The organism is Pseudoxanthomonas sp. CCNWLY206-1, from assembly GCF_039710385.1.
In the GTDB taxonomy this organism is placed as follows: Bacteria; Pseudomonadota; Gammaproteobacteria; order Xanthomonadales; family Xanthomonadaceae; genus Pseudoxanthomonas_A.
The window spans coordinates 36774-93350 of sequence record NZ_JBDKXI010000009.1 but is presented as its reverse complement, the minus strand read 5'-3'; the positions used below and the strand labels follow the sequence as shown (position 1 = coordinate 93350).

Here is a 56577-nt window from a genome sequence, read left to right as displayed (position 1 = left end):
AAACTGCTGACCGGCCGCGATGCCGCGCACAAGCGCATGGTCGACATGCTCAACAAGGGCGAGCCGCTGCCGGTCGATTTGCGCGGCCGTTTCATCTACTACGTCGGTCCTGTCGATCCGGTGCGCGATGAAGTCGTCGGCCCGGCCGGTCCAACCACTGCCACCCGCATGGACAAGTTCACCGAGCAGGTGCTGGCGCAGACCGGACTGATGGGCATGGTCGGCAAGGCCGAGCGCGGCCCCGCGGCCATCGAGGCGATCAAGAAGCACCGGTCCGCCTACCTGATGGCGGTCGGCGGCGCGGCCTATCTGGTTTCCAAAGCCATCAAGGCCGCCAAAGTCGTCGGCTACGCCGATCTGGGCATGGAAGCGATCTACGAGTTCGAAGTGCAGGACATGCCGGTGACGGTCGCGGTCGATTCGCAAGGTGAGTCGGTACACAGGACCGGACCGAAGGAATGGCAGGCGCGCATCGGCAAGATTCCGGTGCTGGTGGAGTAACCAACAACTCCCTCCCTTGCGAAGGCAGGGGAGGGTTGGGGAGGGGTTGCGTGGTGGGGCGGGAGGAATTCCGCTGTCGCCAACCCCAGCCCTCCCAGCCTCCGCCTGCCTTCATGCGGGCAGCGGGCCTTAGTCCGAAGGAACCGTATGCCAATCACGCTCTACTACTCCCGCAGTACCGCCAGCCTGGTCGTGCATTGGCTGTTGATCGAACTTGGTGTGCCACATGAGCTGCATGAGCTCGATTTCGACAAGCGTGATCAGAAGTCGCCCGAGTATCTGAAAATCAATCCCGCCGGCGTGGTGCCGACGCTGGTGATCGACGGCCGGGTGCTCACCGAGGCGGCCGCCATCGTCATGCACTTGGCCGATATGCATCCCGAAGCAGACCTGGCGCCCGCGCTCGCTACCCCGGAGCGCGCTCAGTACTATCGCTGGATGTTCTTCTGTGCCAATACGCTGATGCCGGCCTACCGTGCGTGGTTCTATTCGGACGAGATCGCAGGCGCCGCGAACAGCGACGCTACCCAGCACCACGCGCGGCTCAAACTCGAAGCTGCCTGGCAGCAGGTCGCCGACCATCTGCGTGACCACGGCCCATACTTGCTGGGAACGCAGCGCAGCGCTGCCGATTTCCTGCTGACCATGCTGATGCGCTGGTCGCGCAACATGCCCAAGCCGACCGATAGCTGGCCAGCGCTGCACGCCTACGCGCAGCGCATGAAGGCGATGCCGAGCTTCAAGGAAGTCTATGCGCGCGAGGGGCTGACCGACTGGACCTGACCTTGGCTCGTCTTGGTCAGGCCACGTAGTCGTCGTATTTCTTCTTGCCTAAAAAAGGCATCGCGTGCTGGCGCAGGATGCCGCGCGGCACGGTCTCCAGTTTCATGACCCCATACTCTTCCGGCCATTCTTCCTGCTTGCGCGGCAGCTTGAAGGTGCCCATCAGCATGTCCACCAGGGGCAGATGGATGGCGTAGTTCACGTCCAGATAGTCCTTGTGCCGTGCGTGGTGCCAGTGGTGGTAGCGCGGCAGCACCAACAGATATTCCAGCACGCCGAAACGGATGCCAAGGTTGGCATGCGCCAGTACCGCTTGCAGCCCTACCAGGATCACGTAAGCGTTCACCGCGGAAGTGGAGAATCCCAGGACCAGCAAAGGCAACAGCACCGCGCTGCGGGTCAACACGATTTCGACGAAGTGGATGCGTGACCCGGCCAGCCAATCCATTTCGCGGCTGGAATGGTGCACCGCATGGAAACGCCAGAGCCACGGAAGGTTGTGATAAGCGCGATGCAACAACGCCTGTGCCAGATCGGCCACGAATACGGCAATCAGGAACTGTCCCCACACCGGCAGCGATTGGATCGCGTTCTTTAGCGCGGGGAAGGCGGCCAGACCAGCGATGGTGGAGGTGGATGCGGTCACCAGAATCAGAATGAACTGCACCAGCACGTGGCTCATGAAGAAATAGGCGACATCGGTACGCCAGCCCGGGCGCAATGGCGAGGTCCGACGCTTGCCGAGGTAGTGTTCCAGCGGCACGAACACCAGCGCCGAGAAGAACAGCGAGATCACAAACCAGTCCAGCCCGAGCGAGTAGGGCGTTTTGCCGATGCCATCGAACTGTACGTTCGTGCCGCCGAACAAAACTGCCAGCGTGGCGCAACCTACGCCGATCAGGGCCACCCGCTTGTTGCGGTCGCGAAGAATCGCCATGGTGCCCATCGCGAATGCGATGACCAGCCCGGCCAACAGCAAGTAGCGCGCGAAGGTTTCGCTATAGACCGCGCGGAATTCCTTGCTGGTCAGCAGCTCAGGAAAATGGAAACAGAACACCCCAAACAGGCTCAGTGAGCCCAGCATGGCGGAAGAATAGGCAAAGAAAGAGCGGCGTTGGCGTTCCATGCGGCAAACCGATAGTCAGGGTCGCGAGAAGCATAGCCGACAAGAAGCAGGGAACGGGGAATGCGGAACGATCGCTGCCCGCGTCCAAAAACCCGATCCTTCAGGCAAGCGGATCTTTCATTCCCGGTTGCCTGCTCAGAACCACTCCAGCAGCGAAATCCCCACCCCCACGTAAGTCGCCTTGTGGTTGTAGTCGATCATGCTTTCGCCGTAGCCGTGGAAAGCCTGAAGGTGGCCACGGAAACTGCGGGTGATCGGGAAACCCCAATCGACTTGCAAGGCGCCGTGCGATTTGTCGCCGCCGCGCAGCGAGTGACGCCCGAGCAAAGTGAACTCATGGCCGTTCTTGCTGTAGACCAACATGGCATCGCCACGGCCGATGTAGTTTTGGATATCCGGGTTGTCGTCGTCGTTACCATCGGGAACGCGCCACCACGGGCGCAGCACGAAAGCCCAGTTCTCACGGTCCAAACCGATATTCAGGATCACCCGGTTCCAGCTGCGCGACAGCGGATCGCTGCGTCCGTTGGACTGGTGATTCAAGCCGATGCTGGTCATGCGGCCTTTCCAGCCGCCTATGCTGTAGTTGTTGCGGAAGACCAGCATCACTTCGGGTTCGTAATTGGTTTCGCGGAAGGGCCGCGATTGTTCGCTGTTGAAAACCTGCCAGCGAGAGCTCTGCGTGTAGGCGCCCCACAGATCGCCGTTGTCGCCGAACAGGTTCTCCGCGAATTTTGTCTTGAAGCTGAGTTGGAACTTGGTTTCGGTGGGTTGCAGCGGCAGCGGTTCGGTCACCGTGTTGCGTGGGTTCGGCGAATGCGGCAGCTCATTGGCTTCGCTGGTCCAGAACACAGGCAACAGGTACACAGGCTTGTACCCGCGCATCTGGAATACACCAAGCTTGGAGTCCTTGGCCAGTTCCCAGCGGCTGTCCAGCAGCGATCCGCGGCCGGCGTTGGCGATAGCACTCTCGATGGTGGGGTCGTCACTGCCAAACAACGCACCGAACTTGCGGTGGGCGCGTTCGCGTAGCGATCCGCCGGCGGCCGCCTCAGCGCCTTTTTCGGTCTGCTGGTCCGCCCGGGCCGCCACCGCCTCGGCATCCGCCTTCAAGGTGTCCAATGGCGTGCGTCCGAGCGCGGCGTCATAGCAGGCCAAACGAGTGGCATCGGTTTCGATGGAGAGGCAGGCCTCCGGCGTGGACGGGCGCGGGGAGGATTCCTGGGCGAAGGCCGGCATCGCCAAAGTAATGGAAATTACCAGCGGCAAGGATCGGGGTTGCAATGTCATCAGCGGACTCGTCGGGGGAAGGAAGTCACGCCCAGGATTGTGCCCCAGGCGGCGAAGCGGCTGGTAATCAGAAGAACCACGCGAACAGGAACAATCCCAACATAGCGAATGCCAGCCCCAGCTTCAGCACCACGCCGACCACGATACCCAGCCAGGTACCTAGCCCCACCTTGGCCGCCTGGCCCAGTTCCCGGCTATGCCAAAGCTCGCCCAGCAGGGCGCCCACGAAGGGTCCGGCAAATAGCCCGACGGGTCCGAAGAACAATCCTGCGAAGGTACCAAGGACCGCGCCCAGCAAGGCTTTCCGGCTGGCGCCCACGCGTTTGGCCCCGACCACCGTGGCGAAGACGTCGACCCCGACCGACACCAGCGTCAGCAATCCCAACACCACCAGGACGCCCCAGCCGATCTGTTGAAAATCGCCCGCCCAGCCCGCCAGCAACATGCCCAGGAAGACCAGCGGCAAACCGGGCAGGGCCGGCAGAACCACCCCCGCAATGCCGACCAAAATCAGGACCACGGCAAGGACGTAGTAGAGCGACTGGGGATCCAAGAAATTCTCCTAATGGAATCAACGGGTTGGGGGTAGCTTACGGGCGCGGCACAATGTTTGCATTTTCACAAATGCCGAGTTACTGTGCGGCCGCTGTGTTTGCCAAGGTCACCGTGAATCGTGGCCTGATGCGGTAGATCCATGATCCGCTACATCGTTTGAACCTCGCTTCCTCCTTGCAACCAGCCGCCACCAGGCGTTTTCCACCACCCGCTTCAAGGAGTAAGTAAATGGCTAACCGTGAAAACGGAACCGTGAAATGGTTCAACGATGCCAAGGGCTTTGGTTTTATCAGCCGTGAAAACGGTGAAGACGTGTTCGTGCACTTCCGTGCCATCGAGAGCCAGGGCTTCAAAAGTCTGAAAGAAGGCCAGAAGGTCAGCTTCGAGGTCGTGCAAGGCCAAAAAGGCCTGCAGGCCGACAAGGTACAGGCGCTGTAATCTAGTCGCATTGCAGGGTCGCCACGCTTTGTTGCGCGGCTCCCACGATTAAAAGCCCGACATTGTTCGGGCTTTTTTTTTGTCGCAAGAAAAACAGGAAACGGCCCTAAAGGGCCGTTTCATTTTCACTGCCGTGGAACGGCGCTTTTGCGAAAGCCACTCAACGCAGTACCACTTTTCCGTTCTGAATCCTGACGTAGGTGTTCTCGCGGATACCGCCCAGGTCGTGCTGGTTGATCACCACACGGCGGCCGTCGTCCATGCGCACGGTGAGGTTGTACGTGTCGCCGGTGGTGCGCTTCTGGATGGCGTTGCCGGCAACCGCGCCGGCGACAGCACCAGCCGCGGTGGATACATTCTTGTTGCCATCGCTGCCGCCGGTCTGCTGCGAAATCTCGCGGCCGGCGACCGCGCCGACGATGCCACCCAGGATGGCGCCGGTGGCGGATGGGGCACTACGGCCTGACGGGACCACTTCGATCCGTTCGACAATGCCGCAGTCGGCGCAATATCGGGACGAAGCCGGAGCGGAACTGTAACCACCGCCACCATAACCACCGCCGCCATAGCCGGGCGAAGTAGTGGCGCAACCAGCCAGCGCGGTGACGACGATGGTGCCCACAGCAAGCATGCGGATATTCATTGGGTTCTCCTGAGTCTTTGTGCAGACACTGTGTTGGTTCGTGTGTCGCGATGCCTCAGCACCGCGTGTCACGCATCCTGTACGTACTCACGTGAACCGAATGCCAACCCAGTCAACCGCCTATGGCGCGATGTCAGCCTCAATTCAGCCGCGGAAATCCTGATGACAGCCCTTGCAGCTTTCCTTGGCTTGTTCGACCACGGCGGTGGCGGCGGCGCAGTCGGTCGGCGGTGCGGTCAGCACCGCGTCGAGCTTGGCGCGGAACTGGCTGGCGTGACCAGAAAAACGTTGGTCATCCGCCAATCCCGGGAAGGCCATTTCCAGATCGTTGGCCATCACTCGCAACGCGCGTACATGCGGTATGGTGTCGGTGGCAGCGCAACGATTCTGCGTCACCTTTTGGTTGAGTAGGCCAAAGTGCTTGTCCATCACATGCATCACGCTGTCGGGATAGGGATCCTGACGCGCTTGAAGAGCGCGTACCGCCATCACTGTGGCGACTGCGCCGACTAAAAGGCCGATCAGGAACAGGAAGAAATAGCGAGATGCGTTGCTGGCCATGCGGCGGGCTCCTTCATAGGTGTCGGCATAGTACGACGCGCATTGCGGGTTTCGCCACGTCTACAATAGTGAGATGAAGAAAGAACTCAGAGATCGGTTCGCCGGCATCGACCGTCTTTATGGCCAAGGTGCGGTGGAACGCTATGCGCGCAGCCGCGTGGCCGTCGTTGGATTGGGTGGCGTGGGATCCTGGCTGGTGGAGGCTTTGGCGCGTTCCGGTATCGGGCACCTTACGTTGATCGATGCCGACGACATCTGCGTTTCCAACACCAATCGACAGCTCCCAGCGTTGGAGGGCCAGTACGGGCGCAACAAGGCCGAAGCAATGGCGGAACGTTGCCGCGCCATCAACCCGTTGATCGACGTCGACGTCATACCGTCGTTCCTCACCGGCAGCAACCTGGAACAACTGCTGGATCGCAATTTCGATCTAGTGCTGGATGCATGCGACAGTTTTCGCACCAAGGTGGAAACCATTGCCTGGTGCCGCCGCCGAAAACTGCCCATCGTGGTGTCCGGCTCGGCTGGCGGCCGTACCGACCCGACGCAGATTCGCCTGCGCGATCTGTCACGCACCGAGCACGATGCGTTGCTGGCGTTGATACGCAAAAAGCTGCGCAGCGAATTCAATTTCCCCAAGAATCCTGATCGCTACTTCGGCGTGCAGGCGGTGTATTCGCTGGAGAACGTCAAATATCCGCAGGCCGATGGAAGCGTCTGCGGCCTGCGCCCGCAGTTGAGCGCGGACGCGGCGCTCAAACTGGATTGCGGTGCCGGCTTGGGTGCAGCCACGCACATCACTGGCGCTTTTGCCTTCGCCATGGTGGCGAAGGCGTTGGAGCTGCTTTCCAAGAAACACGCCATGTCCCCTGTAGACATGGCTGTGGGAGCGACGTAAGTCGCGACCGGAAGAACAGCCAAAGCTTCAGACACGGATTAATGCGGATGACCACGAGTGGAAAACAATCAATGCCTCATCCGCATTTTCCGCGTCCAAGGCTTTGGCTTCTTCGCAAGTTGGACTACATCGCCCCCACAGAATCATCAGCTCCCGCCAATACCAAACAGCCGCTCAGCATTGCGCGTCGTGGCGGACGCGATGGTCGAAGGCTCCTCACCACGCAATCGCGCAATGGTTTCGCAGATGAAGATCAGTCTCGCCGGTTCGTTGCGTTGCCCGCGTATTTCCGAATCCGGTTGGTCAGGCGAATCGGTCTCCAGCAACAAACGATCCAGCGGCATCTCGGCGACCAGCCGATGGAGGCGCTTGGCACGGTCATAGGTCACCGGACCGCCGAGCCCGATGAGAAAATCGAGATCCCATAGCTGGCGTGCCTGCTCGATGCTGCCCGAGAAGCTGTGCACCACGCCGCGCAAACCCCGCGATGAACCTGCACCGCCGATGCGTTTGATGGCGGCGATCACCGCATCCACCGCCCGCCGCGCGTGCACGATCACCGGCAAATCGAAATCGCGCGCCAACACCAGCTGCCCTTCGAAGAAACGCTGCTGCACTTCGGCATCCAGGCCTTCCACGAAGTAATCCAGGCCGCATTCTCCGATAGCGACCGGCCGCTCCCGCGCCACCCAATCGTGCAGCTCCGCCAAATGCGAGTCACGATGCGACGACAGGAACATCGGGTGCAGCCCATAGGCGGGAAACAGGCCGGCATCAGCGGCGCAGATGTCGCGCAATTTGGGCCAGCCAGCGGCGTCTACCGCTGGGACGATCTGTCGCTCCACGCCGGCCGCCCGCGCGCGTCGGATCACCGCGTCACGATCATGGTCCAGTTCCGACGCATCCAGGTGGCAATGGCTGTCGACCAGCACTATGGCTTGCCTTAGCGGCGGGGGCCGGGTTGTTCGATGCTGGGCGCCTTCCGGCTCTTCCAATTGGCCAGCAACAAGGTGCCCAGGCCCAGCAGTATTTCCTCGACCAGGGGGATGGGGTCGGGAATCACCACACTCACCAGGAACAGCACCGCCGTCAGCTTGAAGAGCGTAGGGTAGCGCAGCGTCCTGGCCCAGTTGAGAAGCGGCAGCAGTAGAGGACTTGCCATGTTGAACGCCTTGGAAGTTGGCACGTTGAGACACGCTAGCATGAGGGCACGGACCGCAGCCCGGTTCACACTTCAGAAAGTTCGGTGTTCGAAAATCGGGACTCGGTTCAGGTTCGTAGTGGTGCAATGATGAACATTATCAACCGGGCAAGACCCGTATCTTGGAGGCAGCGATGAAGAGCAATACCACCACTATTCTGGTCGCCGTGGGTGCGCTGCTGGTAGGAGGGGTGGCCACGGCCGCTTTCCTGAAGGGCGGTGACAAATCCCCCGAGCTCGCACCGACCGAAGCCGTCGCCGGAAGCGATCCGGCACTGATTGCCGACGACGCGGCTGTCGTCGACAACCAGATACCCGTCGGCGATCTGGAGTATGCGGACGTCCTGAAGGTGGATCCGATCACCAGCACTGAAAAACGCTACGCCACCGTTATCGGTAGCGAGCCGGTGCGCGAGACCACCACCACTACCACCCCGCGGGAAGTTTGCGAGGACGTCGTGGTACAGGAGCGCCTTCCGGAACGCGATGGCAATGCGGGCGGTACCGTGGCCGGTGCGGTGATCGGCGGCATCCTGGGCAACCAGGTCGGCGGCGGTAGCGGCAAGAAGGCTGCCACGGTGGCCGGCGCGGTCGCCGGTGGCGTAATCGGCAACCAGGCGGACAAGCGTCATGTCGGCGGCCGGGTCGTCACCCGGACTGAGCGCCAATGCCACACCGAGAACGCGAGTTCGGAGTCCTCGCGGGTAACCGGTTACAACGTCACCTACCAGAATCCGGACGGCACCACCGGCACCATGCGCATGGGTAGCAAGCCCGGCAGCCGGATCGCCATGGGCAATACCGAGAAAGTGGTGGGCTATAAGGTGACCTATCGCCTGGATGGTGAGGAAAAGACCGTCCGGATGGATGAGAAGCCCGCCAGCGACCGCTTGCCGGTCATCGATGGGCAGGTGGTCACTCAGACTGCATCAGCGGATGCGCCCGACCAGGGCTGATCTTCCGGAGCTTTCGGACAAGCATGCTCAACAAGGCCGGCTTGCGCCGGCCTTGTTGTTTTCTGCTATTTGCAGCGCGGGGGTTACGGCCCGTGTGGGGCGCCGAATACAATGTGAGACTGTCCCGAACCGGTTCTTCCCGCATGGCTTTGCATCCGTACGATCTGTTTGACGTTCGTTCCCTGCTGTCCGAAGAGGAGCGAGCGGTGCAAGACACCGTGGCGCGCTTCACCGACGAGCGCGTACGTCCGATCATCGGCGATGCCTTCGATCAAGGTCGCTTCCCCCAAGAGTTGGTGTCGGAAATTGCCGACCTGGGCCTGCTGGGCTCCTCGCTGCCGGAACAGTACGGTGGACATGGACTCAATGCCGTCAGCTACGGCCTGATCTGCCAGGAACTGGAGCGCGGCGATAGCGGCATCCGTAGTTTCGTCAGCGTGCAGTCCTCGCTGTGCATGTACCCCATCTATGCCTACGGCAGCGAAGAACAGCGTCAGCGCTGGCTGCCCGACATGGCGGCGGGCAAGGTCATCGGCTGCTTCGGCCTGACCGAACCGCATGGCGGCTCCGACCCGGCCAACATGAAGACGCGCGCGGTGCGCGATGGTGGCGACTGGGTCATCAACGGCTCCAAGATGTGGATCACCAACGGCAACCTGGCCGATATCGCCATCGTCTGGGCGCAGACCGATGAAGGCATCCAGGGGTTCGTGCTGGAAAAAGGCATGCCTGGTTTCACCGCGCAGGAAATCAAGCACAAGATGAGCTTGCGGGCGTCCGTGACCTCGTCGCTGTTCTTCGACAACGTGCGCGTGCCGGATGCCAGTCGCCTGCCCAACGTGAAGGGCCTTAAAGGTCCGCTGGGTTGCCTGACCCAGGCGCGCTACGGCATCACCTGGGGTCCGATCGGCGCCGCGATCGCCTGCCTGGACGAAGCGCTGAACTATTCGAAAGAACGCATCCTGTTCGAGCGTCCCGTCGCGGCGACCCAGAGCGCGCAGATCAAGCTGGCCGAGATGGCGCGCCGCATCACCTTGGCGCAGCTGTTGTCGCTGCAGCTGGGGCGCTTGAAAGACGCCGGCACCATGCAGCCGGCGCAGGTATCGCTAGCCAAGTGGAACAACTGCCGCATGGCCATCGACATCGCGCGCGAGTGCCGCGATTTGCTGGGCGGTGCGGGCATCACTACCGAACACGCTGCCATCCGCCACGCGTTGAACCTGGAATCCGTGATCACCTATGAGGGTACCGAGACCGTGCACCAGTTGGTGATCGGCCGCGAGCTGACGGGTATCAGCGCGTTCTGATTCCGATCTTCCTTCCCCGTTGGGAAGGGATGCGGTTTACAGGCCACTGGCCGTGCGTGCTTGGACGCACGGCGTGTGGGACAGGGCTTGGACGCAAAGAGATGGATGGAAGAGGAACAACTCACTGGTAGACCGATCAGTGCAAGCCGACCATTCGTTACCTCGTCCGCCGCTCGTGCCACCTTCTCTCCGTTGGGAGAAGGAAAGAATGAGAACTTATGAGCATCTTCAATCTGCAACTTGAAACCGAACGCTTGATCTTGCGCCCACCGGTGCGCGAGGACTACGAGCCGTGGGCGGCATTCGTGGCGGACGAAGAAGCCATGCGTTACATCGGCGGCGTGCAGGCGCGTTCGCCCGCGTGGCGGAGTCTGGCGGCGATGGCGGGCAGCTGGCAGCTGCAGGGATTTGCGATGTTCTCGGTGATCGAAAAAGCGACAGGGCGCTGGGTCGGACGTGTCGGCCCCTGGCAGCCGGAAGGCTGGCCGGGCACCGAGGTCGGCTGGAGCATCGTGCGCGCCTCGTGGGGCAAAGGCTACGGTCCGGAGGCCGCGACGGCGAGCATCGACTGGGCTTTCGACCATCTGGGTTGGACCGAGGTGATTCACACCATCGATCCGGCGAATCAGAATTCCAAAACGGTGGCGGCCAAACTGGGCTCGCGTTACCTGCGCATGGACGAACTACCGGAGCCGCACCACGGCAAGCCGGTGGAAGTCTGGGGGCAAAGCCGCGAAGCATGGCGCGCACGGCGTACAGCGAAACCGTGAAGCAAGCCGGCGCCATCTCTCCGCGGCTGCTCGCAACCCTGGCGAGCGCGTTGCCGGTGATGGCACAGGCGTTCCGCGATCCTTGGTGGGTTATCGGCAGTGCGGCGATGCGGCTGGGCGGCGTTGCCAACATCGAGCCCGCCGATATCGATGTGCTGTGTAGTGCCGGCGATGCCGAGCGCCTGATCGCAGTCTGGCAAGAGCACCTCGATATCGCCTGCATGCCACACGATGATCATCGCTTCCGTTCCCGCTTCGCGCGATTCGGTCATTTGCCGATGCCGCTGGAAGTAATGGGTGATCTGCAAGTGCATGCCGATGGAGGTTGGCGATCCATTCGCATCGAAGCGGAGCAACGGGTGTGGTGCGACGGATATGTGGTGCCGATTGCGACTTGGCAGGAACAGATTCGTGTCCTTCGCCTTTTCGGTCGCGACAAGGATCTGGCCAAGGCCAACTTGATTTCCTCTCACGTCGAAACGGAGCGCGCGCATGTCGGTTGAGACTCTGACGGTTCATGGTTTTTCGGTTTCCGGCAATTGCCACAAAGTGCGCCTGTTGTTGGAGCAACTGCAGATCCCATATCAATGGGTCGAGGTGGACAGCCCGAACGGCGCCACGCGTACGCCGGAGTACCTGGCCAAGAATCCGAACGGCAGGGTGCCCATGATCGAACGCGCCGACGGCAGCGTGCTGGTCGAATCCAACGCCATTCTGTGCTGGCTGGCCGATAGCTTCGATTCGAAAGGGAGTTTTCTTCCCGCGGATGCGTGGCAGCGGGCGCAAGCGCTGAGCTGGCTATTCTTCGAGCAGTACAGCCATGAGCCTTACGTGGCGGTGGCGCGTTTCATCCGCGGCTGGACGCCGTTGGATTCGCCGCGCCGCGCCGATCTTCCGCGTTTGATCGAGCGCGGCGAACAGGCGTTGGCGGTAATGGAGAAGCATCTGCAATCGGCGGATTGGTTTACCGGGGCCGACTACGGCATCGCCGACATCGCACTCTACGCCTACACCCACTGCGCTGCCGATGGTGGCTTCGACCTGGACAAGTTTCCCCAAATTACCGATTGGTTGTCGCGCGTGTTTACCACGCCGGGTTTCGTTCACATGCCCGGCGTCAGCGACGACGTTGCCGCGCGCTTGGCCGTTTCCTGATCAAGCGTAGGTCGGGGCTACGCCCCCGACGCCCGCATCGACGGGAGCGCGAAGAAAATCCGTCAGGCGCGTAGGCCTGACCTACGGAAGCCGCATGACCGCCAAACCGATTCCCGCCCGTATGAAGGGCCTCAACCGCGCCGAAATATGCGACCAGAACTTCATCGAATTCGTGAAGGAATGGGACGCGCCGGTGGATGCCAGGCCAGCACCCAACGAGTCAATCCTCGACGGCAGCGCGCTGGATGCACAAGGCTTTCTGGAGCTGCTGGAATCACAACTGATTTCGCGCCACCTTGACCTGATGGCGCGCGTATTGCGCGTGCAGAACAAGGTCTTCTACACCATCGGCAGTTCCGGTCACGAAGGCAACGCGATGGTCGCGCGATTGACGCGCCACACCGATCCGGCATTCCTGCACTACCGCAGCGGCGGTTTCATGGCCGAGCGCTTCCGCAAGTTGCCCGGCATGGATCCGGTGATGGACTCGGCGCTGTCGTTCGCAGCCAGCGCGGAAGATCCCGCTTCCGGCGGTCGCCACAAAGTCTGGGGCAGCAAGCCGCTTTGGGTGTTGCCGCAAACCTCGACCATCGCATCGCACCTGCCCAAGGCGCTGGGCACGGCGGTCGCCATCGAGCAGGCCAAGCGCATCGGCCATGCCTTGCCGATCCCCGCCGACAGCATCGCGATCTGCTCGTTCGGCGATGCGTCGAGCAATCACGCCACCGCGCAAACCGCCTTCAACGCCGCAGCCTGGACGGCCTACCAAAAGCTACCGGCACCGGTGTTGTTCGTCTGCGAGGACAACGGCATCGGTATTTCGGTGAAGACCCCGGGTGCCTGGATAGAGCGCAACTTCTCCGGCCGCGCCGATCTGGATTACTTCTACGCCGATGGCTTGGATCTGGCGACGGGTTACGGCCAAGTGCAAGCCGCCGTGGAGCATTGCCGCCGCACTCGCCGGCCGACCTTCCTGCACCTGCGCACGACTCGCATCATGGGCCATGCCGGCACCGACTTCGAAATCGAATGGCGGCCTATCGAAGAACTATGTGCCGTGGAGGCAACCGACCCGCTGCTGCGTTCGGCGGCCATCGCGCTGGAGTCGGGGCTGATGTCGAAGCAGGCATTGCTGGAGCTATACGAGAACACCCGCAAGCGCTGCTTTGCCGCGGCCGAAGAAGCCGACCGCCGTCCGAAGATCGCCACACTGGAAGCGGTAATCGCGCCGCTGGCGCCGTACTCGCCGGATGCCGTGGCCGCCGAAGCATCGCGCATCGCGCCGCTGGACAAGCGCATCGCCGTGTTCGGCGGAGAAGACAAGCTGCCGGAGAAACTGTCGCCACGCCATTTGGCAATCCAGATCAACAACGCACTGCACGACCTGTTCTGCAAGTATCCCGAGGCGCTGCTGTTCGGTGAGGACGTGGCGCAGAAGGGCGGCGTCTATACGGTTACGAAAGGATTGCACAAGGCTTTCAAGAACAGCCGAGTGTTCAACACATTGCTGGACGAAACCATGATCCTGGGTTTGGCCCAGGGTTACGCGAACATGGGCATGCTGCCGGTGCCCGAGATCCAGTACCTGGCGTATTTCCATAACGCGTGCGATCAGATCCGTGGCGAAGCAGCGTCATTGCAGTTCTTCAGCAATGACCAATATCGCAATCCCATGGTGGTGCGCATCGCCGGCCTGGGTTACCAGCGCGGCTTCGGCGGCCATTTCCACAATGACAACTCGATTGCCGCGTTGCGCGATATTCCAGGCTTGGTGATGGGCTGCGCTTCGCGCGGGGATGACGCGGCAATGATGCTGCGCACCTTGACCGCGTTGGCAAAAGTGGACGGTCGCGTCAGCGTTTTCCTGGAGCCCATTGCGTTGTACATGACCAAGGACTTGTACGAAGCCGGCGACAGCCAGTGGCTGTTTCCGTACCCGCAGCAGGACGAGTTCATACCGCTGGGCCAGGGGCGTGTCTACGATGAAGGCGCCAACGACCTTGTCATCTTCAGCTACGGCAACGGCGTACCGATGAGCCTGCGCGCCGCGCGCCGTATCGAAGTCCAGCACGGCTGGAAAGTACGAGTGGTCGATCTGCGCTGGCTGGTGCCGCTCAATGAAGCCTTCATTGCCGAGCAGGCTCGATCGGCCGAACGCATCTTGATCGTCGATGAGGGCCGTCATTCGGCCGGCGTTGGCGAAGGCGTCATCACTGCCATCGTGGAAGCCGGGCTGGGTGCCAAGCCGTTGGAACGAGTCGTCGGCGTGGACACCTACACACCGCTGGCAGGCGCGGCGTTCCTGGTATTACCCGGAGACGAGGATGTGGTGGCGGCCGCCGCGCGCTTGGCGGGCCACTGATTTCGGCAAGATGCGTAGGAGCGGCGCCCCGCCGCTCCTACCCGGTCCGCAGGGCGGAATTGGCTAGGCCGAATTGACACCCTGCTTACATGTTCCAGGCATAGTCTGTGCGGACATTCCACGGGAGCGTTTCATGGCCAAACTCAAGGTCGCGGTGTTCGTCGGCAGCCTGCGCAAGGCGTCCTTCAATCGAAAGCTGGCCAAGGCAGTCGAAAAGCTGGTGCCGGACGATTTCGAATTCGACTACATAAGCATCGATCGCCTACCGCTCTACAATCAGGATTTCGACGAAAGCTACCCGGCTGAGTGCACGCAGTTGAAGCGACAGATCGAGTCGGCCAATGCGCTGCTGTTCGTTACCCCCGAATACAACCGCTCCATTCCTGGCGTGCTGAAGAACGCCTTGGATATCGCCTCGCGGCCTTGGGGCACCAATTCCTTCGCCGGAAAGCCCGGCGCGGCCATCGGTATTTCGGTAGGGTCCACCGGTACCAGCATGGCGCAGCAACACCTGCGCAATGTGCTGATGTATCTCGATGTTCCCTTGTTGGGGCAGCCGGAGGTCTATGTGCAATTCAAAGACGGCCTGATCGACGACGAAGGCAACATCAGTAGCGAAGGCACTCAGAAATTCCTGCAAGGATTCGCGGACAAATATGCGGCCTGGGTGAAGCAGCACCAAGCATGAAAAATCCTGAGCTTTTATAGAGGCGACGGATTTTTAGGCGCCGAATGGCTGGTCAAGTCGCGATCGCACGGTTTCGTCCGCGTTGTCTAAAAAGGGTAGGGGCTCGTCATGAAGAGGTCTAGATAATTTTCCACGCCATTCCGAATGCAACCAGGGGATATGTTTCTTGCTCGTCGCAAATACCTTCCTGAGCTCGCGACGGAACGGCCGTTCGTCTGATCCATACGAACTTTGCGAGGGTGAGATATCTATGAACAATCCCACACTTATTCCTCATCTGGTCGTCAATGATGGCGAAGCGGCGATCAGCTTCTATGAGAAAGCTTTCGGTGCAACGCTTGAGGCGAAACATCCCGCCGACGACGGCAAGCGATTGATGCACGTGCATATGACGCTGGGAGCCGGCGCGCTGTTTCTGCACGACGACTTCCCGGAGTTCGGTGAGCAGGGCGCGAAAGCGCCTACGCGACTGGGCGGGGCTAGCTGCACGCTTCATCTGGATGTTCCGGATGCAGACGCCGCGTGGGAGCGCGCTGTGGCGGCTGGCGCAACGGTGCTTATGCCTTTGGACGACCAGTTCTGGGGTATGCGCTACGGCCAGATCAAAGACCCTTTCGGCCACATATGGTCAATTGGCGGGCCGGTGAAGTAACGAGAAGCAGGTTCGCTCTGACGTAGAGCGGAGCGTGTTCCGCGGCTCTTTGCTTCCACGTCATTCGAACCACTTTGGCCCCCGGCAGCTGCTGGCTAGCGCACCAATCCGTCTTGCAGCGGCACTTCCCGCAGTGGAATGGCGCCGGCGTTCAAATCACCAGGCCGACGATCCAGCGGCAACACCGCCAATGCCAATGTGACCACGCCGGGCAGCGTACTGACGATTTCGCCGATATCACGGCTGCCATCACTGACGGATGTGCCGGGCTCCACTACGCCGTCGGCTTCGAACGCCGCCAACCCGCGCTTGGCTTTACCCAGGAAATGCGTGCGCGCGACAATTTCCTGGCCGGGATAGCAACCTTTCTTGACGCTATAAGCCTGCAGCCTGTCCAGCGACAGCTGTTGTGGTGTCCATTGCTCGCGCTGCGCGGCAGAGAGGCGGGGCAGGCCATGGCGAAGATCGTAGGCCGTCCATTCCTGTGTCGCAGGGGGCTCAAGTGCGGCGCCATTCGATGCGATGCGCAGGCAGCGCGGCCCCCCATGCCCGCCGAAATCCAACTCGATCTCACCTTCTTTCTGCGCAATTTGCGCACCGGAGGCGTTTTCCGGTTCGATCAGCGCGCCAGACACATGCCAATCGGTCAGCGTCTCCATCTTCAACTTTCGTCGGAAGACAAAGCGCCGCAGTTGGGCGACGAACTCGTCGGCAGGGTGATCCAGCAACACCAGCAGAAGACGGTCTTCGGCCAGCTTCAACAGCGCAAACACCGCTATCACGCGGCCTTTGGGGGTTAGCCAGGCGTTCCAATGCCAATGGCCCGGCGCCAATCCCACTACGTCATTGGCGAATTGGGCGTGGGCGAAAGCAGTCGCGTCGACGCCATCCAGCACCACGGCCGAGTAGTTCGGAACCGTGGAAAATGCTTGCTTGGTAGGGGAATGGTTGTCAGCCAAGGGGGCGAGGATTAAAATTTTGTGCGTTGCGAGATCCCCATGATAGGCCAAAGCCCTCCCATCCCCGAGCCCGATGCTGGAACACAGTCGTCCGATAGCGGGCGGTTGCCGACCAGTGAGCCGTCCGCAGGGACGGAGACGGCGCATAAGGAGATAGGCGGGCGCGGCGGGCTGGAGCCCACGCGTTATGGGGATTGGGAAAAAAACGGACGCTGCATCGATTTTTGATCAGCATTTAGCCAACGCGGTCTAGCGACCGCCCAGCCGAGATAACGAGCGCAGCGAATGGCGACCCCAGAACGTCCGCTTTCACCACACCTGCAGGTGTACCGTTGGCAGATCCAGATGGTGACCTCGATCTTGCATCGAGGCACTGGCATCTTCCTGACCTTTGGCTCCTTGCTGATCGCCGCCGGAATGCTTTCCCTGGTCGCCGGTCCCGAGTCCTGGAACCGCTACAAGAGCCTGGCGGGTTCCTGGCTGGGCCAGTTGTTTCTGCTCGCCTGGGCGTGGTCCTTCATCTTTCATCTCATCAACGGCATCCGCCATTTGCTGCAGGATGCAGGTTATGGCTACAGCATCGCCGCGTTCGTGCGTAATAGCTGGATCGCGGCCATCGGCAGCCTGCTGCTGACCGCTGTGTTATGGGTGCTGGTCGTCATGCGCGGAGGCCTGGCATGAACCGCTATCGCACCCCGCTGAAGAACGCGAGCGGCCTGGGCTCGGCCAAGGAAGGTGTTGGCCATTTCATGGTGCAGCGGTTGACGGCCATCGCGTTGATCTTTTTGTCGTGCTGGTTTCTTTACTTCGTGATCGGCTTGATTGGCGCGGATTACGTGAACGCCACCGCCGCCGTGGCCAAGCCATGGAATGCGGTGCTGATGGTGGCTTTCCTGGTGTCCACCTTTTGGCATGCTCAGTTGGGCATGCAGGTGGTTATCGAGGACTACGTACATAGCCACGGCTGGGCACTGACCGCGCAGATCGCGGTGCGTTTCGTCTGCATCCTTGGCGCGCTGGCCAGCGTATTCGCCGTGGTCCGCATCGCGTTGGGGAACTGATTCATGACATCTGCTTACAAGATCACCGAACACAAGTACGACATGGTCGTGGTCGGCGCTGGCGGCGCCGGACTGCGCGCCACCTTCGGCCTGGCTGCCAAAGGTTTGCAGACGGTCTGCCTGACCAAGGTATTCCCGACCCGCTCGCATACGGTTGCCGCGCAGGGCGGTATCTCCGCCGCGCTGGGCAACATGGGCGAAGATGACTGGCGCTATCACTTCTACGACACCATCAAAGGTTCGGATTGGCTGGGCGACCAGGACGCCATCGAGTACATGTGCCGTGAGGCCATCCCGGCCATCATCGAGCTGGAACACTACGGAGTTCCATTCAGCCGCACCGAAGAAGGCAAGATCTATCAGCGCCCGTTCGGCGGCATGACCACGCGTTACGGCGAAGGCCCGCCGGCGCAGCGCACCTGCGCTGCCGCGGACCGCACCGGCCACGCGATGCTGCACACGCTCTACCAGCAATCGCTGAAGCACGACGCGCGTTTCATGGTGGAGTACTTCGCGCTGGACCTGATCTTCGACGAGGAAGGCGTTTGCCGCGGCGTGCTGGCGCTGGATATGGCGGAGGGCTCACTGCACCTGTTCCGCGCCCACGGCGTGGTGCTGGCCACCGGCGGTTACGGTCGTGCCTACTTCAGCGCCACCTCGGCGCATACCTGCACCGGCGACGGCGGCGGCTTGGCGCTGCGCGCGGGTCTGCCGATGCAGGACATGGAATTCGTGCAGTTCCATCCCACCGGTATCTACGGCGCCGGCTGCCTGATCACCGAAGGCGTGCGAGGCGAGGGCGGAATCCTGCGCAACAGCAGCGGCGAGCGTTTCATGGAACGTTACGCGCCGCATTACAAAGATCTGGCATCGCGCGACGTGGTGTCGCGTTCGATGACCATCGAAATCCGCGAAGGCCGCGGCGTTGGTGAGCACAAGGATCACATCCTGCTCGACCTGACCCACCTCGGCCCGGAAGTGATCAACGAGAAGCTGCCCGGCATCGCCGAAAGTGCGCACATCTTCGCAGGCGTGGACGTCACCAAGCAGCCGATCCCGGTCATCCCCACCGTGCACTACAACATGGGCGGCATTCCGACCAATTACCACGGCGAAGTGGTGCGCAAGGTCGGCGACAACCCGGATTCAGTGGTGCCCGGCCTGTACGCCATTGGTGAAGCGGCTTGTGTGTCGGTGCATGGCGCCAACCGCCTGGGCTCCAATTCGCTGCTCGACCTGGTGGTGTTCGGCCGCGCAGTCGCCAACCGCTGTGCCGAGACCATCAAGACCAATGCGCCGCACAAGCCGTTGCCTTCCGATAGCTGCGACAAGGCGCTGGCGCAGCTGGACAAGCTGCGCAATGCCAATGGCGACACGCCGACAGCCGTCATCCGCGACCGCATGCAGCGCACTATGCAGAGCGACGCTGCGGTGTTCCGCACCAGCAAGACGCTGAAGGAAGGCTGCGAGAAGATGGCCGACATCTTCGACTCCTTCCAGGACGTCAAAGTCAGCGACCGCTCGCTGGTCTGGAACTCGGACCTGATCGAAACCTACGAGTTGCACAACCTGTTGCTCAACGCCGTGGCCACGATCAACTCGGCCGAACAGCGCCACGAAAGCCGCGGCGCGCATGCGCACGAGGATTTCCCGGACCGCGACGACGTCAACTGGCACAAGCACACCCTGGTCAACGTGGACGAGCAGGGCAAATGCAGCTTCGATTACCGCCCGGTGCACATGTACACGTTGAGCAAAGACGTGGACGTTGTACCCCCGAAGCCGCGCGTTTACTGATGAAGCCGTGAATAGGGAGTCGGGAAACGGGAATCGTAAAAGCACGGCTCCATCGCTTTTTGCTTTCCGCTTCTCCCATTCCCAATTCCCCAATCCCCATTCCCGGATGTAAGCAATGGCCGAATTCGCACTCCCGAAAAATTCCAAGATCGGCAAGGGCAAGCATTTTCCCGCCAAGGACGCCAAGCAGCCGCGTACCTTCAAGGTCTATCGCTGGAACCCGGACGACGGACAGAACCCGCGCGTGGACACCTACGAGGTGGATCTGGCCGCTTGCGGTCCGATGGTCCTGGACGCGCTGATCAAGATCAAGAACGAGATCGATCCCACGCTGACCTTCCGCCGGTCCTGCCGCGAAGGTATCTGCGGTTCGTGCGCGATGAACATCGACGGCACCAACACGCTGGCCTGCACGCGCGCCATCAGCGACTGCAAGAAGGCCGAAGTGCCGGTCTATCCGCTGCCGCATATGAACGTGGTCAAGGATCTGGTGCCGGATCTGACCCACTTCTATGCGCAGTACGCATCGATCAAGCCCTGGATCCGCACGCAGACACCGGCCCCGCCGGATCGCGAACGCTTGCAGTCGCCGGAAGACCGCAAGCAGCTGGACGGCTTGTACGAATGCATCCTGTGCGCCTGCTGCTCCACGTCCTGCCCCAGCTATTGGTGGAACGGCGAACGCTACCTGGGTCCGGCGATCCTGTTGCAGGCTTATCGCTGGATCGTCGATTCGCGCGACGAAGACACCGGTGCGCGCCTGGACGACTTGGAAGACCCATTCAAGCTGTATCGCTGCCACACCATCATGAACTGCGCGCGCACCTGCCCGAAGGGCTTGAACCCGGCGCTGGCTATCGCCGAGATCAAGAAGCTCATGCTGGCGCGTCGCGCCTGATGCTGAATCCTTCTCCCTTTGAGGGAGAAGGAGCGAATGAGCTCAAAAGGCATGCACGCCGACGATCCGGAACTCAAACGCATCCGTTGGCGCTGCCGCCGCGGCATGCGCGAACTAGACCAACTGTTCGAACGCTACCTGGCACAGCGCTGGTCGCATTCTCCCGACGAAGAGCGCGGGGTTTTCCTACAGGTGCTCGATTGCGAGGACGATAAGCTCTGGCGCTGGTTCATGGGCTATGAGCACTGTCCAGATGTCGCGCTCGCATCGCTTATCCAGCGGATCCGTCAGCTGCCGCCTTGAATGGCGTCCTTCGTATTGGCTGCAAGGCGTGCTTGTCGTGCTCGGCCTGTTGGCCGCTGCGTCGGTACTGCTATCGGAAATGCCTCGCTGGGCTGCCTGGCTTGCGGTCGTAGGTGTGCTGGCCTATACGTTCTCTTCGATGCGTCGGGAACGCCGCAGGCCGCCCAGGCACCTGGTATTCCCGGGCAATGACGGCTCCGTCCAGATCGATGGCGAGGCCGTTGAGAGCGTCGTGGTGCAGTGGCGGGGGCCACTGGCCTTCGTGACCTGGCGAGAGCCCGGCGGTGGCCGCCAGCGACTGTCCTGGTGGCCCGACACCCTGCCGCCGGAGCGCCGACGTGAACTGCGTCTGGCCGCGGGCCTTGAAGACGCTTCGCGCCGCCGGCCCGGGATGGCACCATAGCCGCGACGTGCACCTCGTGCTCCTTCGCGCCAACGCCGCCAGGCCCTAATGTTCAAACCTATCCCCGTTTCCATTGGCCTGCGCTATCTGCGCGCCAAGCGCCGCAACGGCTTTATCTCCTTTATCTCGCTAGCCTCCATTCTCGGCATTGCCCTGGGCGTGACCGTACTGATCACCACCTTGTCGGTGATGAGCGGCTTCCAGCGCGAAATCCGCGACCGCCTGTTGCAGATGACCGCCCATGCGACGGTCAGCGGCGCCGGAGAAGACATGCACGACTGGCCTCACGCCGTCGATATGGCAATGAAGGATTCCCGCGTGGCCGGTGCGGCGCCTTTCATCGATGTGCAGGCCATGCTGAGCGGCAACGCCGATCCGCAGGGCGCCATGGTGCGCGGCGTGCTGCCTTCCGAAGAACCCAAGGTTTCGGTACTCGCTGACAAGATGAAAAAGGGACGAATGGATTCGCTGCAACCCGGGGAATTCAATATTCTGTTGGGTCAGGAATTGGCAGCTTGGCTGCGAGTGGATGTCGGCGATACCGTGCTGGTGACGACCACCGCCTTGCAACACTCGGCCATGAGTTCTTCACCGCGGATCAAGCGCTTCAACGTGACTGGCATCTTCGCCGTGGGGCATAACGATATCGATCGCAATCTGGCCATCGTCCATATGGGCGATTTGCAGCGCGTGTTGCGGATGGGCGAGGGCGTCACCGGCGTGCGGCTGAAACTGCACGACATGGACCAATCCTGGAATGTGGCACGCGACTTGGCCGTCGATCTGAAAGGACCATACCGCATCAGCGATTGGACCAGCGAAAACGCCAACCTCTACCACTCGCTGAAAATGGAAAAAACGGTGATGGGCATTCTGCTGTCGCTGATCATCGCCATGGGCGCGTTCAACCTGGTGTCTTCGCAGGTCATGCTGGTCACCGACAAGCAGGCTGACATCGCCATCCTGCGCACGTTGGGGCTGACGCCGCGTGGCGTGATGCAGGTCTTCATGGTGCAAGGTTCGCTGATCGGCATCATCGGCACCGTCTTGGGCGTGATCGGCGGTGTAGCGCTGACAATGAATCTGGAACGCATCCTGGGCGCCATCGAGACCGCTTTCAACGTCACCCTGCTACCGTCGGATGTGTATTACATCACCGGGCTGCCGTACGACCTGCAAAGCAGCGACGTGGTCATGATTGCCCTGGTGGCCCTGACGATGAGTTTCCTGGCTACGCTGTATCCGGCGTGGCGGGCGGCGCGTACCGCACCGGCGGAGGCGCTGCGTTATGAGTAACCGGGAGACGAATGTGCAAAAGGCAGGAACAGCCGCGACCGATGTTATTCGCGCGGAGCGCCTCGGCAAGACGTATGCGGAAGGCAAGATGCGCACACCGGTCTTCGATGGACTGGAACTGTCGGTCGCTGCCGGGGAAACCGTTGCCATCGTCGGTGCGTCCGGCGCCGGCAAGAGCACGCTGCTGCACCTGTTAGGTGGACTGGACACGCCCACAGCGGGCGAGGTCTACGTCGCTGGGCAGAAGATGTCGGCGTTGTCCGATTCGGCACGCGGTCAACTGCGCAACGGTTCGCTGGGCTTCGTCTACCAGTTCCATCACCTGCTGCCAGAATTCACCGCGCTTGAGAACGTGATGATGCCGGTGATGCTGGGCGGCGCCGACGCCGCGACGGCCGCAAAACGCGCTGAAACATTGCTAGGGCAGGTGGGCCTGGGCCACCGCATCGCGCATAAACCGGGCGAATTATCCGGTGGCGAGCGCCAGCGTGCCGCCGTAGCGCGCGCCTTGGTCAATCAGCCGGCGTGCGTGTTGGGCGACGAGCCCACCGGCAACCTGGACGAAAAAACCGCGGCCACCGTGTTCGCATTGATGCTGGAACTCAACCGAGCGCAGAAAACCAGCCTGGTCCTGGTCACCCATGACCGACGCCTCGCACGGCGCTTGGATCGTGTGCTGGAATTGCATGAAGGCAAATTGCGGGAATTGTCGCCAGAAGAGGTGTGATGTCCTTCGTCACCACATGGTCAGGTGGGAGTGCCGTCTCGGCGCGAGCTTTTTGCTTCTACCCGAACCATCGACCGGGGAGTTAGCAGCCGGTGGCGGCTCCTATGAGCGACATCGCGGTCGACTATCGCCTGCTCGCCCGCTGTGGATAATCCCGCCGGCGTTTGCCTGCCGGCCCCTTCTTGAATCACTTCGCAAACTCGGCCCCTTGCTCCGCCAGCAGTGCTCGCAAAATAGAACGATGGCACCGTGCTTCCTGCTCGCAATAGCAGCCCACGGAAAAGTGTGTGGAATGCGACAAAGCCGCCAGCAGTGCGATCGCATGCGTCGCATCCGGGCTGGACATTTCCGCACGGTACTTCCTAGCAAACGTCTTCCATTCGGCCTCTGTCTTGGCGGCCTGACCGCGCTTCATCGTTTCAATCGACGGCGCCAGATTGGGAAACCACACGTCGTACCAATTCTGCGAGGAGAATTGGGCTTTGGGTACGCCACGTGGCGGCCGGCGTACCGTACCGATGCGTAGCCCTTCGTTCGGTGCCCGCGGCGTCCCTAGTCTGACTACTCGAATGGCCATATTGGAAACACCCCTGCATGACGGCCGCATTACGGGCGGCGCGGAGAACCCAGGTGGATGTAGGCGCAACACAACCGTTGCATCTTTGGGTACGGCATCGATCGTAATTTATCTCGTAACCAGCCGGTAGATCGCCTGGGTACCGAAGCGTTCGTGCTGGCGTCATTGGCAGTCCCCGCGTCGCTGCCGTTGCTGGGGCAATGCGATACTTCACGAACACGTCACAGCCAGTCACCGGAACCCAATCATGGCGCTCAATTGCATCAACCCAGAGGACCTGCCCACGCCCTTGACCTACAGTCATGTCGTCGTCGCGACCGGAACCAGGCTGGTCTTCATCTCAGGGCAAGAGCCCGAAGACAAGCAAGGCAACCTTGTTGGCGCCGGTGACCTGGCGATTCAGGCGCGCCAAGTGTTTGCCAATCTCGGTCGCGCGCTTGCTGCCAGCGGCGCCCGGCCTGATCAGGTAACCAAGATCACGATCTACGTCGTTAACCATAAAAGGGAGTATTTGCCGATCATCGAAGATGCGCGTGTGACGCTATTCGGGGAACACAAACCAGCCGACGCACTGGTAGGAATCGCGACATTGTCCAATCCTGATTATCTGATTGAGGTCGATGCGATTGCGGTTGTCGACGATGCTGTATAGCTCCCACATCCTCCGGGGGCGCGATTGGACTGGAGAGATAGGTGGGTTCGGTTACAGGTGCACTTGGCTGCAAACTACTGAGCTCGAACAGTGAACTGAAGGAAATCCTCCCCGCTGCTTGGGGAGTTGTCGAGCGAGTACTCCAGGTCAATGTTGACATCTGCATCCAGCTGCGGGCTGTAGAAAGATGCTCTGCCTGACCACGATTCAATGCCGGTGTTTCCAACCACGCCGGCGATGCGTTGACCTTGAAGGCAACTCATGGACAGGTTTATGTTTGCTTCCATGAATTCGGTCGAAGTGTTCTCCATGAGCCATTCACAGAAGGCGCCTGCCGCCTTGCCCCCATTGGTGTGGTCGCAGGTCTTGTAATGATTGACCAACCATGTGCCTCCCCGAACTAACCTGACAGTGCTCGATTGGCCGGTTGGCACGGTTCTGGCCCACAAGTCTAATTGCTTGCATATCATAGGATCGCTAAGCCGTGGCGCCGATGCACAAGAGGAGCACACGATTGCTGTTGCTGTTAGTAGAAATAGCCGCATAGCTCGCTCCAAGACTTAAGCTCGCCGCGAAAAGACCGCCGCAACTGACCCGTCACAGCCGTAAAGATGCCGCGCATCTGGCTGGACACGAGCATCACCATGCGTCAAACCTTAAGCCGCTGAACGATTGATGGCGTGCGCCAACGCGGAAGGCTGTTGCAATCAGCTCATGCACCTCGCCGATGGTAACCAGCTTTGAATAAGAACCTTGCTTCTCAGGAACAGGGAAGTCCAGGAGAACAATTCTGAGATGGCGCGCGTCCTCGACGTCATCAGGAATTCCGGCATTGAAATAGAACTGGATTGTGTTGCCGAGATCGTCAACGAGACCGAGAAAATTACCTTCCATACCGCGGCTGTCCGACCAAAGTAGCTGAGCCTGCTCAAGGCTGACATCCACAGGAGACTCGGAGGTTGGCCCTTGGCCACAATCATTCCAGAATGCTTTCATGGTGATCCTTGGTCGATAACTGCAAAGGCGTCAACCTCTATCAGGTAGCCCGGCGACATCATGGCTACCCCGACGATCACGTTGGCTGGCTTGTGATCTCCGAACAGTGCTATCTGGGCCTCTTCGATGATCGGCACATGTTCGTCGCGTTTGTAGTCGACAACGTAGACTGTGATCTTGCAGACATGTTCAGGCACGGCGCCTGCAGCAGCGAGGGCACGTCCGAGATTGGCGAATGCCAGGTGCACCTGGGCCGCAAAGTCACCATGGCCGACGAGTTTTCCGTGTATGTCTTCGGGCTGTTGGCCCGAGATGAATACCCACTTGCTGCCCGTGGCGACGATCACCTGGGTGTACATTTCCGGAGTCGGTAGGTTATCGGGATTAATGCATTGGAGCGTCATTGATTAGGTCTCCTGTTTATGGATGGCAGGTACAGGCAACTTTGCGTGACCGTTGATAACTCGATATTCCTGAGTGGAAACCCGACCCGGGAAGCGACACCTGCTTGAATAAACTGTTACGGCTCGCGCAGGCGCGAGTTAGTGCCTGATTTCCTTGCCACAATGCCTATCGCGGGTGGAAACACCAGCCAGAACCCTGACACGGGCACCAAAGCCGCGCCGACAGCGGCCAGAACAAGCAGGCACCAGCCCAGCGACTTGGGTAAGGCGGCGCCGGATCTCTCAAGAGCGGAGACCGCCAATCCACCGATGAAGGCCACTGCACCAAACAACAGCGACCATACGACGGCGCCAATCTCTGGTGAACCGGCGACGGTGTTGAACACGCCCCGTTGTGCGACCGTTGCCAAGACATCGTGGTATTGCACGACGGCGATCGTCACGTGCAACGCGGCAACCGCCATGAGCCAACGGCCAAACCAGTGAATCACGACACTCTCCGGCTGAAGTGAATTGCTAGGCGGCCGTCGCACTATTGCCATCCATAGTGGTTGGAAAGCAACCAAACTACTGCGACGAGAACACAGAAGCCTGCACCGCAGACCAGGAACGCCTCTCCCGTACCCGACTCCTCGTACTCGCGAAGCCCAACATGCGGGAACCTACCGAAGGATAGCAATCGCCAAATGGGCCAGCCAATGGACCATGCGATGGTGAGGAACAGGAAATCCCAGGCAAGCCACAATAGGAATCGTGCGGCCAGGAAAAGCGGCCTTGCTGCGAAGTCTGGTGGATCCATCTTGAAGTCTCCTACCGCCTGACGCCTGAATAAAGCCGAGCCGCGGAGTGGGTTCGGCTTGAATGAATTGTTAGCACCACCGCTCAGCGACGAACGCGATAGCGGAGGTGTGTGGCCTCCGGGGTGTCGATCACACGGACGATTTCCAACTCGACTCGCGACGGCAACAGCTCGAACATTCGACGGCCACCACCGAACAACACGGGGATCTGGTGTATCTGCAACTCGTCCAGTACGCCAGCCTCAAGCGCCCGCTGCGCCGTATACGCGCCATGCACCAGCACAATGCCGTCTCCGGCGGCGGCCTTGGCCTGCCTCATGGCGCTCTCGATCCCGTCGAGCACGTACTTCACCAGCGGATAGTTAGCCACCGAAGGCCCCGGTGGCCGGTGACTGGGTACGAAGATAGGAACACCTTGATTGTCGCCGCTCCAGTGATCGACCTGCTCCACGGTGCGTCGGCCAGCCACTATTGCACCTGGCGGGTTCCATTCGTCCCACATTTCTCCAAGCGCTCCGGCCGGTCTGGAAAAGTCCCCAAACCATTCATGCAGACGCATAAAGCCATCGCCGCCGGGGTTGTTGGGTTCATCGTTTGGACCCGCGATGTATCCGTCGAAGGACATGGACATAAACAGCACCGATACAGACACTTGAACCTCCTGCGGTCTCGAAGAACGATCAGGCTCACGCATGCCACTGTGATGACGCCGAATGCCCGAATCAAGTCGATCCGCGAAGCGGATTCGGCGTGACTGAACTGTCTGGAGGCAGCCGACTCACCGCCGCCGCCCATGACTGAACTCCCAGACAAATCCGACGCAAACGCCGGCCAATCCGCAGACAAACGCAACTGCAGCGCCTGCCGGATCTTTGCCCCATGCATAGTAAATGCCCAAGCCAACTCCGATCCCGAGAGTCGTGGGCACAAAGAAGCGCCACATGGCGCCTTCCAGAAGGCCAAGTAGGTCAAATGCATCAAAGAGCGCCATTGAACGATCCCTTGCCATCTGCCTGGATTAGACCGAACCGCAAAGCGCGCTCGGCTCGAATGAATGTTAGGCCGTAGCGCCATTGGCCTGGAAGTGTAGACCTACCAAGGTGCCGCAGCCGGCGTGCCCTGATGATACCGAAGCTGCCAGCCCGACGATGTCTCAACCCACATGGATGCGCGGTGGGTGTGATTGATCAAGGCGCCATCCACATCACGGTGCGCCGAGCGATAAGTCAGCAACGCCACGCCTTGTGCCAGATCAGAGAGAGCAAAATCATCGGACACTACATCCGGCTGGGTGGTGTTGTGGCTCAAGTAATTAATGACCGTCCGGCGATCGTATTGTGTCCCCGAACGGCCTACCTCGTGGAAGTCGGGATGTAGTATGGCTTCCAGTTGCTCTGGACTTAAGCGAACCCCAGGATGATGAAGCACCACCTCGAGGTTGCGCAGATGCTCAAGTAAGTCTTGCATGCAGCATTGTGTCCGTGCGGCCTAACGCCTGAACCAAGCCGACCCGCGGAGCAGGTTCGGCTTGAATGAATTATTAGTCAGCTCTCTCTTGCTCACGACCGGCCAAATCGCTTTTCCGAAGAAACTACAAGCTTGGCGCGCTCGGTCTCGCGGTCTTTGGGAGGGCTCAAGGTGAATAGCGAGTTGATAAGTATGGTTGCGGCTTCAGTGACTTGCTCGACGGCTTGATTGAAAGCCGCTTCATTCACTTTAGACGGGGTATTAAACCCACTCAACTTACGAACGAACTGCAATGCGGAAGCTCGAATCTCGTCGTCCGTAGCAGGCGGGTCGAAGTTGTATAGCGTCTTGATGTTTCTACACATTAATACCTCCACGGACTCGATTGCCGTCTACTGCCTGAGTTAAACCGAACCCCTGGCGGGGTGGTGAGTGGATCCTAGCGTAGCGGAAAAACACCCGGTCGCCACCCGTCAAGGGCATTATTAGGCTGCGTGCTCAATGAGGGTACCGCCCCAACTGCTTGGATCAACATCAACGATGGACTGAGAGAACGTCCAGACATGGCCGCCAAGATCTTTAGCCGTATATTGACGCTCACCATAAGGGAAAGTCGTGGGTTCACAAAAGGTCTGGGCGCCGGCCCGTTTGGATTGCGAGTAATGCGGTGAGATGCCAGCCCGGATAATTGCGCTCGTTCTCTGTGTAGTACCAGAGCGAGACATTGTCTGATTGTTTCCATGAGTGAGCGTGGTACATAAAACTCGCCTAACGCCCGAAGTAAGCCGAACCGTGAAGAGGCTTCGGGTTGAAGGAATTGTTAGGTCGCACTTGCGCGTGCATCGTGCAGCCCGGTGATACGTGTAACACGGCCAACTGCCACCCTCTTGGGCCCCTCGTGGCAATAGAATTCTACTCCAGGCTTGATGCGAGCGCGGTGGGTTTGCTCTCGCATCTCATCAACGACTACGGTCATTCGCGCAGGAAGCTCTATGCTTAAGGGCAGCGGAAAATCTGTCGACAAGCTGTCTCCGTCAGGACCGAAAAAGTCGGGCCAGATCATGTACAGCTGGTCGGAGACGTTGTCCGAAGCGTAGGAGAAATCCCAGCGTATGCCGTTGAAGGGCGAGGTCTTCCGGCCACCCTCTGATTCCGAGAGAATCCGGATGATCGCCTCAAAGTCATCTGCTATCGGGTAGAGACGGTGCATCGTGAGCGGCCTAGCGTCTGAGTTAAGCCGGCCCGCTAAGCAGGTTCGGCTTGAATGGATTGTTAGGCCTCGGCCGGAGCATCTACACATTTCCCTTGAATGCTCGGCGCGATCTTGGCCTCTAGACGACCTGCTTTGAGGTCCCCAAGCCACTCGTCGTACTGGGGGATGCGTGCGGTTGGGTCTGCCTTGATAATCCTCTCGTAAGCTCGCAACATGCTTTCTATGCCGGCTAGTTGGGCTTTGTATTCGTTGCCTTTGCTTTTGGGGTGCTGGATTTGGAATGCGCCGTTTCCAAACATGGCTTGCACCAGCAGTTCAGGGCCGTAAGGCACGGTAGAGTTAGGAATGGGGCCAAGGACGTCACATATGGTGATCGTTACATCGTTCGTTTCTGCTGCCCAATCGATGAGATCTGCCCGGACTTTCCTCGCACTTTCTGCAAGTGGGGCCTGCTCCAACAATTGGATCAGACGTACCGCTTCGGAGGATGTCATAGGGGCATGGCTATCGGGTGCTTGGGCCAGTACTGTGCTTGCAGTGAGCAGGCCAGCTATAAGAACTGCTGATCTCATTCGAATCTCCGAGGGGCTTCCCACAAAGGGCTAACGCATGAACTAAACCGACCCACGAAGCGGGTTCGGTTTGATGATTTGTCAGAGCGCACTGCCTACGCAAAGAAAGCAACTAGCGCTCTGTCTATGTTTGAAGTATCCTCCGGCAATTCAGATTCCGGCCAAAAGCCAATAGCGTCTATCTCTGCATTTCCTGTGAAAGGGGCGGACGTGGCAATGTCTCCACGGTACAAAGCGCCGTAACTTGTACCGGTTGTAGCGCCGGTGAGCTCCAACACCGCACACCAACGTAGGCTGGCCACACTCTGCCCAGACTCCTCCTCAAGCTCCCGCGCCGCGCACAGCCTGGGTGACTCCCCTGCGTCAATGAACCCACCGGGCAGCTCCCAAACGCCCTTCGTCTTGTTGCGCACGAGCAGGTAGCCAGCGTCACTACGCGCAATGACCAGTGAGAAAGTGATGGGAAACATCATAGCGGTGGCCTCGTCAATCTCTTTGACAGATATGAGACGCTCCCCCCGCTCATTCTCGATTGGTCCGATGATGTCGATAGTGTGCTCTAACGCTTGAGTTAAACCGACCTACGGAGCGGATTCGGCTTGAATGAATGGTTAGGCGGCATGCCAGGTGGTTCGGCCGAGCCCGCATCATGAGACGCTTCACTGAGGTAGTGCGCCTCGTTCAATCTCTGCCTAGGCACCTGACTCACTCCCGTCAGCAAGGTAGAGGACCTCACCTTCCGGATCGAACACATGAACTCCGTGTTGCTCGGCGATTGCCCTTAGATGCTCCAACCGATTTTCGTCGAACTCACTGAGTTCGAACGTCATCTCTAGGACGGCTCCGGCCGGCCTGTTGTGCGTGAAATCTTCGTACCAAACAGCGCCCTTTGAACCATCCTCCGGCCAAACTTGCAGAAGGTGCCCAAAAAACGAGGCAATGCCCGCGGTCGGCCCCTCGTTACTACCTACCCACTGCTCTACGAACTCCGCCGCGGTCGCCGAATTCGTGACCTGGGTAGAATCAATTGCGTATAAGGTTGCTTCGCTCATCGTTACTCCTAGAGGCGAGGGCACTTGGTTGACTCTTCATGAGGCGGTGGCCTCTAGTTGCGGCCGACGCCCTGAAGTAAGCCGACCCGCAGCCGGGCGGCGATTGGGTGCGAATATAGCCGAAGGCGGGCATTTAGGCGCCGCCCTGATGTGGGTTCGGCTTGAATGAATTGTTAGGTGGCCAGCCGGAACAGTGACTCGTCCTGGGGCCAGCTACCGTCATATGTATATGACTCAAGACAGTTAATGTAGCCGTCCTTGATCCACAAGATGAGGCCGGCACCGGCCGGAAGCTCGGGATGCTCAGCATGGCTTTCTGGCATTCCCTCGATTTTCCACCGGGCCTCATCTAGCTTTGGCGCGGATGGATCTACCTGAAGCTCAGTGTAGAGGCCAACGCCCGTGTAGTCGCGCGATACGCACATAGTCTTGGCGAGTTGGGCCAAGACAATCTCTCGTTGAGGATCAGTGAGCGCGATTGTTGCGACAGCCTCACGCTCAAAGGTGCTGAGTTCTTCCATGGCCACCTAACGCCTGAATTAAGCCGGCCCGCTCCGATCATCTGTCCGCTCGTGGCCATAACGATGCGGGCTCGGCTTGAATGAATTGTTAGGCCGCATCCTACCTGAGCCACATGGTGTATTTGCAGTACCTCTTCGGCGCCTGGCAGAAGAAGGCCCAAGTGGAGTCCTCGCCACTGTAAGACCATGCGGAGTACCCACGGCGGGTGTACGAGCTAGCCGTTTCCTCCCAGCCATCTAAACGACTAGCTGGAGGGGCTCCCTCAGACAGCTTGTTGAACAAAACGCTGGCCTCGGATGGCTCAAAGGAGAACTCTCCCTCGGACAGGTTGAGGTCTAGCTGATTCTCGGTACGAATCTTGGTCGTAGAAGGAGGCAACACTTCGGGTAACCAGCCGCGCTCAAAGAGCCTGTCGGCTCTGGCCTCTTCAAGCGTTGCATATCGACTAGTGACGGTGTCGAGTGCGCAACCGGAAAGCGCAAGAAGAGTCCCAATTGCGATGATGCGTCTCATGCGGCCTAACGCCTGAATTAAGCCGACCCGCGAAGCGGGTTCGGCTTGAATGATTTATTAGGCCTCATTCCGTGTTCTGCCGAGTGAACAGAAACATGGGTGCGACCTTCTCTTTGTCCACGAACTCAAGCTCCACGAACGCTGGGCTGCCTTTGTAGAAGAATACCTCTGCAGGGCTGAGGTCCGGCTTTCCGGTCGGGCTCACGCTTGAGAATGAGAGCACTTTTCCCTGGAGGGTCCATTGGCCTGAGAAGTGGCGGTCAGGACCATCAGTCGGGCCGAAATGGCCGCCAGCACAGTCCATACCGCTGTACGACTGATCGGCACGCAAATGCACCTCGTAGCAGATGCCACCCCAGCCCATGGCATAAGAGCCAACGAGCTGCTCCGCTGTTGGAACTTTCTCATCCCCAAGTCGCGCAGAGGCACAGCTCATAAGAACAGAAGCCAGCAATCCAATTGCGAAGAACTGTCTCATGGGGCCTAACGCCTGAATTAAGCCGACCCGCGAAGCGGGTTCGGCTTGAATGAATTGTTAGGCCGTCCGCCCACGCGCGATGGCTGATGCACCGACCCATGACCAGTATGCGATCACAGCTGTCAGCCAAGCAAAGCCTAGGTTGAGGCAGCCCTTGGTGGGCCGGAACCACTCAAACGAGTTTCCGGGTTGTTGCCCAAGTAAGCGTGGCCAGCCCTCGACTTGCCAGAAGTCTACGAATAGCCACGTAGCTAGCCACATGGGCGCGAGCCACCCAATCGAGAACGCTACGACAAACACTTTCTTCAGGTTGCGCATGAGTTCGTCCGGCGGCCTAACTACCTATTAGATGCTGTCTTTGTCATCTCTATCTCTTAGGAGCATATACAAACACCAACCCATTACTCCAAGCACAGGAGCTAAGAGGATGGCTTTGGATATCCATGTTGTGTCGGGACCGGCCAAGTAAAAGAACAAGCCATGTCCATGCTGGTACTTGGAATACTCAAATACGGCAGAAAAACCAAACAGGATCAGAAACAGGCTGGAAAGCGCTACCTTTTCTGCTTTTGATGTCGTGGATTTCATCGCACCTAACGCCTGAATTAAGCCGACCCGCAGCAGGGCGACGACCAAGTGCCAATATAGCCGAAGGCGTGCTTTGGCGCCGCTCTGGTGTGGGTTCGGCTTGAATGAATTGTTAGGCCCCGACTGGAGTAAACGAATCAACCCCGGTGAGGCCGGATGACTGCATAGCCGATGCAAAGCCATGCCCGCACAGCATAAGGGGGCTGGCCTCATTGTTAGAACCAAAGTACCAATCTGAGAATGCCAGCTCGTTGTCCAGCAAGTCTGCGCTCGGCTCCAGCGCAACGTGGGTATACCCGACTACGTCCAGGTAGCGGTCACAACCTCGGCATGGCCGTGAACGCCTCGTGCCCATGGCCGTGTAGTTCAAAGAGATCGGATTGCTGCACTTGAGATGGAAGAAGCCTGCCGTGGCGGGAAGGCTGGCAAAAATCATGTTGGAGCCGCCAAGGGAGTGATACAGGATCCGAAAGCGATCACTGACGATTATTGCCCCGTCATAGCAACAAGACACATCAAAGCGCTGTTTGGGCAGGCGGAATGCTGAGCTGGTGAAGTCGGGGACAGTGCGATAGCCACAAGTGGCGCAAGTGGGCACTCCGCTCGCCTCATTGATGCGGTCGCACGAGCCCACCATGTACGAGCCATTGTCTTTTGGGTGTAGTTGGAAGATCACGAAATGGGCCTAACGCCTGAATTAAGCCGACCCGCCATCAGGCCGGTGCAATGTTGGAAGCGTATCAGCAACCATTGGCTCAAGCGAAGCCGTGGGGCGGGTTCGGCTTGAATGAATTGTTAGGCCCAAGAGTCTTGATGCTTGATAGTGCCATCGGCAAACACCCAGACAACCAGCTGAGCATCAAACGCTAGCTCGTTTGGAACCCACATGATTGACCAGTAGCTCTTCTCGGGATGCGCCATGTCCTCATGCCAGGCAACGCTGGCAAGGTAGCGGTTGCCGTTTAGAATCTTGTGCTCCGCGATATACGCCTCAGCCAGATGCACCGCGGCTGTAAGCTCAGTGCTTGGCTTTGCTGCAGCCACACCGTTTGTTAGCAGCAACAAGACGATGAGTAGTGTGCGAGTAAACATGGCTTGAGCCTTGCGAAGAAGTCCGGTCTTGGGCCCAACGCCTGAGTTAAGCCGACCCGCAGCAGGGCGGCGACTGGATGCAAATATAGCCGAAGGCGTGCACTTAAGCGCCGCCCTGATGTGGGCTCGGCTTGAATGAATTGTTAGGGCGCGTCTTCATTGGCGCATTCAATTGAGCCGGGAGGAGTGAACTCACCGCCATTACTAACTACATCCTCTTGCGTATATACACCCGGGTCGCAGATGTGGGAACAGCCGCCGCCGATGCCCTTTGCACCTCTGCGTTGCTCACACTGAACAAGACACTTATCGGACTTGGTGCTGCAGCGCAGTGCCGCGTGCTTGATGTTGCACCACGTGTCATGCGGATAGTCACTGGAGCGTAAGGATGAAATGTCACATTCGGGCGGGTATGGAGAGCTCGTTGACTTGGCAGCGCACGCTGCGACCAAAAGCAAGATCGAACAAGAAAATATCAGTCTTATGGAATGCATGGAGCGGCCTAACGCCTGAATTAAGCCGGCCCGCAGCTGGGCGGCGACTGAGTGCAAATATAGCCGAAGGCGCGCATTTAGGCGCCGCCCTGATGTGGGCTCGGCTTGAATGAATTGTTAGGCCCCGTCGTGTGGACCGAAGCCCTGCATTGTCCTCGCGTTATAGAACCATATGGGTCAGCGCCCACGAAGGCGACGCGCGCACAGCCAAGCGAAGAGCCCAGCAACCAAAGAAAGAAGTCCGAGCCAAAGCTCAACGCTGCCCGTATCCCAACGGCTGAGCCACAAAAATACTCCACCAACCGGCGGGAGCGTAATGGCATATACCAGCATCACGGCACGGTTTTTCGGATCAATAATCATATTTCTGCGAGGGCCTAACGCCTGAATTAAGCCGACCCGCAGCGGGGCGGCGACTGGGTGCGAATATAGCCGAAGGCGTGCACTTAGACGCCGCCCCGATGTGGGTTCGGCTTGAATGAATTGTTAGGCCGATGGCTGCGATTTGCGAGCCAGTGCCTGCCATACAACAACAGCCGCGACCCAACCGGCAGAGAGCCCGCTGATGGGAACTGCAATGACCGCCAAGACTAGACCGAGATAGCTGCCTGGCTCGTAGGCTGAGAAAAGTCCGCCCAGCCACATGGACAAGTACAACGAACCGATCGCGCCAAAAGCAGCCGCAAGAAGTGCACAAGTTACGGTCCCAACAAATCGCACGGAGCTTTCTCCAGCGGCCTAACGCCTGAATTAAGCCGACCCGCGAAGCGGGTTCGGCTTCAATGAATTGTTAGGCGCCGCACTCACGCAACGGCGGCCTTAACGCGGACGGGACGTAGCAAATCTTCCGCATCCTGAAGGAGATGACAGGCAGGAACAATCTCTCCAGCGTCAAACTTGGTCTGAGCGTCTCTGAGCACGGCTCGTAGCCGGGCAATAAGCGCTACTACGGCCGGACGGGCATCCTCCGATTCAATCCGAGATAGGCGGTGCTCAACGGTGTCAAATGCAAGCGACAGCGTCATGCCACCCTCTGGTGGGAAATCAGGAGCGTGGATAACCATATAGTTGAGCCGGAGCAAGACATCGTTCTTGCTTTTGCAGCCGTACTTCATGAACCCTCAGTAGGCGCCTAACGCCTGAATTAAGCCGACCCGCGAAGCGGGTTCGGCTTGAATGATTTGTTGGGCGGCAAACTACCAGAAATTTCGGCCCTTGGAAGCGAAGCGCAACCGACGACCGGCCGAAGCCGCTTGTCCCGCCCGAAAACCAATATGCCCGGGCGCGGCCTCCGCAAAGTGTCCCACGGTCCGAAGCCCGTGAGTGCGCAAGCGGGGAGGCTCGCGTCCCTCACCCATGATCTTGCGCACCCGAACTAACCGAAGCAAAAGCCTACGATGCGTGAGCGCCACCATGCGGCAAGTCAATGAAAGCCACGTGCAGCGACAATAGCGAATTGCCCAGGAACCAGCATGTGGGATGACCCGAAGTCAGCCCGGTTGCGGTGGGCCGAAACCTCATGTGCTCCTGACCGCCCAACGCCTGAATTAAGCCGACCCGCGAAGCGGGTTCGGCTTGAATGAATTGTTAGGCGGCTCGCCGAGTGATCCGGCGGGCCACCGAAATAGGGTGATATCAACAGCCGCCTTGACTTGTGAAATACCGGGCGGAACGCACTCAAAATAGTTACCGAACTCTTGCGCTAGGGCTGCTAGCTTTAGTTCCGACAGGTCAGCCAGATCACTGGGCGTAACGTCATTGCCAAGAACCAGCCAAATCACCTCGCAGCACTCGTGAGGATCAACCTCACCGGCGGGGACAGACGGCGAAACGCGTGAACAGAACTCGACACCCATCGCCGATAGGAAATCGCTGCGAAGTTGATTGTCAACGCCTGCCATAAGCCCTCCGTGCCGCCTAACGCCTGAATTAAGCCGACCCGCGAAGCGGGTTCGGCATGAATGAATTGTTAGGCACCACCTAGTGCGCCCAAGAAAGTGCGCTCTCCGTCGGCACCCCACCACGGAATTGTCACCACGCCACCAAGGTCCATCAATTGCCGCAAGAGAGCGAGCAGAGATTGGATCTCGGGCTCTCCCCAGGACGAGCCCATCCGGTAGTCGAGCGTAAGGCTATCGGGGTCAACGAAGACACCCAAATCCGGAATTGAGGAACCCGAGCAAGTTACACCAGCAAGAACCACATGAAACGAGTCAGCCGCACCGGAAATCACAAGTGTCGCGTCACCGGCGCCTGAGAATGACTTCTCGGATTGCGAGGCCGTCAGCCATAGGTTGCCACCACCAACGGATACGTTACGGGCGCCACAAGCAAACAAGTGCTCGAACGCCCGAATCACCCGCGACGGATCAGCGAACGTCACAGTGATCTCCGGGAGCGAACCGTCGTCAGTATCAAAGTAATGGAGTAGCCCCATGTGGTGCCTAACGCCTGAATTAAGCCGACCCGCGAAGCGGGTTCGGCTTGAATGAATTGTTAGGCCTCACTCCGCGACATGCGAAGCAAGAACCTCTTGTACTGTGGATGATGCTATGCCTTGGCGAGAAATTGCGTCCATAAGGCTACGAGATATGGTGTAGCTGCCTTGGGGTAACTGCTTGTAGAAGGGTGGGCTCTTGGGGGAGAGCATGATCCAGATGTTCTTGGATCCGTCGCTGCTAGGAAGAACCAGAAGCACGTAACCTTCAGCGCTAGTGAACCCAGGGGTTGCGACTAAGCTTTGGCGCGCGTGGTACTCACGTGACTGGAGTATTGACCACTCATACTTGTCTCCAGGCGACTCACGGCCATCTACGGCAGGGGAGCATCCCGACGTGGCCGCGACAATAAGTACCAGAAAGAGACATAGTTGCTTCATGTGAGGCCTAACGCCTGAATTAAGCCGACCCGCGAAGCGGGTTCGGCTTGAATGATTTGTTGGGCGGCAAACTACCAGAAATTTCGGCCCTTGGAAGCGAAGCGCAACCGACGACCGGCCGAAGCCGCTTGTCCCGCCCGAAAACCAATATGCCCGGGCGCGGCCTCCGCAAAGTGTCCCACGGTCCGAAGCCCGTGAGTGCGCAAGCGGGGAGGCTCGCATCCATCACCCATGATCTTGCGCACCAGAACTGACCGAAGCAAAGCCGACGATGCGTGAGCGCCACCAGGCGGCAGATCAATGAAAGCCAGGTGCAACGACAACAGGGAACTGCCGAGGAACCAAGATGTTGGATGACCCGAAGTCCGCCCGGTTGCGGTGAGCCGAAACCTCATGCTCCTGACCGCCCAACTACTATTCGACCCCAAAGTGGGGCAATGCACGCAGTCTGTTGTGGGGTGAGCGGGGCAGTCAACAGGAATTTTCTTACGAGTATCAGCGGGTTGGGCTGATATGCGGGAGTTTTGCCTAGCGCTAGATTTCTGGCTTTGGAGGGCAAGGAGACCCCGCTATGGAATATCGCGGCAGTGGCACCCCGATAAATGGAGCGAGTGCGGTGGGTCGGCCTCTGCGTTTGATGGACGAGGTTCGTGGTCGTTTGCGGTTGAAGCACTACAGTTTGCGAACGGAGAAGGCGTATCTCAGCTGGATTCGCCGCTACATTCATGCCAACGGGAAGACGCATCCGCGTTTGCTCGGCGCGGTGCATGTGGAACGGTTCCTCACTCGGTTGGCGGTGCAGGAGCGGGTGGCAGCCAGCACTCAAAATCAGGCGCTTGCCGCGCTTCTGTTTCTGTATCGGGAGGTGTTGGGGATCGATCTCCCGTGGATGGAGAATGTCGTCCGCGCCAAGCAGCCTCGGCGTCTGCGGGTGGTATTGAGCAAAGCGGAGGTAGTGGCGCTGCTTCGCGGCATGATTGGCCGGGAATGGCTGATGGCAAGTCTTCTTTACGGCAGTGGCCTTCGGTTGATGGAGTGTGTGCGGCTGCGGATCAAGGACGTCGATATAGCGCGCGGCGAATTGACTGTGCGGGACGGCAAGGGCGGCAAGGACCGCAGGACAGTGTTGCCGGCCAGTCTGCGGGAACATATCGCGCGTCATATCGCAGACGCAAAGGCGTCGCACCAACGCGATCTGGAAGCTGGTTTCGGTGAAGTGGCGCTTCCGCATGCGTTGGCCCGCAAGTATCCGAATGCGGCGCGGGAGTTGGGTTGGCAGTATGTGTTCTTCGCGTCGCGCCGTAGCGTCGATCCCTTGGATGGGGGCGAGAAACGGCACCACATCGATGAGAAGGTATTGCAACGTGCGGTCAGGACGGCTGCGCTGCATATCGGCCTGATCAAGCCCGTCAGTCCGCATACGCTTCGGCATTGCTTCGCGACGCATCTGCTGGAAGCCGGTTACGACATACGCACTGTGCAGGAGCTGCTGGGCCATAAGGACGTGACTACCACCCAGATCTATACCCATGTACTGAATCGCGGGGCAGGCGGTGTGTTGAGTCCGCTAGACCGCTGACATGACCGTCAAAAAGAACGAAGCATCTCCAAGGTTCGGACTTGCCGCTGCAGCCTTGATGCTGTTGGGTGCAATAGGATGTTTGCTGCTTCCGCAATTGTTGCCTTGGCCTTTGGCTGCGGTGTGTCTATTGCTTGGCGTTGGATTGTGGTGGCGTGGGCTTCGCTTGCGCCTGGTGGGTCCTCTCTTGGTGGGTTTTGGTTGGGCGACCTTGCACGCGGCGTTCGTGCTTTCGGCACAACTGCCGCAAGACTGCGAAAAGCGGGACCTGAAAATAGAAGGGCAGGTGATCGACCTCCCCCAAGCACAAGCGCGGCGTACCCGTTTTCTTTTTCTTGTGGACGACACTCCGGCGCAGCCTGCCCCGCTGCGGGGTCAGCGGGTGCAGTTGGCCTGGTACGACGACTACGGTGCCACCGCTGTCGGGCCGCGCAAACAACTTCAGGCGGGCGCACGCTGGCGATTGATGGTGCAGGTGCGTGCACCGCGTGGTCTCAGCAACCCTGGCGGGTTTGATAGCGAACGCCATGCGCTGGTGCAACGCGTCAGCGCCACGGGTTATGTGCGTGAGCCATTCTTTGCTGAAAGGATCGGTCCACCCAGCGGCATCGACGCCTGGCGAGAAGCCATGTCGGCGCGCATCCAGGCGAGTGTCCCCTCCGAATCTGCTCGCTATGTCCGTGCGCTCGCACTGGGAGATACCACTGCGCTGCAGAACGAAGATTGGGAAATCCTGCGCGCTGTCGGCTTGACGCATCTGATCGCCATATCCGGTTTCCACGTCGGTCTGGTGGCCGGCTTCTTCGCCTTGTTCGTTTCGGGCGTCTGGCGATGTTTTCCTACGTGGGCGCGCCGGATTCCACGGCCGCAGGCGGCAGGGGTAGCGGCCATGGTGGGAGCCATGGGTTACGCGGTGGTGGCGGGCTTCGCGCTACCGACGGTGCGGACAGCGCTCATGATCGCGGTCGTGGTGCTGGCAAGATTGTCGCGCCGGCCGGTGCGGGTCGCCGATTCGCTGGCGCTGGCGGCATTGGCGGTGCTGGTGTTCGACCCGTTGGCGATTTTGGCGGCGGGCTTCTGGCTCAGCTTTGCTGGCGTCGCCTGGCTGGCTTGGTGTCTCCCCCAATCGCAGCATTGGGCGAAAGGGTTCCTTTCTGCACAGGGCGTGGCCACGCTGGGGCTGTTGCCGCTGACGGTGGCGTTGTTCGGGCAGGCGTCGCTGGTGGGACCGCTTGCCAATTTGGTCGCTATTCCCTGGTGGAGCTTGGTGGTGGTGCCGATGTCGCTGATCGGCACTGCGTTGGAAGCGGTGCATACAGGGTGGGGCGGTTGGATATGGCGGTTGGCTGCCGGATGTTTCGACCTGACCTGGCCAGGGTTTGTACGTTTGGCGCAAAGTCGATTTGCGCTGTGGTGGTTGCCGGAGCCGCACGCCGTGGCATTGCCATTGGCTTTGCTCGGCGCCTTCTGGCTGCTGTTGCCGCGGGGTGTACCGGGAAAGCCGCTGGCGCTGTTGCTATGGCTGCCCATGCTCTGGCCGGACCGTGAACTACCGGCACAAGGTGAAGCGGAACTGGTGGTCATCGATGTGGGGCAGGGGTTGTCGGTCCTGGTCAGGACCCGTCATCACGCGCTGCTCTACGACGCCGGACCGGCGGTGGAGGATGGGTTCGATGCTGGCGAACGGGCGGTGGTGCCGGCGCTGCGTGCGCTGGGCGTCGCGCGCTTGGACCGGGTGATCATCAGTCATCACGATAACGATCACGCCGGCGGGGTGGAGGCCGTTCGGCGCGCCGTACCAGTAGAACTATCACTGGCGCCGGAAGGCGCACCGGTCGATGTGGATAGACCGTGCCGCAGCGGCCAGTCGTGGGAATGGGACGGGGTGCGATTTCATGTCCTTCATCCCACGCTGCATTTTCCCTACCTGGGCAATGAAGCCAGCTGCGTGCTGAGGGTCGAGACAGTGCACGGCGCAGCACTGCTGACCGGGGATATTGGCGAAGTCATCGAGCGGGAACTGGTGCGGCGTGATCCGGCGGCCGTCCGTGCGGATGTGGTGCTGGCCCCGCATCACGGCAGCGCAGGCTCCTCAGATCCAGCATTCGTCGCCGCAACCGGAGCCCGGTTGGTATTGGTGGCCAACGGTTACCGCAATCGTTTCGGGCATCCCAAGCCGCAGATCGTGGCGCGATGGCAACACGCGGGCGCGGAAGTCCTGAGTACCGAAACCGGCGGCGCGCTGCGGGTCTGGCTGGAAGAAGGAGGGCCGGTCGTCCGTGAACGGCGTCACTCCCGGGCGCGTTTATGGGACCCGGTGCGGCGCTCGCAGGCAGCTGGGCTATCCTATCGGTCTTCGAACGAGCGGCCCGATGTGCCGGAGGACTGAACGTGCTGGAATTGGTCAAGGCCGGTGGTTGGCCGATGATTCCGCTGCTGCTGCTGGCGGTGCTGGCCCTGGCCATCGTGGTGGAGCGGTTCTGGACGCTGCGCCGCAAGGAAGTACTGCCGCCGGGTCTGGGGCAGGAAGTCCGCACCTGGGCCGTGCGCGGCCAGCTGGAACAGGCTCATATCGAATCGCTGCGGCGCACTTCACCGCTGGGCGAATTGCTGGCCGCCGCGCTGGATGTACGCCATCGCCCTCGCGAACAGATACGCGAACGCATCGAAGACACCGGCCGGCATATCGTCCACCGGATGGAGAAGTTCCTTAACAGCCTGGGCAGCATCGCTTCGGCCGGTCCGCTGCTCGGCTTGCTGGGCACGGTAGTGGGCATGATCCAGATGTTCCTGGGCATCCTGGACAGTGGCGTGGGCGACGTGAATCAGTTGGCGGGCGGCATCGGCAAGGCGCTGGTTTGCGCCGCCACCGGCATGATCGTGGCGATCCCGGCGCTGATGTTCCATCGCTATTTCCGTGGCCGCGTGGCGAGCTATGTGATTGAGATGGAAAAGGAAGCGACCGCACTTCTGGACGCATTGGAAGCGCGGCATCCGCGCCCGGTCGTGCGCCCCGCTGCCACCGCATCCGCCACCGTCTCGGCCGGCGCCTGAGTTTCGCGATGCGGATACGCGACGACCGTGCCCAAGACGAACCGGAGATCAATCTGGTTCCACTGATCGATGTGATCCTGGTGCTGATCATCTTTTTCGTGATCACCACGACGTTCGACTCCCGTTCGATGCTGCAATTGCAGCTGCCCAGTGCCACGGGTGAGCCGGTGGCCGCGCAGACCAAGGCACTGAGCGTGCTGGTCAACGCCGACGGCCATTACTTCGTGGACGAGCACGAAGTGCTGCGCACCGACATCAATGCGCTCAAGCAAACCTTGACGCAGGTGGCGGGCGAAGATCGCCAGCGCACTGTGTTGCTACGTGCCGATGCGCGTACGCCGCACCAGGCGGTGGTGACCGCATTGGATGCCTTGGGCCAATTAGGCTTCCGCAAGATCTCCATCGCCACGGCGCCGGAGACCAAGAAGTGAGCGAGGCAGTGGGCGCGAACGTCTCGCCCTGGCAAACCTATCGGCGCCTGACCAGCCTGGCCAGCCCTTATAGCGGTCTGCTTTGGCTGGCCGCGCTGGGCATGACGATCGAAGCTGTGGCGGGTGCCGGCTTTACCTGGCTGATGGGCCCGATCGTCAACGAAACCTTCATCACCAAGAACACAGGCGTCAGTTTGCTGCTGCCACTGGCGATCGTAGGCTTGTTTCTGGCGCGTGGTTTCGCCGGCTACCTCACTGACTACAGCATGGCCAAATCAGGGCGTGGCATTGCGCGCGATCTGCGCGTCGCGGTGCTGGGCAAGTATCTGCGCCTGCCGGGATTGCGGTTCGATGTGGAGCCGGTGCCCTCGATGCTGATGCGGCTTGGCTCGGACAGCGATCAGGTCGCCCAGGCGGCGATCGATGCCATGAAGGTCATGGTCCAGCAATCGCTACAGGTCATCGCCATGCTGGGAGTGATGCTATGGACCAGTTGGCAGGTAACCATCGCCATCCTGGTGCTTGCACCGCCGTTGGCTTGGGTGATGGACAAAGTGGGCCGCCGCTATCGCCGCATCAGCCACCGCATCCAGGAAAGCGGCGGCAATCTGATGCAGTCCGCGGACCAGGCGCTTTCCAACCACAACGAAGTCAAGATCTACGGCGCGCAACAAGCGGAGCTTGAACGTTATCAGTCGCTGGCGAACACGCATCTGAAGCTGAGCCTGAAAGTGGAATCCACGCGCGGCATTTCTTCCGCGCTGGTGCAGTTGATGGGCGCGATCGGACTGGCGGTACTGCTGTTCCTGGCCGGGCGAGAAGCGATTGCCGGCCGTTTGAATGCCGGCGGTTTCGTGGTGCTGATGACCTCGATGATCGCCATCATTCCCGCACTGAAACAGCTGACGAACGTGCAAGGGATGCTGCAACGTGGCGTGGCTTCGGCCGAACGTCTTTTTTCGGTGCTCGATGCGCCGGATGAAGCCGATACCGGCGCGCTTCCGCTGGAGCGCACGCAAGGGCTGCTGGAATTCCGCAACGTATCGGCCCGTTACCCCGGTCAGACGCGGCCGGCGCTGGAAGACATCAGCTTTACTGCACGTCCTGGAACGGTGACGGCCATTGTCGGCCGTTCCGGTAGCGGCAAGTCCACGCTGATCAAGCTGATTCCACGTTTTTACGAGCCCGAGGCAGGCGTCATTCTGCTGGATGGCCATCCGTTGCAAGACTATCGTCTGGCCGATCTGCGCAGGCAGGTTGCGCTGGTGGGGCAGCAAGTGATGCTGTTCGACGGTACCGTGGCAGCGAATGTCGCTTATGGCGAGTTGCAGCAAGCGTCGCCGGAAGCGCTGGAGCAAGCGGTGCAGGGCGCCAACGCCATGGAGTTCGTGGAGGAGCTTCCGGCGGGATTGGACGAGCCAATCGGCAACAAGGGCGGCCGGTTGTCTGGTGGCCAGCGCCAGCGCCTTGCGATCGCCCGAGCCATGTTGAAAGATGCGCCGCTGCTGATCCTGGATGAAGCCACCGCTGCGCTGGACAACGAATCCGAACGGCTGGTGCAGAACGCATTGCAGAAGCTGATGCCGGACCGCACCACGCTGGTCATCGCGCATCGCTTGTCGACCATCGAACATGCCGACCAGGTGCTGGTGCTGGACCAGGGCCGGCTGGTGGAGCAGGGCACCCATTCCGAATTGCTCGCGCGCGGCGGGCTGTATGCGCACTTGCACCAGATGCAGTTCCGCGAAGGCGAGAACGGGTGAGCAAAGCGCAAACCAAGACGCCTGCCTATTGGTTCAACGACGCTCCGCCGCCGCTGTCCGCTCTTGCGCTTTCGCCGATCTATCGGGCGCTGATGGCGCTGCGTGGACGGCTGTTCGATGCGGGCGTGCTGCGCCGTCAACGGGTCGACGTGCCGGTGATCGTGGTCGGCAACATCACCGTGGGCGGTACCGGTAAGACACCGCTGACCATTGCCTTGGTGGAGCGCCTGCGCGCTGACGGCTACAAGCCGGGCGTGGCCAGTCGCGGTTATGGACGGCGCAACGAAGACAAGCCGCGCTGGGTGGATGCCGCGACTTCGCCCGAGGACGGCGGCGATGAGCCAGTGTTGATCGCTCGCCAGACCGGCATCCGAGTGCGAGTGGACCGCGATCGTGTCGCGGCCGCGCGCGCTTTGATTGCGGCAGGATGCGATGTAGTGATCTGCGACGATGGCCTGCAGCACTATCGGCTGCACCGCGACATCGAAATCGAAGTCATCGACGCCCAGCGCCGGTACGGCAACGGGCGTTTGTTGCCAGCCGGGCCGTTGCGTGAGCCGGCCGAGCGTGCGGCGCGCTGCGACTTCCGTGTACTGAACATCGCCCACGCCGAGATCGAAGCCGGTTTCGGTGAGTGGCCGATGCGCCTGAGCGCCGACTGCGCGTTGCCGTTGCGTGGCGGCCGCCCGCGCGCGCTGCCGTCGTTCGCCGGCCAGCGCGTGCACGCGGTAGCGGGAATCGGCAATCCGCAGCGCTTCTTCGATATGTTGCGTGGACTGGGATTGGGCGTCGTGCCGCATGCCTTTGAGGATCATCATCGCTACACCGAGGACGACTTCGCCTTCGGCAGCGAATTGCCGATACTGATGACCGAAAAAGACGCCGTGAAGTGCATGGAGCTCGCCGACGATTGGTTCTTCAGCGTGCCCGTGGCCGCGCAACTGCCCGAGGCATTCTGGGTGGCTTTGCTGGATCGGCTGAAAACGCCAAAAACTTCATCCATTGGCTGAGCGCGATCAGGATCGATGGTTTCAGGTATTTATGCGGAGTGGGAGGCTTTATAAGGCCTGATCAGCATCGCGTCTCGGTTTCCTTCTCCCTCCGGGAGAAGGTGCCCGGCGGGCGGATGAGGGAATGGCAATGACTTGCTAGCCAGATTTGCTACATGCGGACACTTCATGCCCTCATCCGCCGCTGCGCGCCACCTTCTCCCAGAGGGAGAAGGGAAGGGGCCGTCGGCTCCAGACGATCTGTCAGCACTTGAAACAAAAACGATCCAATCAAAATAACCCACTCACTTGAAACTGAGATCGCACACTCTCCATGTCGCCTAACCCAACCGCCTTCACCGTCGCCATTCCCGCCCGCTACGCGGCCTCCCGCCTGCCGGGCAAGCCATTGCGACTGTTGGGCGGAGAACCGCTGGTCGTGCATGTAGCACGCCGGGCGCTGGCGGCGGGGGCGGGCGAAGTCTGGGTAGCCACGGACGACGAGCGCATCCGCGACGCACTCGAGTCCACCGAAGTACGCGTCGCCATGACCTCACCCGCGCATGCGTCCGGGAGCGACCGCCTGGCCGAATGCGCCGATATCGCGGGCTGGTCCGACGACACCTTGGTGGTCAATCTCCAAGGGGACGAGCCCTTTGCCCCCCCGGCGGGCATCCGTGCGGTCGCCGATGCGTTGGCCGACACCGGGGCGGACATGGCGACCTTGGCCGTGCCGATCACCGACGCCGAAACCCTGTTCGATCCCAATGCCGTGAAGCTGGTGCGTGCCACCAATGGCGACGCGCTGTACTTCAGCCGTGCGCCCATTCCCTGGCACCGCGATGCATTTGCACGGAGCCGCGATGCGATGCCGCCTGGCGAATGGCTACGCCACATCGGCATCTACGCGTATCGCGCCGGTTTCCTGCGGCGGTTCTCGGCGATGCCGCCCGGCCGGCTGGAACAGGTGGAATCGCTGGAGCAACTGCGGGTGCTGGAGGCCGGGTTCCGGATCGCGGTGGCGCTGACGCCGGAGCCATTTCCGCCGGGCGTGGACACACCGGAAGATCTGGTGCGCGCCGAAGCCATATTGGTGGGTGGCCTTTGAAGCTGCTGGTGGTGTGCCTGGGCAATATCTGCCGCTCGCCATTGGCCGAGGGTGCCCTGCGTGCGCATATCGAAGCCTCGCGTCTTGCGGGCAGGGTGGAAGTGGATTCCGCCGGCACCGGCCATTGGCACCAGGGCGAGCCGCCGGACCGCCGCGCCATTGCCTGCGCGCGTACTCACGGCCTGGATATCTCGGGTCAGCGGGCGCGGCAATTGAATCGAGATGACTTCGATCACTTCGACTGGCTGCTTTGTGCTGATGCCAGTGTGGTGCGCGATGTGCTGCGGGTCGCGCCGCCAGCCAGCGAAGGCAAGGTGGCGCTGCTGCTGGAGTGGGCCGGGCTGGAGGAAGGCGGTGAAATCCCGGATCCCTACACCGGCGGCTCGGCGGATTTCGAACGGGTCTGGCGACTGGTCGATTCAGCCGCATCAGCGGTTGTGCACCGCCTGTCGCAAATGTGACACTTCGGCATAATCAAGGAAGACGATGAACGCCGCTCTCGCACCCGAACTTCCCCGTGGCCTGCAATGGCTGAATGCACCCGCCACCTCGCTGCATGACCAGCGGGGCCGGATCGTCGCGCTGGCATTCGTCAATGCCGCCTCCGCGTGGTGTGGGCAGCGGCTGAACGAGCTGACCTCGCTGCAGTCCCGGTATCCCGGCCGGCTGCAGGCTCTGATCGTCAACGTGCCGCGTTTTGATAGCGAACGCGATCCGGAAAGCGCGTTGAAACGCCTGCGCCGGCACGGCGTAGGCCTGCCCATTGCGCAGGACGCAGATTGGGCCGCCTGGCAGCGTTTCGGCATCGATGCCTGGCCGACCGTGCTGTTGATCGACGGTGAAGGACACGTCCGCCACCGCGTGGTAGGCGTGGATGCCTCGTCCGAGCTGGAGCGCTCGGTCGCCACGCTGTGCGAGACCTTGCATTCGCCCACCGACGACGACTTGCGCGACGCTGCTGAAAGCAGCCCCGAGCCGCGGCTGCCGTTGCGTTTTCCCACCGGCTTGGTCGCCACGCCGGAGCGCTTGTTCATTGCCGACAGCGGGCACCACCGCATCCTGGAGTGCACACACCACGGCCGCGTCGTCCGGCAGTTCGGCATGGGAACACCGGATTTCGCCGATGGCGATTCCGACCACGCCGCATTCCGCCGTCCGCAGGGCCTGGCTCTGTTGCGTGAGTCGCTGTATGTGGCGGATACCGGCAACCACGCGCTGCGTTGTATCACCTTGTCTAGTGGCGTCGTGGCCACGTTGTGCGGCAACGGCCGCCCGGGGGATACGGTCGAAGGCTTGGCTACGGTGCCGCGCGATGTGTTCTTGAACCAGCCGCAGGCGCTCGCGGTAGTCAATAACCAGGTTTATCTGGCGACCGCGGGCGACAATCGCATCTGGAGCTACGACCTGGGCACGCGCGAGCTGCAGCGGCGGGCGGGGTCCGGGCAACTGGACTTGCGCGACGGCAGTGGACCGATGGCCGCCTTCGCTCAGCCGACTTCGCTGGCGGCGGTGCACCAGGCGGTCTACATTTGCGACACCTTGGGTTCGGCGATCCGCTCGCTGCAGTTGCGCGGCGACATTGTGCAGACGCTGGTGGGGCAGGGACTTTGGGATTTCGGGGCCGAAGACGGTCCGCGCGAATCGGCGCGTTTGCAGCATCCGCAAGCCATTGCGCTCAGTCCCGATGCACCGCTGTTGTGGATCGCCGACACCGGCAACGGCAGCTTGCGTACCTTGCGGCTGGGTGGTGGAGAACTCACCACCGTCGCCTTGCCGCGCCCCTTGCGAGGACCCGCGGGGCTGGCGGTTGCCGCAGGCTCGGTGTGGATCGCGGAAACCGATGCGCATGTGGTGCTGCGTTACGATATCGCCACCGGCGAACTGAGCCACGTCCCGATCGACGAATGAGTGGTACCGACAAGTTGGATTTCGATGGCAAGGCTTTCGCGGCCGGCCTGAGTACGGCTCCAGGGGTGTACCGCATGTACGCCGCCGACGACAGCCTGCTGTACGTCGGCAAGGCCGGCGCGCTGCGCAAGCGCGTTTCCAGTTACTTCAGCAACACGCCCAAGACCCCGCGCACGCTGGCCATGCTGGCGCAAGTGGCGCGGATGGATGTCACCGTCACCCGCACCGAGGGCGAAGCGCTGCTGCTGGAAAACCAGCTGATCAAGTCGTTATTGCCGCGCTACAACGTGCTGTTGCGCGATGACAAGAGCTACCCCTACGTGCTGTTGACCCAGGAAACCTGGCCACGTATCGCGTTGCACCGCGGGCCCCGTGCGGTGCCTGGACGTTATTTCGGCCCGTATCCCGGTGTTACTGCCGTGCGCGATACGCTCAACCTGATGCAGAAGCTGTTCAAGATCCGCAACTGCGAAGACAGCGTATTCCGTAACCGCACCCGGCCTTGCCTGCAGTACCAGATCGGCCGTTGCAGCGCGCCCTGCGTGGATCTGGTGCCGGAGGCGGAATATGCCGAGTCGGTGCGCCGCGCCAGCCTGTTCCTCGACGGCCGTAGCGATGAACTGACGGGCGAATTGAACGGTGCCATGGAAGCGGCCAGCGCGCGCCTGGATTTCGAACAGGCCGCCCGTCTGCGTGATCTGGTGGGCTCGATTCGCAGCCTGCAGGCGCGCCAGTATGTCGACGGCCACGCGGCCGACCTGGACGTGCTGGCGTGCGCTATGCAGGGCAGCACGGCTTGCGTGCTGCTATTGGCTTTCCGCGATGGCCGCAATCTGGGCACGCGCACTTTTTTCCCCAAGACCAACGGCGAAGACAGCGCCGAGGAAGTACTTGCCGCGTTCGTGTCGCAGTACTACGCCGAGCAATTGCCGCCGCGGGAAATCGTGCTGGACCGCGGTATCCCCGACGCCGCATTGATCGAATCGGCGCTGTCGGCTGCCGCCGGCCGCAAAGTGCAGCTGAAATGGAATGTCCGCAGCGAACGCGCCGGCTATCTGGATCTGGCCAAGCGCAATGCCGAAATTGCGCTGGTCACGGAAGTGTCCAGCCGCAACGCGCAAACCGCACGCAGTGAAGCACTGCGCGACATGCTGGGATTGAGTGAACCGGCGCGGCGCATCGAGTGCTTCGATATCAGTCATACGATGGGTGAGGCGACGGTCGCGTCGTGCGTGGTGTTCGACGCCAACGGCCCGGTGCGCGGGCAATACCGGCGCTACAACATCACCGGCATAGAGCCGGGCGACGATTACGCCGCCATGCGGCAGGCTATCGAGCGGCGCTTTCGGCGCGCGGTGGAAGAAGGCGGTGTACTCCCGGATGTGCTGCTGATCGATGGCGGCGAGGGACAGTTGACGCAAGCGAAAAGCGCACTGGCTGACCTGGGCGTGGATGGTGGCGTGGTATTGGTCGGTGTGGCCAAGGGCGAAGAGCGCAGAGCCGGTCACGAAACTCTCATCTTGGAGAATGGCCGCGAAATCCGGCCGGGTGCCGCTTCGCCTGCGTTGCAATTGATTCAGCAAGTACGCGACGAAGCGCACCGTTTTGCCATCACCGGCCATCGCGGTAAGCGGCAAAAAGCGCGCATGACGAGTAAGCTGGAAGACATCGCCGGCATCGGCCCGCGCCGGCGCGCCAGTCTGCTCAAGCATTTTGGTGGATTGGCCGGATTGAAAGCCGCCGGTGCCGACGAAATCGCGCGCGTCGACGGGATTAATGCCGCGCTGGCCGAGCGAATCTACGCTAACCTGCACGGATTGCCGCCACCGACCGCAGGAAACGAGTAATCGCGTAATGAAGTTGACCGTCCCCACCTGGCTTACCCTGCTGCGAATCGTATTGATTCCAGTGCTGGTGCTGGTGTTCTACCTGCCGTTCAAGTGGACCAACTTCGCGGCGGCTTTCGTCTTCATCCTGGCAGCCGTTACCGATTGGCTGGACGGCTGGATCGCACGCCGCTACCACCTGTATTCCGCTTTCGGCGCCTTCCTGGATCCGGTGGCGGACAAGCTGATGGTGGCGGTAGCGCTGTTCCTCATCGTGCAGGACAACCCCACCATGTGGATGGCCATCTGGGCCGCCGTCATCGTGGGTCGCGAGATCGCGGTTTCCGCCTTGCGTGAATGGATGGCCGAACTCGGCCAGCGCGCCACCGTCAAGGTGGCGTCGCTGGGCAAGATCAAAACCATCGTGCAAATGGTGGCCCTGGGCTGCCTGCTGTATGCGTCGACGCCGGGCAAGCTGGACCGCTCGGATATCTGGCTGGGCGAGTGGATTTTCCACCTCGGCGACTGGTTGCTGGCGTTGGCGGCCATTCTCACCTTGTGGTCGGGAGGCCAGTATTTACGGGCTGCGTGGCCGATTTTGCGTGCCGATGAAAAAAAGGCTGTTGACAGCCCGAAACAAGACGCTACAATTTCGCCTCTCTCGACGCGGGAATAGCTCAGTTGGTAGAGCGCAACCTTGCCAAGGTTGAGGTCGCGAGTTCGAGTCTCGTTTCCCGCTCCAGATAGAGACCCACGAATCCACTGAAACTCGTGGGTCGTTGAAAACAAGGGACTTCGGTCCCTTTTTTCATGCCTGTAGATTTCTGCTGGAATCCAGGCAAGTCCAATGCTCCAGCGTCCTTCCTCTCCGTAGGAGCGGCGTTCCGCCGCGAGCTTTTGTTTTGTATGAAGCGACAACGGACGAGCTCGCGACCAGAGGCCGCTCCCACACGAGAACAAGCGAGTTCAGCTCGACGCCGTTGAGCAACGTTGTCGCGTGCGCCGTGGGAATGTTCGACGACGAGTGGTCGTGACGCACGCTGCAGGAAGAAGGTTCGCACCTCGTTTACGCAAAAGCCCATAGCATCTCGGCGACCGCCCAACCGTAGGAGCCGCCATGCGCCTCAAGGACAAAGTGGTGCTGGTTACCGGCGCTGGCCAAGGTATCGGCCGCGGAATAGCACTGCGAAGCGCAGAGGAAGGCGCCCGGGTGATCATCGCCGATCTGCTCGACGACGCGGATTCCAGGCATACCTTGGCACTGGTGGAAGAGGCGGGAGGCGAAGGCTGCGTACTGGCGGCGGATGTCGCCAGTGTCGATGCGGTACGCAGGCTGGTCGCCGACGGAGTGAGCCGGATGGGGCACATCGATATCCTGGTCAACAACGCCGGTATAGAGCTTTGCGCACCGTTTGCTGACGTGGCCGAGGCGGACTACGACCGCGTGCTGGACGTCAACCTCAAGGGCGCTTTCTTCACGGCGCAGGCGTTCGTCCGCCATCGGCTTGAAGCCGGCCCAGGCGGTCGCATCATCAACATCAGTTCGGTGCACGAACAACTGCCTTTTCCCAATTTCGCCAGCTACAGTGCCAGCAAGGGCGGCATGATGATGCTGATGCGCAACCTGGCGGTGGAATTGGCGCCGATGGGTATCACCGTCAACAACGTTGCCCCCGGTGCGATCCGTACCCCCATCAACGCGCCCATACTCGATGATCCAGCGCTGCTGGAACCGTTGCTGGCGAACATCCCGCTCAAGCGCCTGGGGACTCCACGCGATGTTGCCGGTGCGGTTGTCTTCCTGGCTTCCGCCGACGCGGACTACATCACCGGCAGTACCGTCTATGTCGATGGCGGATTGCTTTGGGACTACACGGAAAAGCGCGTCAGGACCGATGAGCAGCAAGCGGGTTGACCGCGAAGACGCCGAGCTCAATGCCGCGAAGGTGGCTGAAATAGCGCAGCGGACACGTCGACGCCCGCCGACCGATACCAGGAATTGTTCGTTGCCGTGCAGGCCGGCCGGATATTTGCCGACAGTAAGATTTTCGTCGACTGCGCGCCGCTGGGAGATCATTGCTGCCATTGCCAAATCCCTGCGTGGTGCCGGGAGGGCGTTTCGGCGACACCGTCCTGGCGTTGGCAGGTTTTGGCCTCGCATGGCTATAGTGTGACTTCTGAAAAGCGCCGGCGCCGGCCTGCTCGCTATCAAGGGAAACAATGATCGAACGTCCTTCCGCCTTTCGCCTTCCAGCGCCAGCAAGCTGGCGTGGCATCACGGGTTGGTTGTCGCGTGTGCCCGTCAAGGATCCAGTCGACAGGCGCAATGCGCCGATGTTGCAGCTTGTACTCCTCATGCTCGGCTCGTTGCCGCCGCTGGCGTGGGCCTACCGGATTTTCGTAGCTCCGGCGCCTTGGCGTCCGGGCGAGACTTTCAGCTTGGCGCTGAGCGTACTGTTGAGCGCCCTGGCGGTTTTCAGCGTCGTCCTGATTCGGCGTGGCCGGTTCCAGTGGGCGGTCCGCCAGTTCATGGCGCTGGTGGCCGTGGTGATGATGCTCTCGTATATCGGCAACGGATTCGATGCGAACCGTTTCGAGCAGCCGATCCAGATGATTTGGCTGGTTATCTCAGGACTGATGATCGGACGCCGCGCGCTGTGGTTGATGTACGGGTGGACCGTGTTGACCTTCGCCGTCGGTGCCTTGCGAGATACCGAGGTGAAAGTCGCGGCAGCCGCTTCCGCCGCCAACATCATCGGTGATGTGGCGATCAGCGCGATCATTTTCCTGTTCATTGCGGTGGTGGTGGATCGCAGCGCGGCTGCGCTACGCGAAAGCTTGAGCGAAGCAACCAGCCGCGGCGACCAGTTGGCGCGGGCCAACCAGCGCTTGCAGGCCGAGATCGCCGAACGCGAGCGGGTACAGCACCAGCTGATCCACTCGCAGAAAGTCGAAGCGGTAGGGCGCCTGGCCGGCGGCGTGGCGCACGACTTCAATCATTTGCTCGGCTTGGTGCTGGGCTATGCCCAGCGTGGCCAGCGTGCGCGCGACGAGGAAGAAAAGCAGAAGGCGCTGATCGGGGTGGAATCCGCGGCGCGTCGGGCGACGGCGGTCAGCCAGAAGCTACTCAGTTTCAGCCGCCAGGATGTTGCGCAGCCCGAGGTTTTCGATGCCAACGAGGCTTTGCGTGAAATGCAGGGACCGCTACGCCAACTGTTCGATCCTTCGGTGGAAATCGTTTTCGATCTTGCTGAGCAGCCTGCGCTGATCCATTTTGATCGGGCGCAGTTCGAGCTGATGATCCTGAATATCGCGGCCAACGCCAACTACGCCATGCCCGATGGCGGGAGTTTTCATGTCGCCGTACGGGCATTGAGCGAACCGGCCCGTGTGGCTATCGAGCTTCGTGATACAGGCTGCGGCATGGACGATGAGACGCGCGCCCACATCTTCGAGCCATTCTTCACCACCAAGCCGCGCGGGCAGGGAACCGGGCTTGGCTTGGCCGTGATCCACGATTTGATACTGAATTCGGAAGGCAGCATCGAGGTGAAGAGTTCGCCCGGCAATGGTGCTGAGTTTTCCATTCATCTGCCGTCCGCCGCGACGAATTTTCAAGAATAGCCTCGGCGGATCAGTCGGATGAAGCGATTGGTTCGGCGCGTGTTGCCATGCGCCACCCGGTTAGGTCATAATCCAACGTCTTGATCGCAAGGGAAATTTGCTGATCAGGGAGATCACGGGGCCGGCGTTGTTCCAGCTGGTATCCCGCCCAAAGATGACGTCTGTGCAGCCAGTGCAGAGGATTCGAAGGGAGAGCAAATCAGGCCCCGCACGCGGGGTTTTGTTTTGCAAGGCGCTTGAAATAGCGCCTTGATTGCGCCAGTCTGGCGCACGTCACCGGCCTGGTGGCAGAGTGGTCATGCAGCGGACTGCAAATCCGCGTACGCCGGTTCAATTCCGACCCAGGCCTCCAGTTTTTTCGCCGGAATTTCGGCACAAGCCGGCCATTTATGGCCGGTTTTTTGTTTGTTGTCCCGTTCTGCCGGACGGTGACGCCTCGGCTTTCCATTCTGGTGCGGCTGAGGCAGGCTATCCCCATGCCCGGATGGCGAAATTGGTAGACGCATCGGACTTAAAATCCGCCGGCCGCGAGGCCATGCCGGTTCGATTCCGGCTCCGGGCACCAGCTTCTATTCACGAATCGCCATCCATGTAGGATGGAGTCGTCGGCTCCCCTTTTTGGCATGGATTTCCGATGGGACGCTATCTTCCTTATGTATTGAGCATCGCGCTGACCCTGCTTTCGCTGGCGTTGGCTATTCGCTGGCCGGTTTGGACTTGGGCTGCGGCGATATTCGGGTTGCTGGCGCTGCTGGGTACCTGGGATCTGCTGCAAAGGCGCAGCACGTTGCGCCGCAATTATCCGATGCTGGCGCATTTTCGCTATGGCTTGGAGTCGGTGGGCCCGGAGATCCGCCAATACTTCATCGAGGGCGATACGGCCGAAGTGCCATTTTCTCGCCAGCAGCGTTCACTGGTTTATCAGCGCGCCAAGGGCGTGATGGATGTCGTGCCGTTCGGAAGCCAGCAGGACGTCTACAGCGTCGACTACGAGTGGATCAATCATTCGATGGCGCCGGCGTCGATCGATTCGCACGACTTCCGTATCGTCATTGGCGCGGGTAGTGCGCAGCCGTATTCGGCGAGCGTGTTCAATATTTCGGCGATGAGTTTCGGTGCGCTGTCGGCCAATGCCATTCGCGCGTTGAACGGTGGCGCGCGGCGCGGCGGTTTCTATCACGACACAGGCGAGGGGTCGATTTCGCCTTATCACCGGGAGAACGGCGGAGATCTGGTGTGGGAGATCGGATCGGGCTACTTCGGTTGCCGTGACGAGCAGGGCCGCTTCAGCGAAGAGCGCTTTGCCGAGAACGCTCGCTCGCCGCAAGTGAAGATGATCGAACTGAAGTTGTCGCAAGGCGCCAAGCCAGGACATGGCGGAGTGCTGCCCGCGGCCAAGGTCAGCCCTGAGATCGCAGCGACTCGCGGCGTGCCGATGGGGCACGACTGCGTATCGCCAGCGCAACATTCCGAGTTTTCCACACCTGTTGGGCTGCTGCAGTTCGTCGCGCGTTTGCGTGAGTTGTCCGGTGGAAAACCGACGGGGTTCAAGCTGGCGATCGGGCATCCCTGGGAGTGGTTCGGTATCGCCAAGGCGATGCGGGAAACCGGCCTGTTGCCTGACTTCATTGTGGTCGACGGCGCCGAAGGAGGCACCGGTGCAGCGCCGGCGGAGTTCATCGACCATATTGGCGTACCGATGCATGAGGCGCTGCTGCTGGTCCACAACACGCTGGTGGGGCTGGATTTGCGCGACCGCATCCGCATTGGTGCGGCAGGCAAGATCACCAGCGCATTCGACATCGCTCGTACGATGGCCATGGGTGCGGACTGGTGCAATGCGGCTCGCGGTTTCATGTTCGCGCTGGGCTGCATTCAAGCGCAAAGCTGCCATAACGATCGCTGCCCCACCGGTGTGGCCACGCAGAATCCGCAGCGCTGGAAACATCTGGACGTAGCGGACAAGGAGGTCCGTGTGCAGCAGTTTCATGCCAATACGCTGAAGGCGTTGCGCGACATGTTGTGCGCTGCCGGGCTCAGCCATCCACAACAACTTGGACCGGAGCACATCCTCCGCCGGGTCTCGCCTATCGAAGTGCGCTCGCTGGCGGCGCTATATCGTTTTCTCGAACCCGGCGAGTTGATCGACGGCGTGCCGGAACATGCAGTGTTCCGCGAATTCTGGGCCGACGCCCGCAGCGACGCCTTCACCGCGCCGGCCAAGGTCAGCGCGTTATGCGATTCCAAGGATCGTTAGGTGTGAGTCGAGCCCAGTTCGGTTTCGGATACGACGTAGAGCGGAGCTTGCTCCGCTGCTCTTGTTGGACGGCGCACGATGACCGGACGTGGATCGAAGAGCAGCCGAGCAAGCTCGGCTCTACGAGGGGGCGCCACCCTAGGGGGTCCGCGGGCCATGTAGAGCGGAGCTTGCTCCGCTGCTCTTGTTTGACGGCGCGCGTTGGCCGGGCGTGGATCGAAGAGCAGCCGAGCAAGCTCGGCTCTACGAGAAGCGCCATCCAGGGAGTCCGCGGCCTCCATGTAGAGCGGAGCTTGCTCCGCTGCTCTTGAGGGACGGCGCACGATGACCGGACGTGGATCGAAGAGCAGCCGAGCAAGCTCGGCTCTACGAGAAGCGCCATCCAGGGAGTCCGCGGCCTCCATGTAGAG

The 56577-nt window shown here is 60.7% G+C and carries 60 protein-coding genes and 3 tRNA genes (1 of these 63 cut by a window edge); 39 read left to right on the top strand and 24 right to left on the bottom strand.

What is annotated here, in order from left to right:
- Positions 1–501: the 3' end of a fumarate hydratase gene (locus AADW18_RS18350; protein WP_337344846.1), read on the top strand. Its footprint begins 1017 nt before the window's first position; the window shows 501 of its 1518 coding nt (coding positions 1018–1518); its start codon lies beyond the left edge, outside the window; its stop codon occupies positions 499–501.
- Between the two features lie 147 nt (positions 502–648).
- Positions 649–1284 carry a glutathione S-transferase family protein gene (locus tag AADW18_RS18345; protein ID WP_337344845.1) on the top strand — a complete coding sequence of 212 codons (636 nt, stop codon included), beginning with the start codon at positions 649–651 and terminating at the stop codon, positions 1282–1284.
- 16 nt (positions 1285–1300) lie between these two features.
- On the opposite strand, the gene AADW18_RS18340 is transcribed toward AADW18_RS18345, so the two are convergent.
- The 3 genes from AADW18_RS18340 to AADW18_RS18330 form a co-directional block, all read right to left on the bottom strand.
- Positions 1301–2410 carry a sterol desaturase family protein gene (locus AADW18_RS18340; protein ID WP_337344844.1) on the bottom strand — a complete coding sequence of 370 codons (1110 nt, stop codon included), beginning with the start codon at positions 2408–2410 and terminating at the stop codon, positions 1301–1303.
- 135 nt (positions 2411–2545) lie between these two features.
- Positions 2546–3700 (bottom strand): phospholipase A, encoded by a 1155-nt coding sequence (locus tag AADW18_RS18335; RefSeq protein WP_337344843.1) that lies wholly within the window; start codon positions 3698–3700, stop codon positions 2546–2548.
- Between the two features lie 67 nt (positions 3701–3767).
- Complete coding sequence (locus tag AADW18_RS18330; RefSeq protein WP_337344842.1) at positions 3768–4253, bottom strand: DUF456 domain-containing protein; 486 nt, start codon at positions 4251–4253, stop codon at positions 3768–3770.
- A gap of 230 nt (positions 4254–4483) precedes the next feature.
- On the opposite strand from AADW18_RS18330, the gene AADW18_RS18325 reads away from it, so the two are divergent.
- Positions 4484–4693 carry a cold-shock protein gene (locus tag AADW18_RS18325; RefSeq protein ID WP_337344841.1) on the top strand — a complete coding sequence of 70 codons (210 nt, stop codon included), beginning with the start codon at positions 4484–4486 and terminating at the stop codon, positions 4691–4693.
- A gap of 160 nt (positions 4694–4853) precedes the next feature.
- On the opposite strand, the gene AADW18_RS18320 is transcribed toward AADW18_RS18325, so the two are convergent.
- Both AADW18_RS18320 and AADW18_RS18315 read right to left on the bottom strand, forming a co-directional pair.
- Positions 4854–5336 (bottom strand): glycine zipper 2TM domain-containing protein, encoded by a 483-nt coding sequence (locus tag AADW18_RS18320; RefSeq protein ID WP_337344840.1) that lies wholly within the window; start codon positions 5334–5336, stop codon positions 4854–4856.
- Positions 5337–5480: 144 nt separating this feature from the next.
- Positions 5481–5897: a hypothetical protein gene (locus tag AADW18_RS18315; protein WP_337344839.1), complete on the bottom strand. Its 417-nt coding sequence runs from the start codon at positions 5895–5897 to the stop codon at positions 5481–5483.
- Between the two features lie 73 nt (positions 5898–5970).
- Here AADW18_RS18315 and AADW18_RS18310 point away from each other — a divergent pair, with 73 nt between their 5' ends.
- Positions 5971–6795, top strand: coding sequence for a tRNA threonylcarbamoyladenosine dehydratase (locus tag AADW18_RS18310; protein WP_337344838.1), 825 nt, complete (start codon positions 5971–5973; stop codon positions 6793–6795).
- 146 nt (positions 6796–6941) lie between these two features.
- Here AADW18_RS18310 and AADW18_RS18305 read toward each other — a convergent pair whose 3' ends face one another.
- Positions 6942–7730, bottom strand: coding sequence for a TatD family hydrolase (locus AADW18_RS18305; protein ID WP_337344998.1), 789 nt, complete (start codon positions 7728–7730; stop codon positions 6942–6944).
- Between the two features lie 8 nt (positions 7731–7738).
- Positions 7739–7957 (bottom strand): DUF6116 family protein, encoded by a 219-nt coding sequence (locus AADW18_RS18300; RefSeq protein ID WP_337344837.1) that lies wholly within the window; start codon positions 7955–7957, stop codon positions 7739–7741.
- Positions 7958–8130: 173 nt separating this feature from the next.
- Here AADW18_RS18300 and AADW18_RS18295 point away from each other — a divergent pair, with 173 nt between their 5' ends.
- The 8 genes from AADW18_RS18295 (at position 8131) to AADW18_RS18260 (ending at position 15886) form a co-directional block, all read left to right on the top strand.
- On the top strand, positions 8131–8952 hold the full coding sequence (locus AADW18_RS18295) for a glycine zipper 2TM domain-containing protein (protein ID WP_337344836.1): 822 nt from the start codon (positions 8131–8133) through the stop codon (positions 8950–8952).
- Between the two features lie 143 nt (positions 8953–9095).
- On the top strand, positions 9096–10259 hold the full coding sequence (locus tag AADW18_RS18290) for an acyl-CoA dehydrogenase family protein (protein ID WP_337344835.1): 1164 nt from the start codon (positions 9096–9098) through the stop codon (positions 10257–10259).
- Positions 10260–10477: 218 nt separating this feature from the next.
- Positions 10478–11029, top strand: a complete 552-nt coding sequence (locus tag AADW18_RS18285) for a GNAT family N-acetyltransferase (protein WP_337344834.1) — start codon at positions 10478–10480, stop codon at positions 11027–11029.
- The gene (locus AADW18_RS18280; RefSeq protein WP_337344833.1) at positions 10999–11532 is read left to right on the top strand and encodes a hypothetical protein; all 534 of its coding nucleotides are present in this window, start codon (positions 10999–11001) and stop codon (positions 11530–11532) included. Before AADW18_RS18285 ends, AADW18_RS18280 begins: the two co-directional genes overlap by 31 nt.
- Positions 11522–12184, top strand: coding sequence for a glutathione S-transferase family protein (locus AADW18_RS18275; RefSeq protein ID WP_337344832.1), 663 nt, complete (start codon positions 11522–11524; stop codon positions 12182–12184). The genes AADW18_RS18280 and AADW18_RS18275 overlap by 11 nt, the downstream gene beginning before the upstream one ends.
- Positions 12185–12278: 94 nt before the next feature.
- A complete protein-coding gene (locus AADW18_RS18270; protein WP_337344831.1) occupies positions 12279–14546 on the top strand; it encodes a thiamine pyrophosphate-dependent enzyme in 2268 nt (755 codons plus the stop codon).
- Between the two features lie 133 nt (positions 14547–14679).
- The gene (locus AADW18_RS18265; protein ID WP_337344830.1) at positions 14680–15234 is read left to right on the top strand and encodes an NADPH-dependent FMN reductase; all 555 of its coding nucleotides are present in this window, start codon (positions 14680–14682) and stop codon (positions 15232–15234) included.
- A 250-nt stretch (positions 15235–15484) separates the two neighbouring features.
- Positions 15485–15886, top strand: coding sequence for a VOC family protein (locus AADW18_RS18260; protein ID WP_337344829.1), 402 nt, complete (start codon positions 15485–15487; stop codon positions 15884–15886).
- 95 nt (positions 15887–15981) lie between these two features.
- Here the strand turns inward: AADW18_RS18260 and AADW18_RS18255 are convergent, their stop codons facing one another.
- On the bottom strand, positions 15982–16845 hold the full coding sequence (locus AADW18_RS18255) for a folate-binding protein (RefSeq protein WP_337344828.1): 864 nt from the start codon (positions 16843–16845) through the stop codon (positions 15982–15984).
- A 39-nt stretch (positions 16846–16884) separates the two neighbouring features.
- On the opposite strand from AADW18_RS18255, the gene AADW18_RS18250 reads away from it, so the two are divergent.
- The 9 genes from AADW18_RS18250 (at position 16885) to lolD (ending at position 23330) form a co-directional block, all read left to right on the top strand.
- On the top strand, positions 16885–17073 hold the full coding sequence (locus AADW18_RS18250; protein ID WP_337344827.1) for a DUF1674 domain-containing protein: 189 nt from the start codon (positions 16885–16887) through the stop codon (positions 17071–17073).
- Between the two features lie 57 nt (positions 17074–17130).
- Positions 17131–17526: a succinate dehydrogenase, cytochrome b556 subunit gene (gene sdhC / locus AADW18_RS18245; RefSeq protein WP_337344826.1), complete on the top strand. Its 396-nt coding sequence runs from the start codon at positions 17131–17133 to the stop codon at positions 17524–17526.
- On the top strand, positions 17523–17906 hold the full coding sequence (gene sdhD / locus AADW18_RS18240; protein ID WP_337344825.1) for a succinate dehydrogenase, hydrophobic membrane anchor protein: 384 nt from the start codon (positions 17523–17525) through the stop codon (positions 17904–17906). Before sdhC ends, sdhD begins: the two co-directional genes overlap by 4 nt.
- 3 nt (positions 17907–17909) lie before the next feature.
- Entirely contained in the window at positions 17910–19703 is a 1794-nt protein-coding gene (gene sdhA / locus AADW18_RS18235; RefSeq protein ID WP_337344824.1) for a succinate dehydrogenase flavoprotein subunit, read from the top strand.
- Positions 19704–19818: 115 nt separating this feature from the next.
- Positions 19819–20601, top strand: a complete 783-nt coding sequence (locus AADW18_RS18230) for a succinate dehydrogenase iron-sulfur subunit (protein WP_337344823.1) — start codon at positions 19819–19821, stop codon at positions 20599–20601.
- A gap of 51 nt (positions 20602–20652) precedes the next feature.
- Entirely contained in the window at positions 20653–20904 is a 252-nt protein-coding gene (locus tag AADW18_RS18225; RefSeq protein ID WP_337344997.1) for a succinate dehydrogenase assembly factor 2, read from the top strand.
- 28 nt (positions 20905–20932) lie between these two features.
- Positions 20933–21307, top strand: coding sequence for a hypothetical protein (locus AADW18_RS18220; protein WP_337344822.1), 375 nt, complete (start codon positions 20933–20935; stop codon positions 21305–21307).
- Between the two features lie 48 nt (positions 21308–21355).
- A complete protein-coding gene (locus AADW18_RS18215) occupies positions 21356–22603 on the top strand; it encodes a lipoprotein-releasing ABC transporter permease subunit (protein ID WP_337344821.1) in 1248 nt (415 codons plus the stop codon).
- Complete coding sequence (lolD, locus tag AADW18_RS18210; protein ID WP_337344820.1) at positions 22596–23330, top strand: lipoprotein-releasing ABC transporter ATP-binding protein LolD; 735 nt, start codon at positions 22596–22598, stop codon at positions 23328–23330. The genes AADW18_RS18215 and lolD overlap by 8 nt, the downstream gene beginning before the upstream one ends.
- A 187-nt stretch (positions 23331–23517) precedes the next feature.
- Here lolD and AADW18_RS18205 read toward each other — a convergent pair whose 3' ends face one another.
- Positions 23518–23907, bottom strand: coding sequence for a DUF488 family protein (locus AADW18_RS18205; protein WP_337344819.1), 390 nt, complete (start codon positions 23905–23907; stop codon positions 23518–23520).
- A gap of 247 nt (positions 23908–24154) precedes the next feature.
- Between AADW18_RS18205 and AADW18_RS18200 the strand changes: the two genes are divergently transcribed.
- A complete protein-coding gene (locus tag AADW18_RS18200; RefSeq protein ID WP_337344818.1) occupies positions 24155–24559 on the top strand; it encodes a RidA family protein in 405 nt (134 codons plus the stop codon).
- 74 nt (positions 24560–24633) lie between these two features.
- Here the strand turns inward: AADW18_RS18200 and AADW18_RS18195 are convergent, their stop codons facing one another.
- The 15 genes from AADW18_RS18195 to AADW18_RS18125 all read right to left on the bottom strand — a co-directional run bounded on the left by AADW18_RS18195 (position 24634) and on the right by AADW18_RS18125 (position 37133).
- A complete protein-coding gene (locus tag AADW18_RS18195; protein ID WP_337344817.1) occupies positions 24634–24942 on the bottom strand; it encodes a hypothetical protein in 309 nt (102 codons plus the stop codon).
- Between the two features lie 256 nt (positions 24943–25198).
- Positions 25199–25555: a hypothetical protein gene (locus AADW18_RS18190; protein WP_337344816.1), complete on the bottom strand. Its 357-nt coding sequence runs from the start codon at positions 25553–25555 to the stop codon at positions 25199–25201.
- Positions 25552–25959: a RidA family protein gene (locus AADW18_RS18185; RefSeq protein WP_337344815.1), complete on the bottom strand. Its 408-nt coding sequence runs from the start codon at positions 25957–25959 to the stop codon at positions 25552–25554. Before AADW18_RS18185 ends, AADW18_RS18190 begins: the two co-directional genes overlap by 4 nt.
- Positions 25960–26075: 116 nt before the next feature.
- A complete protein-coding gene (locus tag AADW18_RS18180; RefSeq protein ID WP_337344814.1) occupies positions 26076–26450 on the bottom strand; it encodes a DUF6463 family protein in 375 nt (124 codons plus the stop codon).
- A 391-nt stretch (positions 26451–26841) separates the two neighbouring features.
- The gene (locus tag AADW18_RS18175; protein WP_337344996.1) at positions 26842–27384 is read right to left on the bottom strand and encodes a dihydrofolate reductase family protein; all 543 of its coding nucleotides are present in this window, start codon (positions 27382–27384) and stop codon (positions 26842–26844) included.
- 467 nt (positions 27385–27851) lie between these two features.
- On the bottom strand, positions 27852–28226 hold the full coding sequence (locus tag AADW18_RS18170) for a DUF4440 domain-containing protein (RefSeq protein WP_337344813.1): 375 nt from the start codon (positions 28224–28226) through the stop codon (positions 27852–27854).
- 92 nt (positions 28227–28318) lie between these two features.
- Complete coding sequence (locus tag AADW18_RS18165; RefSeq protein WP_337344812.1) at positions 28319–28591, bottom strand: DUF2277 domain-containing protein; 273 nt, start codon at positions 28589–28591, stop codon at positions 28319–28321.
- A 907-nt stretch (positions 28592–29498) separates the two neighbouring features.
- Positions 29499–30011 (bottom strand): hypothetical protein, encoded by a 513-nt coding sequence (locus AADW18_RS18160; RefSeq protein ID WP_337344811.1) that lies wholly within the window; start codon positions 30009–30011, stop codon positions 29499–29501.
- A 95-nt stretch (positions 30012–30106) separates the two neighbouring features.
- Positions 30107–30481, bottom strand: a complete 375-nt coding sequence (locus AADW18_RS18155; RefSeq protein WP_337344995.1) for an NUDIX domain-containing protein — start codon at positions 30479–30481, stop codon at positions 30107–30109.
- Between the two features lie 222 nt (positions 30482–30703).
- On the bottom strand, positions 30704–31063 hold the full coding sequence (locus AADW18_RS18150) for a hypothetical protein (RefSeq protein ID WP_337344810.1): 360 nt from the start codon (positions 31061–31063) through the stop codon (positions 30704–30706).
- Positions 31064–31236: 173 nt separating this feature from the next.
- Positions 31237–31584: a hypothetical protein gene (locus AADW18_RS18145; RefSeq protein WP_337344809.1), complete on the bottom strand. Its 348-nt coding sequence runs from the start codon at positions 31582–31584 to the stop codon at positions 31237–31239.
- Between the two features lie 578 nt (positions 31585–32162).
- Complete coding sequence (locus AADW18_RS18140; protein WP_337344808.1) at positions 32163–32576, bottom strand: hypothetical protein; 414 nt, start codon at positions 32574–32576, stop codon at positions 32163–32165.
- 345 nt (positions 32577–32921) lie between these two features.
- Positions 32922–33212, bottom strand: a complete 291-nt coding sequence (locus tag AADW18_RS18135) for a hypothetical protein (RefSeq protein WP_337344807.1) — start codon at positions 33210–33212, stop codon at positions 32922–32924.
- A 747-nt stretch (positions 33213–33959) separates the two neighbouring features.
- Positions 33960–34256: a hypothetical protein gene (locus AADW18_RS18130; RefSeq protein WP_337344806.1), complete on the bottom strand. Its 297-nt coding sequence runs from the start codon at positions 34254–34256 to the stop codon at positions 33960–33962.
- A 2463-nt stretch (positions 34257–36719) separates the two neighbouring features.
- On the bottom strand, positions 36720–37133 hold the full coding sequence (locus tag AADW18_RS18125) for a hypothetical protein (RefSeq protein WP_337344805.1): 414 nt from the start codon (positions 37131–37133) through the stop codon (positions 36720–36722).
- Between the two features lie 1066 nt (positions 37134–38199).
- Here AADW18_RS18125 and AADW18_RS18120 point away from each other — a divergent pair.
- The 17 genes from AADW18_RS18120 (at position 38200) to AADW18_RS18040 (ending at position 56167) form a co-directional block, all read left to right on the top strand.
- Positions 38200–39207, top strand: coding sequence for an integron integrase (locus AADW18_RS18120; protein ID WP_337344804.1), 1008 nt, complete (start codon positions 38200–38202; stop codon positions 39205–39207).
- A gap of 1 nt (position 39208) precedes the next feature.
- Positions 39209–41596 carry a DNA internalization-related competence protein ComEC/Rec2 gene (locus AADW18_RS18115; protein ID WP_337344803.1) on the top strand — a complete coding sequence of 796 codons (2388 nt, stop codon included), beginning with the start codon at positions 39209–39211 and terminating at the stop codon, positions 41594–41596.
- Between the two features lie 2 nt (positions 41597–41598).
- Positions 41599–42261, top strand: a complete 663-nt coding sequence (locus tag AADW18_RS18110) for a MotA/TolQ/ExbB proton channel family protein (protein ID WP_337344802.1) — start codon at positions 41599–41601, stop codon at positions 42259–42261.
- A gap of 8 nt (positions 42262–42269) precedes the next feature.
- A complete protein-coding gene (locus AADW18_RS18105) occupies positions 42270–42692 on the top strand; it encodes a biopolymer transporter ExbD (RefSeq protein ID WP_337344801.1) in 423 nt (140 codons plus the stop codon).
- Complete coding sequence (msbA, locus tag AADW18_RS18100; RefSeq protein ID WP_337344800.1) at positions 42689–44455, top strand: lipid A export permease/ATP-binding protein MsbA; 1767 nt, start codon at positions 42689–42691, stop codon at positions 44453–44455. The genes AADW18_RS18105 and msbA overlap by 4 nt, the downstream gene beginning before the upstream one ends.
- Entirely contained in the window at positions 44452–45465 is a 1014-nt protein-coding gene (gene lpxK / locus AADW18_RS18095) for a tetraacyldisaccharide 4'-kinase (protein WP_337344799.1), read from the top strand. The genes msbA and lpxK overlap by 4 nt, the downstream gene beginning before the upstream one ends.
- A 313-nt stretch (positions 45466–45778) precedes the next feature.
- Entirely contained in the window at positions 45779–46552 is a 774-nt protein-coding gene (gene kdsB / locus AADW18_RS18090; RefSeq protein ID WP_337344798.1) for a 3-deoxy-manno-octulosonate cytidylyltransferase, read from the top strand.
- On the top strand, positions 46549–47013 hold the full coding sequence (locus AADW18_RS18085) for a low molecular weight protein-tyrosine-phosphatase (protein WP_337344797.1): 465 nt from the start codon (positions 46549–46551) through the stop codon (positions 47011–47013). The genes kdsB and AADW18_RS18085 overlap by 4 nt, the downstream gene beginning before the upstream one ends.
- Before the next feature lie 25 nt (positions 47014–47038).
- On the top strand, positions 47039–48460 hold the full coding sequence (locus tag AADW18_RS18080) for a redoxin domain-containing protein (RefSeq protein ID WP_337344796.1): 1422 nt from the start codon (positions 47039–47041) through the stop codon (positions 48458–48460).
- A complete protein-coding gene (uvrC, locus tag AADW18_RS18075) occupies positions 48457–50307 on the top strand; it encodes an excinuclease ABC subunit UvrC (protein WP_337344795.1) in 1851 nt (616 codons plus the stop codon). The genes AADW18_RS18080 and uvrC overlap by 4 nt, the downstream gene beginning before the upstream one ends.
- A gap of 7 nt (positions 50308–50314) precedes the next feature.
- Positions 50315–50962, top strand: coding sequence for a CDP-diacylglycerol--glycerol-3-phosphate 3-phosphatidyltransferase (gene pgsA / locus AADW18_RS18070; RefSeq protein ID WP_337344794.1), 648 nt, complete (start codon positions 50315–50317; stop codon positions 50960–50962).
- Positions 50953–51028 (top strand) — tRNA-Gly (locus AADW18_RS18065). Before pgsA ends, AADW18_RS18065 begins: the two co-directional genes overlap by 10 nt.
- A gap of 375 nt (positions 51029–51403) precedes the next feature.
- Positions 51404–52201 carry a glucose 1-dehydrogenase gene (locus AADW18_RS18060; protein ID WP_337344793.1) on the top strand — a complete coding sequence of 266 codons (798 nt, stop codon included), beginning with the start codon at positions 51404–51406 and terminating at the stop codon, positions 52199–52201.
- Between the two features lie 305 nt (positions 52202–52506).
- A complete protein-coding gene (locus AADW18_RS18055; RefSeq protein ID WP_337344792.1) occupies positions 52507–53910 on the top strand; it encodes an ATP-binding protein in 1404 nt (467 codons plus the stop codon).
- Between the two features lie 278 nt (positions 53911–54188).
- Positions 54189–54262, top strand: a tRNA-Cys gene (locus AADW18_RS18050).
- A 126-nt stretch (positions 54263–54388) separates the two neighbouring features.
- Positions 54389–54475, top strand: a tRNA-Leu gene (locus AADW18_RS18045).
- A gap of 69 nt (positions 54476–54544) precedes the next feature.
- Positions 54545–56167: an FMN-binding glutamate synthase family protein gene (locus AADW18_RS18040; protein WP_337344791.1), complete on the top strand. Its 1623-nt coding sequence runs from the start codon at positions 54545–54547 to the stop codon at positions 56165–56167.
- The last annotated feature ends 410 nt before the right edge of the window (positions 56168–56577 follow it).

Coding starts and splice junctions, on each gene's coding strand:
- AADW18_RS18345 (WP_337344845.1), top strand. CDS start 649: ATGCCAATCACGCTCTACTACTCCCGCAGTACCGCCAGCCTGGTCGTG.
- AADW18_RS18340 (WP_337344844.1), bottom strand. CDS start 2,410: ATGGAACGCCAACGCCGCTCTTTCTTTGCCTATTCTTCCGCCATGCTG.
- AADW18_RS18335 (WP_337344843.1), bottom strand. CDS start 3,700: ATGACATTGCAACCCCGATCCTTGCCGCTGGTAATTTCCATTACTTTG.
- AADW18_RS18325 (WP_337344841.1), top strand. CDS start 4,484: ATGGCTAACCGTGAAAACGGAACCGTGAAATGGTTCAACGATGCCAAG.
- AADW18_RS18320 (WP_337344840.1), bottom strand. CDS start 5,336: ATGAATATCCGCATGCTTGCTGTGGGCACCATCGTCGTCACCGCGCTG.
- AADW18_RS18315 (WP_337344839.1), bottom strand. CDS start 5,897: ATGGCCAGCAACGCATCTCGCTATTTCTTCCTGTTCCTGATCGGCCTT.
- AADW18_RS18310 (WP_337344838.1), top strand. CDS start 5,971: ATGAAGAAAGAACTCAGAGATCGGTTCGCCGGCATCGACCGTCTTTAT.
- AADW18_RS18300 (WP_337344837.1), bottom strand. CDS start 7,957: ATGGCAAGTCCTCTACTGCTGCCGCTTCTCAACTGGGCCAGGACGCTG.
- AADW18_RS18295 (WP_337344836.1), top strand. CDS start 8,131: ATGAAGAGCAATACCACCACTATTCTGGTCGCCGTGGGTGCGCTGCTG.
- AADW18_RS18290 (WP_337344835.1), top strand. CDS start 9,096: ATGGCTTTGCATCCGTACGATCTGTTTGACGTTCGTTCCCTGCTGTCC.
- AADW18_RS18285 (WP_337344834.1), top strand. CDS start 10,478: ATGAGCATCTTCAATCTGCAACTTGAAACCGAACGCTTGATCTTGCGC.
- AADW18_RS18280 (WP_337344833.1), top strand. CDS start 10,999: ATGGCGCGCACGGCGTACAGCGAAACCGTGAAGCAAGCCGGCGCCATC.
- AADW18_RS18275 (WP_337344832.1), top strand. CDS start 11,522: ATGTCGGTTGAGACTCTGACGGTTCATGGTTTTTCGGTTTCCGGCAAT.
- AADW18_RS18270 (WP_337344831.1), top strand. CDS start 12,279: ATGACCGCCAAACCGATTCCCGCCCGTATGAAGGGCCTCAACCGCGCC.
- AADW18_RS18265 (WP_337344830.1), top strand. CDS start 14,680: ATGGCCAAACTCAAGGTCGCGGTGTTCGTCGGCAGCCTGCGCAAGGCG.
- AADW18_RS18260 (WP_337344829.1), top strand. CDS start 15,485: ATGAACAATCCCACACTTATTCCTCATCTGGTCGTCAATGATGGCGAA.
- AADW18_RS18250 (WP_337344827.1), top strand. CDS start 16,885: ATGATAGGCCAAAGCCCTCCCATCCCCGAGCCCGATGCTGGAACACAG.
- sdhC (WP_337344826.1), top strand. CDS start 17,131: ATGGCGACCCCAGAACGTCCGCTTTCACCACACCTGCAGGTGTACCGT.
- sdhD (WP_337344825.1), top strand. CDS start 17,523: ATGAACCGCTATCGCACCCCGCTGAAGAACGCGAGCGGCCTGGGCTCG.
- sdhA (WP_337344824.1), top strand. CDS start 17,910: ATGACATCTGCTTACAAGATCACCGAACACAAGTACGACATGGTCGTG.
- AADW18_RS18230 (WP_337344823.1), top strand. CDS start 19,819: ATGGCCGAATTCGCACTCCCGAAAAATTCCAAGATCGGCAAGGGCAAG.
- AADW18_RS18225 (WP_337344997.1), top strand. CDS start 20,653: ATGCACGCCGACGATCCGGAACTCAAACGCATCCGTTGGCGCTGCCGC.
- AADW18_RS18215 (WP_337344821.1), top strand. CDS start 21,356: ATGTTCAAACCTATCCCCGTTTCCATTGGCCTGCGCTATCTGCGCGCC.
- lolD (WP_337344820.1), top strand. CDS start 22,596: ATGAGTAACCGGGAGACGAATGTGCAAAAGGCAGGAACAGCCGCGACC.
- AADW18_RS18205 (WP_337344819.1), bottom strand. CDS start 23,907: ATGGCCATTCGAGTAGTCAGACTAGGGACGCCGCGGGCACCGAACGAA.
- AADW18_RS18200 (WP_337344818.1), top strand. CDS start 24,155: ATGGCGCTCAATTGCATCAACCCAGAGGACCTGCCCACGCCCTTGACC.
- AADW18_RS18190 (WP_337344816.1), bottom strand. CDS start 25,555: ATGAAAGCATTCTGGAATGATTGTGGCCAAGGGCCAACCTCCGAGTCT.
- AADW18_RS18185 (WP_337344815.1), bottom strand. CDS start 25,959: ATGACGCTCCAATGCATTAATCCCGATAACCTACCGACTCCGGAAATG.
- AADW18_RS18175 (WP_337344996.1), bottom strand. CDS start 27,384: ATGTCCTTCGACGGATACATCGCGGGTCCAAACGATGAACCCAACAAC.
- AADW18_RS18170 (WP_337344813.1), bottom strand. CDS start 28,226: ATGCAAGACTTACTTGAGCATCTGCGCAACCTCGAGGTGGTGCTTCAT.
- AADW18_RS18165 (WP_337344812.1), bottom strand. CDS start 28,591: ATGTGTAGAAACATCAAGACGCTATACAACTTCGACCCGCCTGCTACG.
- AADW18_RS18160 (WP_337344811.1), bottom strand. CDS start 30,011: ATGAGATCAGCAGTTCTTATAGCTGGCCTGCTCACTGCAAGCACAGTA.
- AADW18_RS18155 (WP_337344995.1), bottom strand. CDS start 30,481: ATGTTTCCCATCACTTTCTCACTGGTCATTGCGCGTAGTGACGCTGGC.
- AADW18_RS18150 (WP_337344810.1), bottom strand. CDS start 31,063: ATGAGCGAAGCAACCTTATACGCAATTGATTCTACCCAGGTCACGAAT.
- AADW18_RS18145 (WP_337344809.1), bottom strand. CDS start 31,584: ATGGAAGAACTCAGCACCTTTGAGCGTGAGGCTGTCGCAACAATCGCG.
- AADW18_RS18140 (WP_337344808.1), bottom strand. CDS start 32,576: ATGAGACAGTTCTTCGCAATTGGATTGCTGGCTTCTGTTCTTATGAGC.
- AADW18_RS18130 (WP_337344806.1), bottom strand. CDS start 34,256: ATGTTTACTCGCACACTACTCATCGTCTTGTTGCTGCTAACAAACGGT.
- AADW18_RS18120 (WP_337344804.1), top strand. CDS start 38,200: ATGGAATATCGCGGCAGTGGCACCCCGATAAATGGAGCGAGTGCGGTG.
- AADW18_RS18115 (WP_337344803.1), top strand. CDS start 39,209: ATGACCGTCAAAAAGAACGAAGCATCTCCAAGGTTCGGACTTGCCGCT.
- AADW18_RS18105 (WP_337344801.1), top strand. CDS start 42,270: ATGCGGATACGCGACGACCGTGCCCAAGACGAACCGGAGATCAATCTG.
- kdsB (WP_337344798.1), top strand. CDS start 45,779: ATGTCGCCTAACCCAACCGCCTTCACCGTCGCCATTCCCGCCCGCTAC.
- AADW18_RS18080 (WP_337344796.1), top strand. CDS start 47,039: ATGAACGCCGCTCTCGCACCCGAACTTCCCCGTGGCCTGCAATGGCTG.
- uvrC (WP_337344795.1), top strand. CDS start 48,457: ATGAGTGGTACCGACAAGTTGGATTTCGATGGCAAGGCTTTCGCGGCC.
- pgsA (WP_337344794.1), top strand. CDS start 50,315: ATGAAGTTGACCGTCCCCACCTGGCTTACCCTGCTGCGAATCGTATTG.
- AADW18_RS18060 (WP_337344793.1), top strand. CDS start 51,404: ATGCGCCTCAAGGACAAAGTGGTGCTGGTTACCGGCGCTGGCCAAGGT.
- AADW18_RS18055 (WP_337344792.1), top strand. CDS start 52,507: ATGATCGAACGTCCTTCCGCCTTTCGCCTTCCAGCGCCAGCAAGCTGG.
- AADW18_RS18040 (WP_337344791.1), top strand. CDS start 54,545: ATGGGACGCTATCTTCCTTATGTATTGAGCATCGCGCTGACCCTGCTT.